The 57,671-nt window shown below is 71.4% G+C and carries 41 protein-coding genes and 4 pseudogenes (1 of these 45 running past the window's edge); 25 read left to right on the top strand and 20 right to left on the bottom strand.

From position 1 onward, the window contains the following. The 3 genes in view from AC507J_RS12950 to AC507J_RS12940 are tightly spaced (at most 59 nt apart) and all read right to left on the bottom strand, a layout consistent with a single transcriptional unit that may run on beyond the window. Positions 1–633 carry the 5' portion of an MIP/aquaporin family protein gene (locus AC507J_RS12950; RefSeq protein ID WP_496289379.1) on the bottom strand. It extends 81 nt beyond the left edge of the window, so 633 of the gene's 714 nt are visible here — the first part of the coding sequence; the start codon lies at positions 631–633; its stop codon lies beyond the left edge, outside the window. 59 nt (positions 634–692) lie between these two features. Next, on the bottom strand, positions 693–2,315 hold the full coding sequence (locus AC507J_RS12945) for a xylulokinase (RefSeq protein WP_496289378.1): 1,623 nt from the start codon (positions 2,313–2,315) through the stop codon (positions 693–695). Continuing rightward, positions 2,299–4,599, bottom strand: a complete 2,301-nt coding sequence (locus tag AC507J_RS12940) for an aminotransferase class III-fold pyridoxal phosphate-dependent enzyme (protein WP_496289476.1) — start codon at positions 4,597–4,599, stop codon at positions 2,299–2,301. The genes AC507J_RS12945 and AC507J_RS12940 overlap by 17 nt, the downstream gene beginning before the upstream one ends. 85 nt (positions 4,600–4,684) lie before the next feature. Here AC507J_RS12940 and AC507J_RS12935 point away from each other — a divergent pair, with 85 nt between their 5' ends. Together AC507J_RS12935 and abc-f are read left to right on the top strand one after the other, a co-directional pair. Next, a complete protein-coding gene (locus AC507J_RS12935) occupies positions 4,685–5,914 on the top strand; it encodes a PucR family transcriptional regulator (RefSeq protein WP_496289377.1) in 1,230 nt (409 codons plus the stop codon). Positions 5,915–6,165: 251 nt separating this feature from the next. After that, positions 6,166–7,803 (top strand): ribosomal protection-like ABC-F family protein, encoded by a 1,638-nt coding sequence (gene abc-f / locus AC507J_RS12930; protein ID WP_496289376.1) that lies wholly within the window; start codon positions 6,166–6,168, stop codon positions 7,801–7,803. Between the two features lie 3 nt (positions 7,804–7,806). Here the strand turns inward: abc-f and AC507J_RS12925 are convergent, their stop codons facing one another. After that, positions 7,807–8,304 carry a GNAT family N-acetyltransferase gene (locus tag AC507J_RS12925; protein WP_496289375.1) on the bottom strand — a complete coding sequence of 166 codons (498 nt, stop codon included), beginning with the start codon at positions 8,302–8,304 and terminating at the stop codon, positions 7,807–7,809. 462 nt (positions 8,305–8,766) lie between these two features. On the opposite strand from AC507J_RS12925, the gene AC507J_RS12920 reads away from it, so the two are divergent. The 5 genes from AC507J_RS12920 to AC507J_RS12900 all read left to right on the top strand — a co-directional run bounded on the left by AC507J_RS12920 (position 8,767) and on the right by AC507J_RS12900 (position 13,938). Beyond that, positions 8,767–9,795, top strand: a complete 1,029-nt coding sequence (locus AC507J_RS12920) for an ABC transporter substrate-binding protein (protein WP_496289374.1) — start codon at positions 8,767–8,769, stop codon at positions 9,793–9,795. After that, on the top strand, positions 9,792–10,625 hold the full coding sequence (locus AC507J_RS12915; protein ID WP_496289373.1) for an ABC transporter ATP-binding protein: 834 nt from the start codon (positions 9,792–9,794) through the stop codon (positions 10,623–10,625). Before AC507J_RS12920 ends, AC507J_RS12915 begins: the two co-directional genes overlap by 4 nt. Beyond that, a complete protein-coding gene (locus AC507J_RS12910) occupies positions 10,618–11,523 on the top strand; it encodes an ABC transporter permease (protein WP_496289372.1) in 906 nt (301 codons plus the stop codon). The genes AC507J_RS12915 and AC507J_RS12910 overlap by 8 nt, the downstream gene beginning before the upstream one ends. 100 nt (positions 11,524–11,623) lie before the next feature. Continuing rightward, complete coding sequence (locus tag AC507J_RS12905) at positions 11,624–12,544, top strand: TauD/TfdA dioxygenase family protein (RefSeq protein WP_496289371.1); 921 nt, start codon at positions 11,624–11,626, stop codon at positions 12,542–12,544. Next, a complete protein-coding gene (locus tag AC507J_RS12900) occupies positions 12,541–13,938 on the top strand; it encodes an LLM class flavin-dependent oxidoreductase (RefSeq protein WP_496289370.1) in 1,398 nt (465 codons plus the stop codon). Before AC507J_RS12905 ends, AC507J_RS12900 begins: the two co-directional genes overlap by 4 nt. 157 nt (positions 13,939–14,095) lie before the next feature. On the opposite strand, the gene AC507J_RS12895 is transcribed toward AC507J_RS12900, so the two are convergent. Beyond that, entirely contained in the window at positions 14,096–17,140 is a 3,045-nt protein-coding gene (locus tag AC507J_RS12895) for a tetratricopeptide repeat protein (protein WP_496289369.1), read from the bottom strand. Positions 17,141–17,358: 218 nt separating this feature from the next. Between AC507J_RS12895 and AC507J_RS12890 the strand changes: the two genes are divergently transcribed. Further along, the gene (locus AC507J_RS12890; RefSeq protein WP_496289368.1) at positions 17,359–18,162 is read left to right on the top strand and encodes a hypothetical protein; all 804 of its coding nucleotides are present in this window, start codon (positions 17,359–17,361) and stop codon (positions 18,160–18,162) included. Positions 18,163–18,251: 89 nt separating this feature from the next. On the opposite strand, the gene AC507J_RS12885 is transcribed toward AC507J_RS12890, so the two are convergent. Together AC507J_RS12885 and AC507J_RS12880 are read right to left on the bottom strand one after the other, a co-directional pair. Then, complete coding sequence (locus tag AC507J_RS12885; RefSeq protein ID WP_496289367.1) at positions 18,252–19,019, bottom strand: ABC transporter permease; 768 nt, start codon at positions 19,017–19,019, stop codon at positions 18,252–18,254. After that, complete coding sequence (locus AC507J_RS12880; protein WP_496289366.1) at positions 19,016–19,753, bottom strand: ABC transporter ATP-binding protein; 738 nt, start codon at positions 19,751–19,753, stop codon at positions 19,016–19,018. Before AC507J_RS12880 ends, AC507J_RS12885 begins: the two co-directional genes overlap by 4 nt. A 111-nt stretch (positions 19,754–19,864) precedes the next feature. Here AC507J_RS12880 and AC507J_RS12875 point away from each other — a divergent pair, with 111 nt between their 5' ends. Together AC507J_RS12875 and AC507J_RS12870 are read left to right on the top strand one after the other, a co-directional pair. Continuing rightward, on the top strand, positions 19,865–20,968 hold the full coding sequence (locus tag AC507J_RS12875) for a sensor histidine kinase (protein ID WP_496289365.1): 1,104 nt from the start codon (positions 19,865–19,867) through the stop codon (positions 20,966–20,968). Next, the gene (locus AC507J_RS12870; RefSeq protein WP_496289364.1) at positions 20,965–21,609 is read left to right on the top strand and encodes a response regulator; all 645 of its coding nucleotides are present in this window, start codon (positions 20,965–20,967) and stop codon (positions 21,607–21,609) included. The genes AC507J_RS12875 and AC507J_RS12870 overlap by 4 nt, the downstream gene beginning before the upstream one ends. 33 nt (positions 21,610–21,642) lie before the next feature. Here AC507J_RS12870 and AC507J_RS12865 read toward each other — a convergent pair. Next, positions 21,643–21,810, bottom strand: a pseudogene (locus AC507J_RS12865) (ATP-binding cassette domain-containing protein); the annotation flags it as partial. Positions 21,811–22,184: 374 nt separating this feature from the next. Between AC507J_RS12865 and argS the strand changes: the two are divergent. From argS to AC507J_RS12830, 7 genes are all read left to right on the top strand, one after another. After that, positions 22,185–23,903 carry an arginine--tRNA ligase gene (argS, locus tag AC507J_RS12860; RefSeq protein WP_496289363.1) on the top strand — a complete coding sequence of 573 codons (1,719 nt, stop codon included), beginning with the start codon at positions 22,185–22,187 and terminating at the stop codon, positions 23,901–23,903. Positions 23,904–23,987: 84 nt separating this feature from the next. Then, positions 23,988–24,653, top strand: coding sequence for a GntR family transcriptional regulator (locus tag AC507J_RS12855; RefSeq protein WP_496289362.1), 666 nt, complete (start codon positions 23,988–23,990; stop codon positions 24,651–24,653). A gap of 98 nt (positions 24,654–24,751) precedes the next feature. Further along, positions 24,752–26,200 carry an allophanate hydrolase gene (gene atzF / locus AC507J_RS12850; protein ID WP_496289361.1) on the top strand — a complete coding sequence of 483 codons (1,449 nt, stop codon included), beginning with the start codon at positions 24,752–24,754 and terminating at the stop codon, positions 26,198–26,200. Beyond that, a complete protein-coding gene (biuH, locus tag AC507J_RS12845; protein WP_496289360.1) occupies positions 26,197–26,886 on the top strand; it encodes a biuret amidohydrolase in 690 nt (229 codons plus the stop codon). The genes atzF and biuH overlap by 4 nt, the downstream gene beginning before the upstream one ends. A 12-nt stretch (positions 26,887–26,898) precedes the next feature. Continuing rightward, positions 26,899–27,591: a cysteine hydrolase family protein gene (locus AC507J_RS12840; RefSeq protein WP_496289359.1), complete on the top strand. Its 693-nt coding sequence runs from the start codon at positions 26,899–26,901 to the stop codon at positions 27,589–27,591. A gap of 12 nt (positions 27,592–27,603) precedes the next feature. Then, on the top strand, positions 27,604–29,370 hold the full coding sequence (locus AC507J_RS12835) for a permease family protein (protein WP_496289358.1): 1,767 nt from the start codon (positions 27,604–27,606) through the stop codon (positions 29,368–29,370). 20 nt (positions 29,371–29,390) lie between these two features. Beyond that, positions 29,391–29,780, top strand: coding sequence for an AtzH-like domain-containing protein (locus AC507J_RS12830; RefSeq protein WP_496289357.1), 390 nt, complete (start codon positions 29,391–29,393; stop codon positions 29,778–29,780). A 91-nt stretch (positions 29,781–29,871) separates the two neighbouring features. On the opposite strand, the gene AC507J_RS12825 is transcribed toward AC507J_RS12830, so the two are convergent. From AC507J_RS12825 to AC507J_RS12805, 5 genes and pseudogenes are all read right to left on the bottom strand, one after another. Beyond that, on the bottom strand, positions 29,872–31,746 hold the full coding sequence (locus AC507J_RS12825) for a Xaa-Pro dipeptidyl-peptidase (RefSeq protein ID WP_496289356.1): 1,875 nt from the start codon (positions 31,744–31,746) through the stop codon (positions 29,872–29,874). Between the two features lie 100 nt (positions 31,747–31,846). Further along, positions 31,847–31,960 (bottom strand): annotated as a pseudogene (locus tag AC507J_RS12820) (mycothiol transferase); the annotation flags it as partial. A 111-nt stretch (positions 31,961–32,071) separates the two neighbouring features. Beyond that, positions 32,072–33,727, bottom strand: coding sequence for a bifunctional 3-(3-hydroxy-phenyl)propionate/3-hydroxycinnamic acid hydroxylase (locus AC507J_RS12815; RefSeq protein ID WP_496289355.1), 1,656 nt, complete (start codon positions 33,725–33,727; stop codon positions 32,072–32,074). Between the two features lie 113 nt (positions 33,728–33,840). Beyond that, complete coding sequence (locus AC507J_RS12810; RefSeq protein WP_496289354.1) at positions 33,841–36,939, bottom strand: ATP-binding protein; 3,099 nt, start codon at positions 36,937–36,939, stop codon at positions 33,841–33,843. Positions 36,940–37,022: 83 nt separating this feature from the next. Beyond that, on the bottom strand, positions 37,023–37,751 hold the full coding sequence (locus AC507J_RS12805) for a DUF305 domain-containing protein (RefSeq protein ID WP_496289353.1): 729 nt from the start codon (positions 37,749–37,751) through the stop codon (positions 37,023–37,025). Positions 37,752–37,994: 243 nt separating this feature from the next. On the opposite strand from AC507J_RS12805, the pseudogene AC507J_RS12800 reads away from it, so the two are divergent. Then, a pseudogene (locus AC507J_RS12800) lies at positions 37,995–39,377 on the top strand (LVIVD repeat-containing protein); the annotation flags it as partial. A gap of 363 nt (positions 39,378–39,740) precedes the next feature. Here the strand turns inward: AC507J_RS12800 and AC507J_RS12795 are convergent. Continuing rightward, positions 39,741–41,324: a hypothetical protein gene (locus AC507J_RS12795; RefSeq protein ID WP_496289352.1), complete on the bottom strand. Its 1,584-nt coding sequence runs from the start codon at positions 41,322–41,324 to the stop codon at positions 39,741–39,743. Between the two features lie 271 nt (positions 41,325–41,595). Between AC507J_RS12795 and AC507J_RS12790 the strand changes: the two genes are divergently transcribed. Continuing rightward, on the top strand, positions 41,596–41,952 hold the full coding sequence (locus AC507J_RS12790; protein WP_496289351.1) for an MmcQ/YjbR family DNA-binding protein: 357 nt from the start codon (positions 41,596–41,598) through the stop codon (positions 41,950–41,952). A 135-nt stretch (positions 41,953–42,087) separates the two neighbouring features. After that, a complete protein-coding gene (locus AC507J_RS12785; RefSeq protein ID WP_496289350.1) occupies positions 42,088–44,520 on the top strand; it encodes an alkaline phosphatase family protein in 2,433 nt (810 codons plus the stop codon). Here AC507J_RS12785 and AC507J_RS12780 read toward each other — a convergent pair. From AC507J_RS12780 to AC507J_RS12770, 3 genes are all read right to left on the bottom strand, one after another. Beyond that, entirely contained in the window at positions 44,453–45,034 is a 582-nt protein-coding gene (locus AC507J_RS12780; protein ID WP_496289349.1) for a DedA family protein, read from the bottom strand. The genes AC507J_RS12785 and AC507J_RS12780 overlap by 68 nt on opposite strands. After that, positions 45,031–45,789, bottom strand: a complete 759-nt coding sequence (locus tag AC507J_RS12775; RefSeq protein WP_496289348.1) for an MBL fold metallo-hydrolase — start codon at positions 45,787–45,789, stop codon at positions 45,031–45,033. The genes AC507J_RS12780 and AC507J_RS12775 overlap by 4 nt, the downstream gene beginning before the upstream one ends. A 222-nt stretch (positions 45,790–46,011) precedes the next feature. Further along, positions 46,012–46,386 carry an MmcQ/YjbR family DNA-binding protein gene (locus AC507J_RS12770; RefSeq protein WP_496289347.1) on the bottom strand — a complete coding sequence of 125 codons (375 nt, stop codon included), beginning with the start codon at positions 46,384–46,386 and terminating at the stop codon, positions 46,012–46,014. A 203-nt stretch (positions 46,387–46,589) separates the two neighbouring features. On the opposite strand from AC507J_RS12770, the gene AC507J_RS12765 reads away from it, so the two are divergent. Together AC507J_RS12765 and AC507J_RS12760 are read left to right on the top strand one after the other, a co-directional pair. After that, positions 46,590–48,443 (top strand): ABC transporter ATP-binding protein, encoded by a 1,854-nt coding sequence (locus AC507J_RS12765; protein ID WP_496289346.1) that lies wholly within the window; start codon positions 46,590–46,592, stop codon positions 48,441–48,443. Further along, a complete protein-coding gene (locus AC507J_RS12760; RefSeq protein WP_496289345.1) occupies positions 48,440–50,227 on the top strand; it encodes an ABC transporter ATP-binding protein in 1,788 nt (595 codons plus the stop codon). Before AC507J_RS12765 ends, AC507J_RS12760 begins: the two co-directional genes overlap by 4 nt. Before the next feature lie 80 nt (positions 50,228–50,307). Here AC507J_RS12760 and AC507J_RS12755 read toward each other — a convergent pair whose 3' ends face one another. Further along, positions 50,308–51,696 (bottom strand): glycosyltransferase, encoded by a 1,389-nt coding sequence (locus AC507J_RS12755; RefSeq protein ID WP_496289344.1) that lies wholly within the window; start codon positions 51,694–51,696, stop codon positions 50,308–50,310. 79 nt (positions 51,697–51,775) lie between these two features. Between AC507J_RS12755 and AC507J_RS12750 the strand changes: the two genes are divergently transcribed. Both AC507J_RS12750 and AC507J_RS12745 read left to right on the top strand, forming a co-directional pair. Further along, a complete protein-coding gene (locus AC507J_RS12750; protein ID WP_496289343.1) occupies positions 51,776–53,065 on the top strand; it encodes a condensation domain-containing protein in 1,290 nt (429 codons plus the stop codon). After that, on the top strand, positions 53,062–54,702 hold the full coding sequence (locus tag AC507J_RS12745; RefSeq protein ID WP_496289342.1) for a (2,3-dihydroxybenzoyl)adenylate synthase: 1,641 nt from the start codon (positions 53,062–53,064) through the stop codon (positions 54,700–54,702). Before AC507J_RS12750 ends, AC507J_RS12745 begins: the two co-directional genes overlap by 4 nt. 627 nt (positions 54,703–55,329) lie before the next feature. On the opposite strand, the gene AC507J_RS12740 is transcribed toward AC507J_RS12745, so the two are convergent. Both AC507J_RS12740 and AC507J_RS12735 read right to left on the bottom strand, forming a co-directional pair. Then, the gene (locus tag AC507J_RS12740) at positions 55,330–55,872 is read right to left on the bottom strand and encodes a GNAT family N-acetyltransferase (RefSeq protein WP_496289341.1); all 543 of its coding nucleotides are present in this window, start codon (positions 55,870–55,872) and stop codon (positions 55,330–55,332) included. Further along, the gene (locus AC507J_RS12735) at positions 55,869–57,278 is read right to left on the bottom strand and encodes a helix-turn-helix domain-containing protein (protein ID WP_496289340.1); all 1,410 of its coding nucleotides are present in this window, start codon (positions 57,276–57,278) and stop codon (positions 55,869–55,871) included. The genes AC507J_RS12740 and AC507J_RS12735 overlap by 4 nt, the downstream gene beginning before the upstream one ends. 183 nt (positions 57,279–57,461) lie before the next feature. Here AC507J_RS12735 and AC507J_RS12730 point away from each other — a divergent pair. Continuing rightward, positions 57,462–57,671, top strand: a pseudogene (locus tag AC507J_RS12730) (hypothetical protein); the annotation flags it as partial.

Raw genomic sequence — 57,671 nt, 5'->3', positions numbered from 1 at the left:
TACCCCGCCGAGCAGCGGGAAGAGAATGAACACCCAGAGCTGTCCGAGCGCGTGCGTACCGGAGAAGAGCGCCGGCCCGAAAGCGCGGGCGGGGTTCACCGCCGCCCCGGTCAGCGCGACGCCGACCAGGTTCGCCACGCCCAGGGCCAGCCCGATCGCCAGGCCGGCGAAGCCGGACAGGTCCGTGCTGCGCTTGCCCACCACCAGCACGACCAGGACGAAGAGGAAGGTGAGGATGGTCTCCAGCAGCATCGCGCCACCGACGTTGATGTGGGTGCCGTAGCCGTTGGCGCCCAGCACACCGGTCTGGTCGGTCACCCCGCCCCAGCGCACCAGCACCCAGAGCAGGAAGGCGGCCAGGGCGGCCCCGGCGAACTGGGCGATCCAGTACACCACCGCCCCGAACAGCGAGATCTTGCCGGAGAGCAGCACGCCGAGGGTCACCGCCGGATTCACGTGACTGCCCGAGAGTTGGCCGATCGTGTAGACCAGCGCGAGCATCACGAACCCGAACGCCAGCGAGACCACCACCACGCCACCGTCGACGCGGGCCGCGATGGCGCTCCCCACGCCGAAGAAGACCAGCAGGAACGTGCCGATGAACTCGGCTACGTAGCGCCTGACGTCGACCATGGCGTCAGTCTTGCCCACCGGACCCCTGACGGTGAGCGTTTCGGCAGGTCAGACCCGGTTTAGGGGGTGTGAGGGCGGTTCAGGCGCCGGTATACCGGGACCAACCGCCGGTGCAGCGCCCGGTAGACGTCGAAGATCTTGTCGTAGGTCGCCCGGTGGGCCGGGTTCGGTGCGAAGACCCGGTCGGTACGCATCAACGCCGGAATGTCGGCGAAGCCGAGCAGCCCGGTGCCGACCGCGCCGATCCAGCCCGCGCCGCGCGCGTTGACGGCCAGCGGCTGGGCGTCGCGCCGGATCTCGACGCCGAGCACGTCGGCGAAGATCTGGCACCAGGAGTCCGACAGCGCGCCGCCGCCGGTGATGGCCAGCGAGGTGACCGGCGCACCGAGGAACCGGTCCACCGCTTCGGCCAGCCAGCGGGTGTTGAGCGCGACCCCCTCGAAGACCGCCCGCAACAGGTCCGAGCGGTTGGTGTCGAGGGAGATGTTGAAGAAACCGGCACGCAGGTTCGCGTCGTCAACCGGGGCGCGCTCGCCGTACAGCCAGGGGGTGTAGAGCACGCCGTTGGCGCCCGGCTGCACGGTCGGGATGATCGTGTCGAAGGCGTCGAAGATCGTTCCCTCGTCGCGGCTGAGCCGACCGGCGCTGAGCAGCGGGTCGTCGTACTCGACGATCTTGTCGCGGAGCCAGGTGAGGTTGGCGCCGGCGGTGGCCTGGAGGGCGGTCATCAGGTAACGGTCGCCGATGGCGCAGGGCACCGAGGCGATGCCGGCGGCGATGTCGGTCTTCTTCCGGGGCACGTGGGCCGCGATCCACGAGGAGGTGCCGACGTACAGGTGCGGGTCGTTGTCGCCGGTGGTGCCGGCGCCGATCGCCGCCGCGGTGTTGTCGATCGCCCCGGCGACCACCCGGACCGACGCCGGCAGCCCCAGGTGCGTGGCGGCTGCCGGGGTCAGCGTGCCGATCACCTCGGTGCAGGCGACGATCGGCGGAAGCTTCTCCGCGTCGACGCCGCAGTCGGCGACCAGGGCGGGGGAGTAGCGGATCCGGTCGGGCCGCCGGTTGTCGGTCACCCACGAGGTCAGGATCGAGTCGACGGTGGCCACCGTCCGCCCGGTCAGCTTCAGGTTGATCCAGTCGAGCACGTTGAGGAAGGTCGCGGTCCGCGCGTACACCTGCGGCATGGTGTCCCGGACGAAGAGCATGTGGGCCGCGGGGTCCTTGCCGGTGGGCGACGGCATCCCGCCGGTGAGCCGCAGCCACCGCGCGATGCGGCGCACCGACATCCCCTGGTACGCGGGGAAGCCGCCGAACTGTCGACGCAGGTGCGGTGCGCCCCGCATGTCGAGCCAGCTGATGCACGCCGTAAGCGGTTCCCCGGCGGCGTCCACGGCGATGGTCCCCTCGCCCTGGGTCGAGGCGCAGACCGTGCCGACCGCCCGCAGTTGCTCCGGATGGGAGCGGCCCAGCTCGGCGGCGACCTCGCCGAGCGCCGTCCACCAGGCGAGCGGGTCCTGTTCGGCGCCACCGCCGGGCAGCACCCGCAGCGGAACCGGCCGCTCGGCCCAGCCGGTGACCGTGCCGTCGGCGGCGACCAGGGCGGCCTTCAGCCCCGAGGTGCCCAGGTCGATCGCGAGGACCTGCGGCGGGCAGGCGGCCACCGGCTCAGACCCCTTCGACAAGCGCGAAGACCTGGTCGAACCGGGCGAGCGCGTCGTCGATGACCTCGTCGGTGTCGGCCATCGACGTGTACATCCGGGAGCCGGCCAGGGTGACGATGCCGTGCGCGGTGTACGCCGCACCCATCTGCTCCATCAGCCGCTTGCGGGCCTTGTTCTCCTTGAGCAGCTTGACCGGGTTGCGCATGTCCAACAGCATCACGCCGCTGCACTCCAGGTGCACGATGGACCCCTGGTTGTACGCGACGTACGGCAGCCCATAGGAGTCGATAAGCCGTTGCAGGCCCCGGGTCAGCCGGTCACCGGCCCGGCCGGCGATCACCGGGGCGTTGGTACGGGCCATCTCCTCGATGGCGAAGTAGCCGGCCGCGCAGGAGAGCGGGTTGGCTGAGAGCGTGCCGCCGACCTGGATGTGTGCCCCGCTCTTGCCGTCCAGCCCGGAACCGAAGACCGCCATCACGTCGGCCCGCCCGCCGACGCCGCCGGCCATCGGGTAGCCGCCGGAGACCGCCTTGCCGAACACGGTCAGGTCGGGAGTGACGTCGAAGTAGCCGGCCGCGCCGCCCAGCCCGAGCCGGAAACCGGTGACCACCTCGTCGAAGATCAGCAGTGCGCCGAACTCGTCGCACAACTCGCGGACCTTGGCGTTGAAGTCGCGCGGCGCCGGCCGGGTGCCGGACTCCGGGCCGACCGGCTCGACCACCACCGCAGCCGTGCCGCCGCGCAGCCGGTTCTCGATCAGCTTGCGCCTGAGCTGCCCGAGGTCGTGCGGGAAGGACTCCCGGGTGCGGGCGGTGGCGCCGAACGGGATGCCCTTGGCGTTCATCCGGTACGTGCCGGGCACCCGCAGCCCGTACACCATCGTGTCGGACCAGCCGTGGTACGCCCCACCGACCTTGATCACCATCTTCTTGCCGGTGAAGGCGCGGGCGCCGCGTACCGCCGCCATCACCGCCTCGGTGCCGGAACCGAGCGACCGGTACATCTGCACGTGCGGCATGAACCGGTGGATGATCTCGGCGAGCTTGAGTTCGTACTCGTGGAACAGGCCGGTCACCGGGCCGGACTCGCGGACCACCTCGGCGACCCGCTCGTTGACCGGGCCGTAGTTGCTGCCCAGGATGGTCGGGCCGCCGGCCTGGAGGAAGTCGATGTAGGTGTTGCCGTCCCGGTCGACCAGGTACGCCCCCTCGGCCTTGTCGACGGCGAGCGGAAACGGGTAGTTGAAGGCCAGGTTGTGCTGCACGCCGCCGGGGATGCGTTGCCTGGCCCGGTCGGTGATCTCCTTGCTGGCCCGGCACTTGGTGTCGAAGTAGTTCAGCACGTCAAGCAGCGCGTCGTGGCGCAGCCCGCGTACCGGCTGTGCGGTAAGCGCCTTCAGCCGGCGCATCACGTCGTCGACGTCGGGATACTCGCTTATCGCGTACCCGAGCCGGGCCGACTCGGCGCCCGGCTGCTCGTCCGTACCGTCGCTGATCGTGGTCACCTGGGCGGCTGTCGCGTCGGCGCTTGGCAGTTCCTCGTCGGCCGGTACCCGAACCGGCTCGACCGCCTCGGTGATCTGCGCGGCGATCCGCTTCTCGTCGGCCCGCAGCTTGCCGAAGGCGATCTCGCGGATCGCCGTGGGGATGGTGTAGACCTTCCCCGCCTCGCTGGTCAGCGCCAGCAGGTACGCGATGGAGACCTTCTCCAGCAGGGCCATGTTGAACACCGCCCGGTCCGGGTCGGTGCCCACCGCGACGACGCCGTGGTTGGCGATGATGAAGGCGTTGTCCCCGCTGGCCACCTTCTTCTGCACGTTGCGGGCGAGGAACGAGGTGCCCGACGGGGCGTAGTCGATGATGGCCACCTCGCGGCCGAGGAAACGCACCTGTTCGTCGGTGAGCGCCGGGATCGGTTTGCGCAGGAAGGCCAGCGCCGACGCGTACGGCTGGTGGGTGTGCACGATCGCGTTGACGTCCGGCCGTTCCCGGTAGATGTTGGCGTGCATCCCGCACTCGATCGACGGCGCCAGGCCGGCACCGGAGTCGTCGGGCACGTGCTTGCCGTCGAAGTCGACAAGGCAGATGTCCTCGACCCGCATCCGGTCGTAGTCGTAGTTGCTCGGGGTCACCGCGTACAGCCGGTGGCCGGGTACGCGCACCGAGACGTTGCCCTCGGTCGCCTTGAGATAGCCGCGGGCGAGCATCGTCCGGCACATGTCCACGACGTGCTGGCGGGACGTTCGGTGCTGCACGGTGCACTCCTCGGTCTCCTCGGCGGTGCCCGGTTGCGGGCGGGCGTCCATGGTCACCCGGACGGGACGCCGAAACACCGTCCCGCTGGCAGCGACAATCCCTGGCCTTTTTGTCCTGGCGTGACAAAATCGCGGGATGACCGCGCCCGGCTCCCCGCTGCCGTGGCGGCGCCTTCCCGCCGACCTGGCCACCGCCATGCGCCCACACCTGCCGGTGACGGTGGCCGCGGTGGCGGTCGCGGTCACCGAGGCCACGCCGGTCTTCGCCGGCATCGCCGACGACAAGTTCGGCCGCGACGTGCGGCACGCCGTCCAGGTCGCGCTCGACCGCTTCCTCGACCTGGTCGGCACCGACGAGCCGGCGCTGCCGGCACCCTTCCGGGAGGTTTTCGTCGCGCTCGGTGCCGCCGAGGCCCGCGAGGAGCGTGGACCGGAGGTGTTGCTCGCCGCGCTGCGGATGGCGGCGCGGCAGCTGCTGCGTACGGCGTCGCAGTCGCTCGCCCGGCTCCGCCCGGTCCAGACCGAGGAACTGATCGACCTCTCCGACGCGGTCACCGCGTACGTCGACGAGTTGGCCGCGGCGAGCACCGACGGGTACGCGCTCCAACTGCGCGAGCAGGCCGGTGAGGGCGACCGCCGCCGCCAACTCGCCGAGCTGCTGCTGCGCGGTGACGGCATGCCCAGCGCGGTCGGTGCGGCGGCGGCCCGGATCGGCTGGCCCGACCTGGACGCCGTGGTGCCCGTACTGCTTCCCCTCGACCAGGCCCGCGACGTGCGGTTCCGGTACGGCCCGGACGGCATCGTGGTTGAGCGCGGCCGGGACGCGGTGCTGCTGCTGCGGGCCGGTCCCCGGGCCACCCGGATCGCGCTGGCCGAGGCGCTGGCCGGGCGGTGGGCCGTGGTCGCCCCCGCACTGGCCTGGCCGCAGGTGCCGGCGGCGGTCCGGCTCGCCGAGTTGGCCGCCGGGCTGGCCGGGCCGGACCCGGGCCCGCTCTTCGTCGACGACCACCTGGTCGCGCTGGCCCTGCGCGGTGAGACGGGCGCCCTGGCGGTGCTCACCGCCCGCCGGCTCGCGCCCCTGGCCGACCTGCGTGCGGCCCAGCGGGAGAACCTGCTGATGACGCTGCACAGTTGGCTGCGGCACTGGGGTTCGCGGGCCGAGGTCTCCGCCGAGCTGTTCGTGCACCCGCAGACGGTCAGCTACCGGCTCAAGCGCCTGCGCGAGTTGTACGGCACCGACCTGGACGACCCCACCGCCCGCTTCGAGCTGCTGGTGGTGCTGGCCAGCCGCCTGGCCCACCCCCACCCACCTCACCTCGTTGATCATGAAGTTATTGGCACTGGCAAGCGCTTTCCCGGGTGGTAACTTCATGATCAACGGCGCGGGGTGGGCGGTGGGTGGCTGCGCCGGGCGTCGGGGTGTTGTTAGCCTGGGGGAGGCGCGGGAGGACCGCGCGGTGGGAATGGGGAGCGCGACGTGCTTTCGGGAGACGACGACATCTCAGGGTGAGCAGCCCCGCAGCCAGCCCCTGGGTGGGCGGCTGTCCAGTCGTAGCCCTGTCTTCCTGACCGGGGCGCCGGTCGCGTCCCGGCTTCCTTTCCAGAGGTCTGTCTGCCATGTTCGACGCTTGCGTCGTCTGCACCAACCTGTCCTTTTCCTGGCCCGACGACACTCCGGTGTTCCGGGAGCTGTCCTTCACCGTGCCGCCCGGCCGGACCGGCCTGGTCGCGCCGAACGGCGCCGGCAAGTCCACCCTGCTGCGGCTGATCGCCGGTGAACTCACCCCCACCGGCGGCGGCGTGACGGTCGAGGGCGTGCTCGGCTACCTGCCGCAGAACCTGCCGCTGACCGGAGACCTGAGCGTCGCCGAGGTGCTGGGCGTCGCCCCGGCGCTGGCGGCGCTGCGGGCCATCGAGTCCGGCGACGCCAGCGAGGAGAACTTCGCCGCGATCGGCGACGACTGGGACGTCGAGGAGCGCAGCCGCGCCGAACTGGATCGGCTCGGGCTGGGTGAGGTCACCCTGGACCGGCGGCTGGAGACCCTCAGCGGCGGGCAGGTCGTCTCGCTCGGCCTGGCCGCGCAACTGCTCCGCCGCCCGGACGTGCTGCTGCTCGACGAACCGACAAACAACCTCGACATCGATGCCCGGCACCGGCTGTACGACGTCCTCGAACACTGGTCCGGCTGCCTGCTGCTGGTCAGCCATGACCGGCAGCTGCTCGACCGGATGGACCGGATCGCCGAACTCGACGGCGGACAGCTGCGCCTGTACGGCGGCAACTTCACCGCCTACGAGGAGGCGGTGCGGGCGGCCCGGGAGGCGGCCGAACGCAACGTCCGCAGCGCCGAGCAGGAGGTCAAGCGGGAGAAGCGGGAGATGCAGCAGGCCCGCGAGCGGGCCGAGCGCCGAGCCGGCAATGCCGCCCGCAACCTCGGCAACGCCGGCCTGGCCCGGATCGTGGCCGGCGGGCTCAAGCGCAGCGCTCAGGAGTCGGCCGGGCGGGCCCGACAGGCCCACGCCAACCGGGTCAGCGAGGCCCAGGGCCGGCTCGACGAGGCCAGTCGGGCGCTACGGGACGACCAGACGCTGACCCTGGACCTGCCGGAAACGAATGTGCCGGCCGGCCGGACCCTGGTCGAGGCCGAGCGGACGCAGATGTGGCACGACGCCCGGCCGTTGTTCGCAGGCGACGGCGTCGACCTGACCATCCGGGGCCCGGAGCGGATCGCGTTGACCGGACCCAACGGTGCCGGCAAGTCGACGCTGCTGCGCCTGCTCTGCGGTGAGCTGACACCGGAGGGCGGCCAGGTACGCCGGGCCGACGGTCGGGTGGCGTACCTGTCGCAGCGGCTGGACCTGCTCGACGCAGAGCGTACGGTCGCGGAGAACCTCGCCGCGTACGCGCCGGACCGCCCGCCGGCCGAGCGGATGAACCTGCTGGCCCGGTTCCTGTTCCGGGGCGATCGGGCCCACCTGCCGGTCGGCGTGCTCTCCGGCGGCGAACGCCTGCGGGCCACCCTGGCCTGCGTCCTCTACGCCCAGCCGGCGCCGCACCTGCTCCTGCTCGACGAGCCCACCAACAACCTCGACCTGGTCAGCGCGGGTCAGTTGCAGAACGCGTTGGACGCCTACCGAGGGGCTTTCGTGGTGGTCAGTCACGACGAGCGGTTCCTGCACGACATCGGCGTGCGGCGGTGGCTGCGACTCGACGGCGCCGGGCTGCGCGAGATCCCGGCGCCCGAGGCGGGGTGAGAATCAGTGCCCGTCCGGCGGTAGCGCGTAGCGCCGCAGGGTGACCGGGCTGCCGTCCGGAGTGGTCCAGTCGGCCGGCTCGGTGGCGGTGTGTCGCCAGCCGTCGCGCTCGTACAGCGCGACGGCCGGCGACCGGCGGCCCTCGACGACCTCCAGGATCAGCTCGACCCGGTGCTCGGCGGCCCACCGCCGCGCCTGCCCGAGCAGGGCGGTGCCGACCCGATGCCGACGCAGGGCGGGCGCGACGAAGAGCCGGGCCACCTCCGCGCGCTCCTGCTCGTCGTCAGCGGGTGGGGCGTGGTGCAGGGCGAGGTGCCCGACCAGCCCGACACCGTCGGCCTCGGCGACCCACGCGTGCCGCAGCCCCGGCGGGCACAACCAGCGGTACGGCTCGACCGGCCAGTTCAGCGGGTAGCCGTCCGAGTGGTGGACCTCGGCGAGCAATCTGACACAGTCGGGCAGGTCGGCGGGGTGACGATCGCGCACGCTCAGCGGGTTCACCGCCCCATTCTGGGGCGTGTCCGACCAGCGACGCCCGACAGGCAGGGTGGTCCGTCGGGCTGCCTCCAATAACCCTCTTATCCTATGGGAAATATATGTGCTCTGGGTCACATTTCTCCTGACTGGTCGGTGCTGAGCAGGTTAGGTTTGCGGGCATGAATCGAAGCACCCGCCTGATCCGGCGCCGCTTCGTCGACTTTCTCCGGGTGGCCAGCGGCATCTGTTGAGTCGGGCGGCCCGAGCAGCCCGACCGACCCGCACCGCCGCGGTTCGCGGCGTGCGCCCCAGCTTCCTTCGCCGACCGTCCGGTCGGGTCGGTGCACCGACCCGACGCGCGGTGTCGATGACGACACCGAAGACGGCGGCACCCACTGACCTTCTTCGACCCACCCACCCGGCAGCGGCGCAACTGGTGGTTGCCGTCTCGTACCCCCTCGTGCCCGCACGACCAGGAGACCTTCCGTGCCCAGAACGAAGACCACGGCCGTACTTCTCGCCCTCGCCCTCACCGCCGCGTCCGCTCTCGCCGGTTGCGGCCGCAACACCGCCACCGCCTCCGGCCAACAGGTGACCGAGCTGCGCTACCAGGGCAGCGTCGGCGCCGTCACCCTGCCCGAACTCGCCGAAGACCTCGGCTACCTCGACGGCATCACGCTCAAATGGATCGGCAACACGATCAGCGGGCCGCAGGACATCCAGGCCGCCACCACCGGCGACACCGAGTTCGGCGGCGCCTTCAACGGCGCGATCGTCAAGCTGGCCGCCGCGAATGCCTCGATCACCGCGGTCATCGGCTACTACGGCGCCAACGAGGTGACCTACAACGGGTTCTACGTCCTTGACGAGAGCCCGATCCGGTCGGCCCGCGACCTGATCGGCAAGCGGATCGGCGTGAACACCCTCGGTGCCCACTCAGAGGCGGTGGTCAAGACCTACCTTGCCCGCAACGGCCTCAACGACGACGAAATCAAGCAGGTCGAGCTGGTCGTGGTGCCACCGGTCAACACCGAGCAGGGGCTGCGCCAACGCCAGATCGACGTCGCCGCGCTCGGCGGTACCCTGCGCGACCTGGCGCTGGAACGCGGCGGGATCCGGCCGCTCTTCACCGATCACGAACTGCTCGGCACCTTCACCGCCGGTAGCTACGTCTTCCGGGACGACTTCATCAAGGCCAACCCGGACACCGTCCGCACCTTCGTCACCGGCGTCGCCAAGGCCATCGAGTGGTCGCGCACCCAGCCTCGGGAAACGGTCATCGCCCGGTTCGAGGACATCCTGCGCAAGCGGGCCCGCAACGAGGACAACGGCCAGCTGAAGTTCTGGAAGAGCTACGGCGTGGCCGGCCCCGGTGGGGTGATCGCCGAGAGCGAGTTCGGCACCTGGGTGGAGTGGCTCAGCCGCGAAGGCGAACTGCGCGGCAAGAAGGTCGTCGCGGCCGACCTCTACAGCAATGAGTTCAATCCGTACCGCGAAGGGGGCGAGCTGTCATGACCCACGACGAACCGCAGCCGAAGATCCGGTTCGACGGGATCGGCAAGGTGTTCCGGGCCCGTGGCCGCGCCGTCACCGCACTCGACGACATCAACCTCGACGTCGCCACCGGCGAGTTCCTCGTCCTGGTCGGCCCCAGTGGCTGCGGCAAGTCCACCCTGCTCGACCTGCTCGCCGGGTTGGCCGAACCGACCGCAGGGCGGATCCTGGTCGACGGGCGACCCGTCACCGGTCCCGGCCTCGATCGGGGCGTGGTCTTCCAGCAGTACGCGCTGCTGCCCTGGCGCACCGCGCAGGGCAACGTCGAGTTCGGACTGGAGGCCAAGGGGGTGCCCCGCCGGGACCGGGCCCGGCAGGCCCGCGACTACCTGGACCTGGTCGGCCTCGCCGGGTTCCACGACCGCTACCCGCACGAGCTGTCCGGTGGGATGAAGCAGCGGGTCGCCATCGCCCGCAGCCTCGCCTTCGACCCCGACATCCTGCTGATGGACGAGCCGTTCGCCGCCCTCGACGCGCAGACCCGCGACAGCCTCCAGGACGAACTGCTGCGGATCTGGCAACAGACCGGCAAGACCATCGTCTTCATCACTCACGGCATCGAGGAGGCGGTCTACCTCGGTCAGCGGGTCGCCGTGCTCACCTCCCGCCCCGGCCGGATCAAGGAGATCGTCGAGATCCCCCTCGCCGGCCGGACCGACTCCGAGGACCTGCGTTCGGATCCCGAGTTCACCCGCTACCGGCACCAGATCTGGAGCCTGCTGCGCGACGAGGTCAGCCGCGCCCAGGACCAGGAACTGGCCCGCGACCGTCAGGAGGCGAGCCTTGTCTAGCACCGTCACGTCCAGCCTCACCGTCGCCCGGCCGGTCGACCCGGCCCCGACCACTCCGGGCGAGCCGGCACCGGAACAGCCGTCCGCCGCCGGTCCGGCGCGACGTCCGGGCGTACGCGCGACCGTCTGGGCGGTGACCGTCGGCGGTGCTCTCGCCGCCGCCACCAAGCGAATCGTGGCGATCGGCCTGCTCGCCGCCGCGTGGGAGGTCTTCCCCCGGCTCGGACTCGTCGACGCCACCTTCCTGCCGCCGCTGTCCGAGGTGCTCGCCGCCTGGTGGTACCTCGCCACCAGCGGTGAACTGACCACCCACCTCCAGGCCAGCCTGTTGCGCTCGCTCGGCGGCTTCGGGTTGGCAATCGTCATCGCCATCCCGCTCGGCCTGGTCATCGGCTGGTACGGACCGGTGGCCACCCTGCTCAACCCGCTGCTGGAGGTCTTCCGCAACACCGCCGCCCTGGCGCTGCTGCCGGTCTTCGTGCTCATCCTCGGGCTCGGCGAGACCTCCAAGGTGGCGATCATCCTCTACGCCTGCGCCTGGCCGATCCTGTTGAACACGGTCAGCGGCGTACGCACCGTCGACCCGCTGCTGATCAAGTCGGCCCGGTCGCTCGGGCTCAGTCCGGTGCGACTGTTTCAGAAGGTGGTGCTGCCGGCGGCCGTACCCACCATCTTCACCGGCGTCCGGCTCGCCGGGGCGTACTCGATCCTGATCCTGATCGCCGCCGAGATGGTTGGTGCCAAGGCCGGCCTGGGCTACCTGATCAACTACGCCCAGTACAACTTCGCGGTGCCGGACATGTACGCCGGAATCATCACGATCTCCGCCATCGGCCTGCTCGTCAACCAGCTTCTCGTCCAGTTGGAGCGGCGCTTCTCCACCTGGCGCACCCAGTGACCGCGTCCCCCGCGTCCCCACCCGACCCGGCCGCACCCGACCCGGCCGCGTCCCCGCCCGAACCAGTCGCGCGAGCCGCCTCGACCCAAGGAGACCCCAGATGACCCTGACCGACACCCGCGTGCGCGTACACCGCATCGGCGGCCGGATCGGCGCCGAGATCACCGGCGTCGACCTGGCCGACCCGCTGGACGACGAGACCATCGCCGCCATCAACACCGCACTGCTGCGGCACAAGGCGCTGTTCTTCCGGCAGCAGCAGCTCGACGACGCCGCCCAGCTGCGGTTCGCCGCCGCCCTCGGCAACCTCACCACCGCCCACCCGACCGTGCCGTCGCTGTCGGGCAGCGAACACATCCTGCCGGTGGAGGGCGGAAAGGGGGCTCGGGCCAACAACTGGCACACCGATGTCACATTCGTGCTCACCCCACCGAAGGCGACCACCCTGCGCAGCCTGGTCGTTCCCGAGTACGGCGGGGACACCCTGATCGCGAACACCGCCACCGCCTACACCGACCTGCCCGAGTCGCTGCGTCGGCTCGCCGACGGGCTCTGGGCGGTGCACACCAACGACCACGACTACGTCCAGCACCCGCAGTTCAGCAGCGCGGAGGCGGAGGAGCGGCACAAGGTCTTCGTCTCCACCCGCTACCAGACCGCCCACCCGGTCGTCCGGGTCCACCCCGAGACCGGAGAGCCGAACCTCTTCATCGGCGGCTTCGCCCAGCGCCTGATCGGACTCTCCCGGACCGAGTCGCGCGACCTGCTGCGCCTGTTGCAGTCCTACGTCACCCGGCCGGAGAACGTCGTACGCTGGCGCTGGGCCCCCGGTGACCTGGTGCTCTTCGACAACCGGACCACCCAGCACTACGCCGTGGACGACTACGGCGACCTGCCGCGCCGGCTGCACCGGGTCACCGTCGCCGGTGACCTGCCGGTCGGCCGCGACGGTCGGCACAGCCACGTGATCGAAGGCGACGCGGCGGCCCACTACACGCCGAACCCGCAGGACGCCCGATGACGGCCAGGACGGGCCGGCCCGGCCAGCTTCACCTCAACGCGTTCCTGCTGAGCGTCGGGCACCACGAGGCGGCCTGGCGGCTGCCGGAGAGCGACCCGTACGCCGACAGCGACGTGGAACATTTCCGCAACCTGGCCCGGATCGCCGAACGCGGCCGTCTGGACTCCGTCTTCCTCGCTGACGGCCCGGTGTTGTGGAGCAACGTGGCCCGCCGTCCGGCGACCGCGCTGGAACCGACCCTGCTGCTCACCGCGATCGCCGCGAGCACCAGCCGGATCGGCCTGATCGCCACCGCGTCGACCACCTACAACGAGCCGTACAACCTGGCCCGCCGGTTCGCGTCGCTGGACCACGTCAGCGGCGGCCGGGCCGGCTGGAACATCGTCACCACCGCAGGGCTGGACGCGGCCCGTAACTTCAACCTGGACAGCCTGCCGGCGCACCGCGAGCGGTACGAGCGAGCGGCCGAATTCGTCGAGGTGTCCCGCAAACTCTGGGACAGCTGGGCCGACGACGCGATCCTCGCCGACAAGGCGGCCGGGGTGTGGGGCGACGAGCAGCGGATCCATCCACCGGCACACACCGGCCGGTTCTACCGGGTCGCCGGGGCGCTCAACGTGCCCCGGTCACCGCAGGGCCATCCGGTGCTGGTCCAGGCCGGCTCGTCGGAGAACGGCCGCGACTTCGCCGCCCGGTACGCCGAGGCCGTCTTCACCGCGCACCAGAGCCTCGGTGCGGCCCGCGACTTCTACCAGGACCTCAAACGTCGGGCCCAGCGGTACGGCCGGCACCCCTCCGGGATCAAGGTGCTGCCCGGCATCGTGCCGATCCTCGGCGGCACCGAAGCAGAGGCCCGGTCGCACGCCGACGAACTGGCCGAACTGATCAAACCCGAGTATGCCCTGCCGCAACTGGCCGAACTGCTCCAGATCGGCGTCGAGGAACTGCACCTGGACCGGGAACTGCCGGAGAACCTGCCCAGCGAGGACGAGATCGAGGGGGCAAAGAGTCGCCGTACCCTGGTGGTCGAACTGGCCCGCCGGGACCGGCTCACCGTGCGGGCGCTGATCGCCCGGCTCGGCGGTGGCCGCGGCCACTTCACCGTCGCGGGCACCCCCGAGCAGGTCGCGGACCTGATCACGGACTGGTACGACGCGGGTGCGGCCGACGGCTTCAACGTGATGCCGGCGGTGCTGCCCCGAGGGCTCACCGAGTTCATCGACCAGGTGTTGCCGATCCTGCGCGCTCGTGGCCTGTTCCGTACCGAGTACGCCGGCCGTACCCTGCGCGAACACTACGGGCTGCCCCGGCCGGTGCCGCACCGGCCGAGCGTTGACCCGGTCGTCGGGGTGCCGGTCGTCCGGGAGCCGGTGACCGAACCGGCCACCCGGTGACCGCCGCCGGCCCAGCGCCAGGCGGCGGTCCCGGGCCGGCGGCACCGCGTACCCGGATCGTCGGGGCCCGACCGGTCCCGACGGTCCGGGTACGACGCGGACCGGTGTTCGCCGTGCTGTGTGTGGCGACGGCCGCCTACTCGGTGCTCTCCGCCCCTCAGGTAGCGGACCGGGGTTCGCCGGTGGCGCAGAGGTCGTCGCGGGCCCGGGGTCGTACCCCGATCGCGGACATCGCCTCGGCGTAGCGCCGGTACGCCTCGCCGGCCTCGCCGTGGCGGCCCGCCGCCAGCAACGTCCGGATGAACTCGGCGTGCACGCCCTCGTCGCAGGGCTCCAGTTCGAGTGCCCGGCCGAGCTGCCGGACGGCCTCGTCGACCTGGTGCGCCTGCCGGGCCAGCGCCGCCAGCCGGCGCACCACCCGCAGATAGCAGCGTCGCGCCTCGTCGCGGGTGGCCCGTGCCCAGTCGTCGTACGGCTCGTCCTCCAGGAAGTCGCCCTGGTAACGCCGGTCGGCGAGGAGGAGGGTGGCCCGTGCGTCGGCGGGCTCGCCCTGCTCGGCGAGGCGGAGGCCGTGCGCGGACTCGGTGAGGAACTCCTCGACGTCGAGTTCGACGTGGCTGACGTCGAGCGCCAGACTGGCGTGTGCCGCGACGACGAAGTGGTCCGTCCCGCAACGACGCTCGGGGTCGAGGACGGCGCGCAGGGTGGAGAGCGCCACGGAGAGCCGATGGCCGACCCGGGCCGGATCCTGGCCGGGCCAGAGCAGCTCACCGAGTTGCTCCCGGGACACCGCGCGGCCCCGTCGGGCCGCGAGGATCCGCAGCAGGTCCCGCGCCTTGCGGGACTGCCACGCGGTGGCCGGTACCGGCGTGCCGTCGACGAACAGCTCGAACCGGCCGAGCGTGCGGACCCGGACCCGGTCCACATCGGCCGGCTGGCCGGCGGCCGGCACCGGCACCCCGACCGCCGTCAACCGCTCGGCGGCCAGCCGGGCGGCGAGGCGCTCCGCCGCATCCGCGCCCGGCAGCCGGCCCAGCAGCACCGCCACCCGGTCGGCCGCCACCCGCGAACCGATGTCCCGCAGCATCGCCAGCGCTTCCCGCCAGACCCGGCGGGCGGCCTCCGCGTCGGTGGTCGCGGCACCGTGCAGCTCCAGCGCCTCGGCCAACGCCGCGTGGTCGCGATGTCGCCGGGCCGCCTCGGCGGCCGTCGCCGCCACCTCGGCCGCCTGCCGCCGGTCCCCGGTCTCCAGGGCCACCCAGCCGAGCGCGAGCCGGGCGGTGGCCGAGTCCGGCCCGCGTTCCAGCTCGACCGCGCGCCGGGCCAGTGCGATCGCGGTGGCGGCGTCCTCGCCGGCCAGCAGCCGGGCCAGACCGGCGAGCGCCGGCACCTGGGCCTGTCGGTCGGCGGCCGGCTCGCTGGCCCGCAACGCCTCCTCGTACGCCGCCCGGGCCAGCGTGGCGCGACCCCGCAGCGCGTGGATCTCACCGATGCCCAGCAGCCCGTACGCGACCTTGCGGGAGCCCATCCGTTGCAGCAGCGGCACGGCCCGCTCGTAGCACGCCATCGCCTCGTCCAGCCGGCCCAGCCGGACGTACGCGGTGCCTTCGTTGCACAGCGCCAGGGCGAGCATCGCGGCGTACCCGTTGGCCTGGGCCAGCTCCACCGCGGGCCGCAGCTCGGCCAGGGCCTGCGCGTAACGTCCCTCACCGACCAACGCGGACGCCCGGTTGGCGCGGATGCGGGTCACCTGCACGGTGTCCCGGGCGGACTCGGCCGCCCGCAGCGCCTTCTCGTGATGCTCGTCGGCGCCCGGCCGGTCACCGCGCAGCTTTGCGGCCAGCGCCAGCGCGGAGTGCGCCGCAGCGAGCGTGTCGTTCCCGCCCACCGCCACCGCCTCGGCCAGCGCCCGCCGGGCATGGTCCCGGCACCCGGTGGCGTCCCCGCTGATCCAGTACGCCGCCGCGCTCCAGGCGAGCAGACGCACGTTGTCGACGGAGGGGTGCGGGTCGAGCCGACCGCGCCGGAAGAGGTCGACCGCGCCCCGGGGCTCGCCGCGCAGGTAGTGCACCAGGCCGTACCGCCAGGCCAGGCCGGCTGGCAACTGCTCCCGCCGCCCGGCCAGCGCCGCGTACCCGGTGATCGCGGCATCGAAGTCACCGAGGATCTGCAACGCCTCACCGTGCAGCAGACGCAGCTCGTCGCAGCGGGCGGGCTCGGGCAGCGACCGGTAGGCCGCGACGACCTCCTCGGCGTCACCCGAGGTGAGCATCCCGGCGCCGTGCTCGGTGAGCAGCCGGGCCGTCTGCTCGGCGGCACCAACCAGGGCGTACGACCGCAGGGCCGGCACCGGGCAGCCGCGCTCGGCGTACCAGGGCGCGGCTGTCGCGTGCAGGCGGGTCGCCGCGACGGTGGAGAGCGGCAGCCACCGACGGAACACCTCGGCGACGATCGGCACCATGCGGTAGCGCTGCCCGTCGGCGGTCAGCGGACGCAGCAGGCCGGCCCGGGCCGCCCGGGCCAGCAGCGCCCCGCCGCGCCGGTGCCCGAGCAGTTGGCACAGGTCGGGATGGACCGGATCGAGATGTGCGGCGTCGCGCAGCAACCGGCGCAGCTCCGCAGGCAACTCGGCGAAGACCTCCCGGACCAGGTACGACTCCAGTGGGCTGCCCGCCTCGGCCAGCTGCGCACCGTCGGCGCCGCTGGCGGTGGCGGTCTTCGCGGCCAGGGCGACCAGCGCCGGCCACCCGGCGGTGGCGGCGTGGATCCGGGTGGCGAGCACCCGATCGGCCATGCCGTGCTCGGTGAGAACCGCCGTCACCTGCTCCGGCGAGAGCGCCAGCTCCGCCGGCCCGTACTCGACCAGGAGGCCCGCCTGCCGGTGCCCGACCGGTGCCGGCGGTTGCCGGGTCAGCACCACCGTCCGGAGCCGCCGGGGGAGCAGTTCCACCGCAGTCAGCAGTGCCTGCGACTGCCGCCGCGACAGTCGTGGCACGTCGTCCAGGACCAGCCAGCCGGGTGCGCTGACGGGCAACTCCGTGCCCCACCGGGCGGCGAACCGTTCCGGATCGTCGATCGCCTCGGCCACCGCCTCCGTACCGTCACACCAGCGCGCCGCCCGGTCGCGCAGCCAGCCGCGTACGGCGAGCGTCTTGCCGTAGCCGGCGGCGGCGACGACGAAGACGCACCGCCGGCTGAGCATCCGATCCTCCGCCACGGCCATTCGACGCCTTCCGCCTCGCAGTTGGTCCACCTCTATTTGGCGCCTCGCGGGCCGCGCTGAACACGCCAGCGTCGCCGTTGCGACAGCAGCGAAACCGGCGGCTTTGACGCCACTTTGACGAAGCCCTGAACCCTCGGGCCGACGATGACCGGGTCCGCGGCCGAGGGGGCCGCAGATCGATCGCACAAGGGGGTGTCATGACAAGACTGCTGTCGGGACGGGCGCTACTCGCCGTACTGGTCGTCCTGCCGACGCTGACCACCGTGGCGGCCGCGCCGGCGAGCGCCGCCGACGCGGCGAGGCCGGGGGCGCTCAGCGACGAACCGGTGGACCGGGAGATCGAGCTGGCCCGGCTCAGCTATCAGAACGGCGTTCGGGTGACCTTCACCCGGGACGCGGAGTCCGGCGACTGGGGCCTGCGGGAGGACGGTCAGGTCGAGCGCAACGGACCACTCGTCGACGACGCCGAGTCCGGCATGCTGGCGGCGTACCTGCGTAGCACGCCGGCGTCGGTGCCGGTGCCGCGGGAGTTGCTGGCGGAGCCGGCGCCGGGCACGCCGACCCCGCCGGAGCTGGCGGGCCGGAGCATCGCACCGTCGCCGGTCGTCGCCGACGACCTCGCGGTGCCCTCGTCCGGCGGTACGGCGGCGCGGGCCATCACCAGCTGCTGGGACCTGGCCTGGGACCCGTACCACTGGTTGGAGCTGCCCGGGTATCCCGTGCCGGCCTCGGTGCACCACCCGGCGAAGACCTACTACTCGGCCGACTTCACCGGCCGGGCGATGTACGCGCACAGTCTCCTGACCAACTGCACCGGAGGCAACGCCGCCCGGCACCGCATCTACTACCGGAAGGTCAACGGCGACTACGTGAAGCACCACGACTTCTTCGTGCCCTCCTGGCACTGGCAGAAGGTGACGAAGGGTTCGGTGCACCGCTACCGGGCGGTGCTCTACGACGGCGCGTGGGGCGACACCCGCAACGGCAAGTACACCGGCTGACGGCACGGATCTCCGTCTCCGGTGGGCAGCTGTCCGGCTGCCCACCGGAGACGCCCCCATCAGCGAGACCGCCCGGTTGCCGGTCGCTCTCACTCCCAGCGGAAGAGCAGACCCGCCACCACGGCACCCAGCACGACCGTGCCGCCGAGACCGAGCAGGTGGGCGGCCTCGACGGCGGTGCCGGCCGAGGCGGCCGAGAGCGCCTCGACGGCGGCACCGAAGGGCAGCCAGGCACCGATCTCGGCGAGCGGCTCGGGCAGCGCGTCCCGGCCGCCGAACATGCCGCCGAGGGCGCCGACGGCGAAGAAGATGACCAGACCGATGGCGACGGCCGAGTTCGGGGTGGGCGCGACCGCGGCGACGATCATGCCGGTGGCGTACATCGCCGCCATCGCCAGGCCGAGCACGCCGAGCGCGGTCATGGCGTGGACGGGCGGGTTCGCGCCGAACACGACGAACGCGACGGTGAGCGCCCCCGCGATGCCGATGATCGTCTGGAGGAGACCGACGATCGCCTGCGCGGCGAGGACCATGGCCGGTGAGGCGGGAGTGACCGCGAGCCGGCGCAGGATGCCACTGCGTCGGTAGTAGGCGAGGAAACTAGGCATGTTGATGATGCCGATCATGGCGACGACCATGGTGAGCACGATCGGCAGCACGAACACGTCAAGCGCCGTACGCCCGTTCACCACGACCTGGTCGGTCGCCGAGGCGGCGCTGGTCAGCAGGATCAGCAGCGGCAGGCCCAGCGGGACGATCAGCCCGGCGGTGTCCCGCATGACCATCTTCGCCTCGCAGCCGACGAGGATGAGCAGGGAGCGCAGCCCGGGGCGGTGCGCCGTGACGAGGGTGCTCATGCCGTCACCTCCAGGTCCTTGCCGGTCAACGCGACGAACGCGTCGTCGAGGTTCTCCGCGCCCGTTCGCGCGACGAGGCCCGTGGGGGTGTCGAGCGCGAGGACCCGGCCGGCGTCGATGACGGCGACCCGGTCACAGAGCCGTTCGACCTCCTCCATCGCGTGACTGACAAGCAGGATGGTCACCCCGTCGGCCCGCAGCCGCTCGATCGTGCCCCACATCCGCCGTCGGGCCGCCGGATCAAGCCCGGTGGTCAGCTCGTCGAGGATCACCACGCGGGGCCGTCCGGCCAGCGCCAGGGCGATCGAGAGCCGCTGCTTCTGACCGCCGGAGAGCTTCTCGAAGATGGTCCGCCGCTGCTCGGCCAGGTCGACCAGGTCCAGCAGTTCGTCGGTGGACCGGGGCGCGGGGTAGAAGCTGCGGTACAGGTCGATCAGCTCCGTGACGCGCAGGGCATGGTGCAGGTAGGCGTTCTGCAGCTGTACGCCGAGCACCTGCCGGAGCCGGGCCCGGTCGCGGCGCGGATCGAGGCCGAGTACGCGTACCCGCCCCCGGTCGGGACCGCGCAGCCCGGCGATCATCTCGACGGTGGTCGTCTTCCCCGCACCGTTGGTGCCGAGGATGCCCATCGTCTCGCCGCTGTCGACCCGCAGGCTCACATCGACGACCGCCTGGGTGCGGCCGTAGCTCTTGGCGAGGTTCTCGGCGAGGATGGCCGGCTCGGAACTGGTCATAACCGAACGCTACGGCCGAGGCCGGGACGAATCCTGTGCCGGAAGTAACCACCTGCGGCCATGACTTCCGGCACGGGTGACCGAGGTCGCGACCGGCCTAGAGTTGGGATCATGCGACGGATCGGCACGGAGGAGTGGTCGGGCCTCGCCATGCTCGTGGTGGCGGTCGCGGTCGCCGTACCCGGCCTGTTCGGCGCCGCCGAGCTGGTGATTCCGCAGGGCTTGTGGATCGCCCTCTTCGTTCTCTTCCTCTGCGCCCTGCTCGCCTCGTTGGCCGCGCCCGCGTCGGGCCGCTCGCGCCACGTGGTGTTCGGCGTGGCGGTCGTCGCCGCCTGGGCGCTCGTGCTCTCCGCGCGCCACCTGGGGCTGCTGCCGGTCCTGCTGGTCTTCACCGCCGCGGTGAGCGTCTACCTGGTCCCGCTCCGCGCGGGCCTGATCGTGGTCGGCCTCAACACGGCGGTGATCACCCTCGTCGCGCTGTCGGCCACCTCCGAGCCGGTGGAGCTGACCCTGACGGTGGGCTTCTACCTGCTCATCCAGTTGGCCTCGCTGCTCAGCTCGATCACCCTGCTGCGGGAACAGCGGATGCGCCGCGAACTCGCCGCGGCACACGTCGAGCTGACGGCGGCCGGCTTCCGGCTCGAGGAATCGGCCCGTACCGAGGAGCGCCTGCGGATCTCCCGGGAACTGCACGACCTGATCGGTCACCAGCTGACCGTGCTGACCCTCGAACTGGAGACCGCCCGGCACCTCGACGGCGCGGCGGCGCGGCGGCACGTGGAGCGCGCCGACCGGGTCGCCCGGGAACTGCTCGGCGACGTACGCAGCACCGTGGGGCAGCTGCGAACCGAGACTCCCGATCTCGAACAGGCGCTCCGCCGGATGGCTCGTGACCTGCCGGGCCTCGACGTGTCGATCGAGGTCTCGCCCAGGGTACGGGTGGACGAGGAGCGCGGCGCGGCGTTCGTCCGCGCGACGCAGGAGATCATCACGAACACGATCCGGCACGCCGAGGCGCGTCAGCTGCGGATCTCGGTCACCGGTGACGACGCCGGAACCGTTCTCGACGCCCGCGACGATGGGCGCGGCGCACGTAACCCGGTGTTCGGCAACGGGTTGCGCGGCCTCCGCGAACGATTCCAGGCCCTCGGCGGTGACCTGGCCGTCGAGGGTGACGGGGGATTCCGGGTGACCGCCCGGGTGCCGGCGGCATGACCCGCGTGGTGGTCGTCGACGACCAGACCCTCATCCGGCAGGGCATCCGTGGGCTGCTCGAGGTCGCCGACATCGACGTGGTCGGCGAGGCCGCCGACGGCCGGGCCGCGCTCGACGTCATCGAGCAGACCACCCCGGACGTGATCCTGCTCGACCTGCGGATGCCCCGCTTCGACGGCATCTGGACGATCGAGCAGCTGCGGGCCGCCGAGGTCGACATCCCGGTGCTGGTGCTCACCACGTTCGACGACGACGCGCTGGTGCTGGGCGCGCTCCGCGCGGGTGCCCGCGGCTACCTGCTCAAGGACGTGACACTGGCACAGCTGACCCGGGCCATCCACACGCTCGCCGAGGGCGGCACGCTCATCGCCCCGTCGATCACCGACCGGATGCTGCGGGCGATCCGCTCCGGACCCTCACCGGCCGGACCGGACGCGCCCGCCGCGCAGGGGCTCACCGAACGCGAGCAGGAGGTGCTGCGGCTGGTCGCGCACGGCTACAGCAACCGCGAGATCGCCGGAATCCTCTTCCTCGCCGAGGGGACCGTCAAGAACCACGTCTCCACGATCCTCACCAAGCTCGGTGCCCGGGACCGGACGAACGCCGTGCTCCGCGCCCTGCACGAGGGCATCCTGGATTAGCTCTCGGCGGCGGTCCTCCCGGGCCGGGCGCGCTCAGGCGGCCAGCGTGGCGTAGCGGCCGTTGCGGTCCAGCAGGCTGTCGTGGTCGCCGGCCTCGACGACCCGCCCGTGGTCGAGCACCAGGATGCGCGGGTCACGCAGCAGCGTACGGGCGATGGCCAGGCGCTGCTTCTCGCCGCCGGAGAAGCGGTGGCCGCGCGAGCGGGCGGCCCGCCGGGCCGAGGCGGACCGCTTCTTCGGCCACCTCGACGACGCCGACCGGGCCGAGTTGACCCGCATTCTGCGTACCCTGCGCGAATGATTCGCCGACTCCTGACCTGACTGTGGTCGACCGAGCCGAACCGTTAGGGTGTAGCCGTGGCCAGTTTCGCGGTTGGACTCCGTTCCGTCCTTCGACGTGAGCGACGCTTGGCTCGCCTGCGAGCCGTCCTCAACCGCCTGAGCTGACCACTTTCTGCGACCGGCGGATCGATCCGCCAGGTCTCCGTGGTCGTTGGTCGATCCGCGCTCCGAGCATTTTCCGGAAGATCCGCCTGCCTGCCGTGGGCGGATCGGAGCGAGATTGGCGTACCTTAATGGATCTTGAGAAGTTGTTGGCCGACCGGCTGGCCCCGGCGTTCTCGGCGGTGGCCGGCGGACCGGTCGACCCGGTCGTGCGGCGGTCCCAGCACGCGGACTACCAGTCCGACGCGGCACTGTCCCTGGCGCGTCGGCTCGGCCGCCCGCCACGGGACGTCGCCACCGAGGTACTCGACCGGGCGGAGTTGACGGACCTCTGCTCGGCCGTGGCGGTGTCCGGTCCGGGTTTCATCAACCTGACGGTCGCCGACCCGGCACTCGGCCCCCTGCTGTCGGCGATGGCCGCCGACGACCGGCTCGGCGTCGCGCCCAACGCCGCGCCCGAGACGGTGATCGTGGACTATTCGGCGCCGAACGTGGCCAAGGAGATGCACGTGGGGCACCTCCGGTCGACAGTCATCGGCGACGCCGCCGTACGGCTGCTGACCTGGCGCGGGCACCGGGTGATCAAGGCCAACCACCTGGGGGACTGGGGCACCCCGTTCGGGATGCTCATCGAGCACCTGCTCGACCTGGGCGAGTCGGCGGCCGTCCACGAGCTGTCCGTTGGTGACCTGGACTCGTTCTACAAGGCGGCCCGGGTCAAGTTCGACGCCGACGACACGTTCAAGGAACGGGCCCGGCTACGGGTGGTCGCCCTGCAGGGCGGCGACGAGCTGACCCTGCGGTTGTGGCGGCTGCTGGTCGCCGAGTCGGAGAAGTACTTCCTCACCGTCTACGACCAGCTCGGAGTCCTCCTCACCGAGCAGGACTTCTGCGGCGAGAGCTACTACAACGACATGCTCGCCCCGGTCACCGACGAGTTGGACCGGCTCGGGTTGCTGCGCGACAGCGGCGACGCGGCCTGCGTCTTCCCGGACGGCTTCACCGGCCGCGACGGGCAGCCGTTGCCGATCATCGTGCGCAAACGCGACGGCGGGTACGGCTACGGCGCCACCGACCTCGCCGCGATCCGCCACCGCATCCGGGACCTCGGCGCGACCCGGCTGCTCTACGTCGTCGGGCTGCCGCAACGGCAGCATTTCGAGATGGTGTACGCGGTCGCCCGGCAGGCCGGCTGGCTCAGCCCACCGGCGACGGCCGAACACGTCGGCTTCGGCTCCATCCTCGGCCCGGACGGCAAGATGCTGCGCAGCCGGACCGGCGGCTCGATCAAACTCGTGGAACTGCTCGACGAGGCGGTGACCAGGGCCGCCGAACTGGCCCGGCAGAAGAACCCCGACCTGCCCGAGGCGACCGTCGCCGAGGTCGCCCGCGCGGTAGGCATCGGCGCCATCAAGTACGCCGACCTCGCCACCGACCGGATCAAGGACTACGTCTTCGACTGGCAGCGGATGCTCTCCCTCGACGGCAACACCGCCCCGTACCTCCAGTACGCCCACGCCCGGATCCGCTCCATCTTCCGGCGCGCCGGCATAACGGAGTTCACCGCCGGCACGATCTCGATCGGGCACCCGGCCGAGCACGCACTCGCCCTCGAACTGGCCAACTTCGACACCGTCGTCACCGGCGTCGAGCGAACCCTGGAGTTCCACCGGCTCGCCGGCTACCTGCACACCCTCGCCGCCACCTTCAGCGGCTTCTACGAACACTGCCCGGTGCTGCGCGCCGACGACGAGGTACGCGACAGTCGGCTGGCTCTCTGCGACCTCACCGCCCGGGTCCTGCACCGAGGACTGCACCTGCTCGGCATCGCCACGCCGGACCGCATGTAGCCGTCGGGCGCGAACCACGATGGCGCCGATGCTGCGCCGGCCGCCACCAAGGCTGGCGTGGCGGCGGGTGGCAGACTCGTCGGGGTGAACGAGGTGGCCGCGTCGCCGGTGGACGGCGAGTTGGAGAGTGTCAGTCTGGTGGACCTCGCGGTCTCCCGGCTGACCCGGGAGCTCCTCAGCGGCAAGAGCGACCCGGGCGAACGCCTGGTGGAGGAGCAGCTCACCCGGCGGCTCGGGATCAGCCGGGCACCCCTGCGGGAAGCGCTGCGGTTGCTGGCCCAGCAGGGGCTGGTCGAGCACATTCCCCGGCGCGGGGTCCGGGTCGCCACGCTCTCCGACCGGGACGTACGAGAGCTGTACGAGCTGCGTGACGTGCTGGAGCGGTTCGCGGTACGAACGGCGGTCCCGGTCCGGCGGGAGAGCGACCTCGCCGGGCTGCGGGCGGCGCTGGACCAGCTGCGGGAGGCGACCCGGGCCGGTGATCGGCTGGCCGTCGCCGAGTCACACCGGACGTTCCACGTGGCGCTGGTGGGGCTCGCCGGCAACCGGCAGCTCTCCGCGGTGTACGACTCGATCCTGGTGAAACTACAGCTCTACATGGCGATCAACCTGCGGCGCGAGGCGGAGACGGCGCAGCCGCTGGACGGGGTGCACCGGCACGAGCGGCTCTTCGAGGCCGTCGCCGGGGGAGACCCGGAGGCGGTGCTGGCCGTGCTCTCCGGGCACGGGGCGCGCTCGTACCTCAAGTAGCAGTGCGGCCTGCGCGGCCGGGTGACGCCGGATCGTGCGTCATCGCGTCGTTACATTCGGCGCGTTTCCCCGTAACGGGACTGTCGACAATCGACTGTATGCCAGAGCGGATCGGATCGGTTTCGCAGCTGCGGTCGGCGTACCTCCACGCTGGACTGACCCCCGTCGAGCTGGTCGAACGCGTCCTGGCCGGGTTGGCGGGGCGGGACGGGGGACCGGTCTGGATCAGCACCCTCTCGGCCGGGTACCTGCGCGCCCGGGCCGAGTCGCTGACCCGCGACGGCGACCCGGTCACGCTGCCGCTGTACGGCATCCCGTTCGCGGTCAAGGACAACATCGACGTCGCCGGGCTGGTCACCACGGCCGGCTGCCCGGAGTTCGGCTACCGGGCCGTCGAGGACGCGCCCGTGGTACGCCGACTGCTCGACGCCGGTGCGCTACTCATCGGCAAAACCAACCTGGACCAGTTCGCCACCGGGCTGACCGGTGCCCGTTCGCCGTACGGCAGCTGCGAGAGCGTCTTCGGCGGCGGTCTGATCTCCGGCGGCTCCAGCTCCGGCTCGGCGGTCGCGGTCGCCGCCGGCCAGGTCTGCTTCGCCCTGGGCACGGACACCGCCGGCTCCGGTCGGGTGCCGGCGGCGCTTAACGGGATCGTCGGCCTGAAACCCACCCGGGGCCTGCTCAGCACGGCCGGGGTGGTGCCGGCCTGCCGCTCGTTGGACTGCGTCTCGATCTTCGCCACCGACGTGGCCGGCGCACTGGCGGTGCTGCACGTCGCCCGGGGCGTCTCGGCGGCCGATCCCTGGGGGCGGTCGCTGCCGGTGGAGCGGGTGGTAGCCCGCATGCCGGGGACGCTACGCCTCGGCGTGCCCCGGGCCGAAGACCTCGAGTTCTTCGGCGACGCGGGGCAGGCGGTCCGGTTCGCCGCCGGGGTTCAACGGCTGCGCGATCTGGTCGCACAGACCCGTCAGGTGCCGCTGGCCGCCTTCACCGAGGCGGGCGACCTGCTCTACCAGGGGCCCTGGGTGGCCGAGCGGCTGACCGGGCTGGACGGATTCCTCCGGGCACACCCCGAGGCGGTCCTGCCGGTCACCCGGGCCGTGCTGGAGACCGGGCGGCGCTACACCGCGATCGACGCCTTCCGGGGCTGGCATCGGCTGCGCGAACTGCGGGCCCGGATCGACAAGCTCTGGCAGGAGATCGACGTGCTGGTGGTGCCCACCGTCGGCACCACCTTCACGCTCGACGAGATCGCCGAGGACCCGATCGGGCGCAATGCGATGCTCGGCCGCTACACCCAGTTCGCGAACCTGCTCGACCTGGCCGCGGCGACCGTGCCGAACGGGTTCACCGCCGCCGGCCGCCCGGCGAGCCTGACCCTGGTCGGCCCGGCCTTCACCGACACCACCCTGGCCCAACTCGCCGCCGCTTTCGGCACCGGGCCCACTGCCGGCGGCACCGGGTTTCCCGCCGACGGCAGCGAATCCGTCGAGGACGGGGAGCATCCGCTCGCCGCCGCACAGCTGACCCCGGGAGGAGAGCGATGATGGGCCGGATCGGGCCGGTGACGGCGAACCCCTATCCCTGGCCGTACGACGGCGCGGCCGACACCGCGCGTACCGCCCTGCTCTGCATCGACTGGCAGACCGACTTCTGCGGGCCGGGTGGCTACGTCGACGCGATGGGCTACGACATCGGGCTGACCCGGGCCGGCCTGCCGGCCACCGCCCGGCTGCTGGCACACGCCCGATCGCTCGGCATGCTTGTCGTGCACACCCGGGAGGGGCACGATCCGGACCTGTCCGACCTGCCGCCGAACAAGCGTTGGCGCTCGGCCCGGATCGGTGCCGAGATCGGCGCGGCCGGCCCATGTGGTCGGATCCTGGTCAAGGGCGAGCCGGGCTGGGAGATCGTGCCCGAGGTGGCTCCGGTGCCCGGCGAGGTGGTCATCGACAAGCCGGGCAAAGGCGCCTTCTATGCCACCAACCTCGACCTGGTGCTGCGTACCCGGGGCATCACCCATCTGATCCTCACCGGCATCACCACCGACGTCTGCGTACACACCACCATGCGGGAGGCGAACGACCGGGGCTACGAGTGCATCATCCTCTCCGACTGCACCGGCGCCACGGACAAGGGCAACCACGACGCGGCGCTGCACATGGTGACCATGCAGGGCGGCGTCTTCGGCTGCGTCGCCACCTCCGAGGACGTCATCGCCGCCATCAGCTGAATGAGGTGAGCCATGTTGACCATCGCCGCCGCGCGGCCCTCCCCGTACACCTTCGAACCCTCGACCACGGCGCTGCTCGTCATCGACATGCAGCGCGACTTCCTGGAACCCGGCGGCTTCGGCGAGAGCCTGGGCAACGACGTGGGCCAGTTGCGGCGGACCATCGCGCCGCTGGCGGTGCTGTTGGCCGGCGCCCGCGCTGCGGGCCTGACCATCGTGCACACCCGCGAGGGGCACCTGCCCGACCTCTCCGACTGCCCGCCGGCCAAGCTGAACCGGGGCGCACCGAGCATGCGGATCGGCGACCCCGGACCCAAGGGACGGATCCTGATCCGGGGCGAGTACGGCCACGACATCGTCGACGAACTCGCGCCGCTGCCCGGCGAGCCGGTCGTCGACAAGCCGGGCAAGGGCGCCTTCCACGCCACCGGACTGGCCGGGCTGCTCGCCGAACGGAAGATCCACAGCCTGCTGGTCACCGGGGTCACCACCGAGGTGTGTGTGCACACCACCGTCCGGGAGGCAAACGACCGCGGGTACGAGTGCCTCGTGCTCGCCGACTGCGTCGGGTCCTACTTCCCCGAGTTCCAGCGGGTCGGGCTCGACATGATCGCCGCCCAGGGCGGGATCTTCGGCTGGGTGGCCGACTCGACGGACGTGCTCGCCGTGCTGCCCACCACCCCCGTGTTGCAACCCTCCTGCTGACCGGGAGCAGCCATGGTTTCCACCAGGTCCACCGCCGTCGGGCTCCCGTACTGGGTGCGCGGCGACACCAACGCGTTCTTCGGGTTCGGCGTCAACGTCCTGGTCAACGTGCTCACCCTGACCGGGCTCTGTGTCTTCGTGGTGAACCTGCCCGAGCGGGAGGTGTTCGGCACGATCCTGCCGGCGCTCGGCATCGCCCTGGTCGCCGGCAACATCTACTACACCTACCTGGCCCGACGGCTGGCCCGCCGGGAGAACCGCAGCGACGTGACCGCCCTGCCGTACGGGCCGAGCGTGCCGCACATGTTCATCGTCATCTTCGTCATCATGCTGCCGATCTTCCTGCGTACCGGCGATCCGCTCCGGGCCTGGGAGGCCGGGCTGGCGTGGGCCTTCATCATCGGCGTGATCGTGCTGATCGGCGCGTTCGTCGGCCCGTACATCCGCCGGTACACGCCACGGGCGGCGCTGCTCGGCACGCTGGCCGGCATCTCCATCACCTTCATCTCGATGAACCCGGCCGGCCAGATGTGGCGGCTCGCCTGGATCGCCCTGCCGGTCTTCGCACTGCTGCTGATCGGTCTGCTCACCGACGTCAAGTTGCCGTTCAACTTCCCGATCGGGCTTGCCGCCCTGCTGCTCGGCACCGCGATCGGCTGGCTCGGCGGAGCGATGTCGGTGCCGGACGTCACGGCGGCGGCGCGGGACATCGCATTCGCCTTCCCCAGCTTCCAACTCGACCTGCTCTGGCGCGGGCTCGCCGACATGGCGCCGCTGCTGGCCACCGCGATCCCGCTCGGCGTCTACAACTTCACCGAGGCGATGACAAACGTGGAGAGCGCGGCCACCGCCGGGGACAGCTACAACCTGCGCAGCGTCCTGCTCGCCGACGGTGCCGGTGCGGTGATCGGCTCCGCCCTCGGCTCGCCGTTCCCACCGGCGGTCTACGTCGGCCATCCGGGCTGGAAGGCCGCCGGTGGGCGGAGCGGCTACTCGATGGCGACCGGGATCGTCATCGCGCTGCTCTGCTTCCTCGGCATGTTCTCCCTGCTCGGCGCGATCTTCCCGACCGCGGCGATCGTGCCGATCCTGCTCTACATCGGCCTCCTGATCGGCGCGCAGGCCTTCCAGGCCACGCCCCGGGCCCACGCGGCGGCGGTGGTGGCCGCGCTGATCCCCAACATCGCGGCCTGGGCGACCGGGCAGATGAACAACGTGCTGGCGGCGGCGGGCACCACTGCGGCCCAGGTCGGCGACGAGGCCCTGGCCAGCGCCGGGGTGGTCTACGACGGCCTGCGCATCCTCGGTGAGGGCGCCATCCTGGCCGGCCTGGTGCTCGGCGCGATCGTCGCGTTCATCATCGACAAACGCTTCGCCCAGGCGGCCATCTTCGCCGGCTCGGGGGCGCTGCTCGCCTTCATCGGCCTGATCCATGGCGAGGAGGTCCGGTGGAACGCCAACGGGCAGGTCGCGCTCGGCTACCTCTTCGTCGCGGTGATCTGCGCGATCTTCGCGCTCGGCAAGTATCCGCCCCGGAGCCCCGAGCCCGAGGAGATCGAGCTGGACCGCCAGCACGGCGCGGCCGACCCCGAGCCGGCTCCGGCCGCCTCCGCGCCGGTTTCGGCCGATCCCGCGCCGGTTTCGGCCGATCCCGCGCCGGTTTCGGCCGATCCCGCGCCGGTTTCGGCCGATCCCGCGCCGGTTTCGGCCGCCTCCGCGCCGGTTTCGGCTGACCCGGAGGCGGGCCGCTCCGCCGACCGGGGGCCCGTCTCCGCATGACCGGAACCGGAGGGGATCGTATGGAGATCGACCGGTCGGACGTGTTCGCCGAGGTGACGGCGGCCTTCGCCGGCTACGAGCAGGCCCTGGTCGACGGGGATCCGGACCGGATCTGCGGATACTTCTGGGACTCCGACCGGACCGTACGCTTCGGCATCGCCGACCACCAGTACGGCCTCGACGAGCAGCGCAAGTGGCGCGCCGCACAACCCCCGCTGCCACCCGGCCGCCGGCTGGTCGACCCCGTGATCACCACCTTCGGCCCGGACCTCGCGGTGGTCACCACCCGATTCGGGTACGCCGGCACCGCCGCCACCGGCCGACAGACCCAGACCTGGGTACGCCTCCCGGCCGGCTGGCGCATCGTCACCGCCCACGTCTCCGAACCGCTGACCGACTCCTCCCGTTGACCATGAGCTCCTCCCGTTGACCATGAGGTTGACGGCAGCCTGGAGATCAACGACTGCCGCCAACCTCATGATCAACGCCGAGATGGGGCGGCTAGAAGCCGAGGGCTGACCGGCCGCCGACCACCGGTAGGCGTAGCTCGCTGTGGTGGGGGGCGATCCGCAGTTCGGTGCCGCCCAGCGGCAGCAGGGTGTGCGCCTGGTCGGTGGAGAAGACCACCACACCGATCCGGTGACCGGCCGGGAAGACGTAGTCCTTCGGCTCCAGGGTCCACCGGAAGTCGTACAGCTTGCCCTGCTTGACGGGCTGGGTGCGGGCGGCGCCTGTGCGGTTCTGCGGGTCCATCCAGCCCCGGGTCACCACGGTCGGCGTGCCGGTCGGGCCGTAGTCGACGAGGTAGGCGGTCAGGTTCGCGCCCGGCTTGTTGTCGATCGCCATCCGCAGCCGCATCTCCGGGCGCCCGGAGAAGCGGACCTCGTCGGTCAGGGCGGGGGAGCGGTAGACGAGTCGGTGCGGGTTCGCCGCGTCCGGGCCGGCGACCAGCGTGCTCGGCGCGATGGTGCGTCCCTCGTCGACAAAGCGCTGCTCGACCTTGGTCTTCGGCGCTTTGCGGGAGGTGAGCGTGCCGGGGGCGGTGGCGTCGGCGGCGGCCAGGTGCAGCGCGACCGGGCGGGCGGCCGGATCGGGCCAGTTGCGGTAGGTGGTGTAGACCCGGTCCTCCCGCTGCACCACAGCGGTCGGCTCGTCCATGATGCCGTTGCGGACGTTCCACAGCCAGTAGTCGAACCAGCGGTTCTCGGTCTGCTTCCAGGTCCAGGTGCGGCCGTCGGGCAGGGTCACCGAGGCGGTGTTGCCGGGGCCGCCGTGCCCGCCCTGGTGCAGCCAGAGCTTGCGCGGCACGTTCCGCTTGGCCAGCGCGTCCCACCAGCCGGCGAAGTGCTCGGTGCGGACGTTCCAGTCGTTGAGGCCGTGCACCACCAGGACGCTGGCCTTGACCTTCTTTGCGTCGAGGTAGTCGCGGTCCTGCCAGAACTTCGAGTAGTCGCCGGTGACCCGGTCCTGCCGGGCGGTCAGCTCGGCGATCTCGTCCGCGCAGGCGCCCTCGGCACGGGCCCGGCCGGCGGTGTACTGGGCCAGGATGTCGGCGTCCTCGCCCTGGTATCCGCCGGGCGCGACGACCAGGCCGTTGGCCCGGTAGTAGTCGTACCAGCTGCTGATCGCGGCGACCGGCACGATGGTCCGCAGCCCCTCGACCCCGGTGGTGGCCACCTGGTTGGGCAGCGTGCCGTTGTAGGAGACGCCGGTCATGCCGACGGCGCCGGTGGTCCAGTCGGCGGTCACCGGCGCACCTGTGGCGTCGTACCCCTTCGCCCGGCCGTTGAGCCAGTCGATCACGGCCTTGGTGCCGAGCGTCTCGGCCTGGTCGCCGCTGGTCGGGCAGCCGTCCGAGTCGCCGGTGCCGACTGACTGGCCGAGCACCACCGCGTAGCCGCGCGGCACGTAGTAGTCGTCCAACTGGCCGGGCAGGTTGGCCTTCGCCACCGCGCGCTGCGCCCCGACGTCGGCGGCCCGGGCCCCGGAGCGGCCGGTCAGGCCGTTCTGCGGCAGCTCGTCCACAAGCACGCTCGGGTACGGCACGTCACCCCAGGTGCCCTTGCGGTACGGGCTGTGCTCGAAGATGACAGGCACCTTGAAGCCGTCCGTGGCGGTCTCCCGGGGGCGGGAGATGTCGATCGCCACCCGGTCGCGCCTGCCGTCGCGGTCGGTGTCCACCGGGGTCTCCACGTAGACCCGCTCCTCGATCGCGTCGGCGAGCGAGAAGACCGGCTGGGTCATGCCGTCGCTGACCACGATGCCTGGTGACGTGCTCGCTGCGGGCGTGGCCGCGGCCGGACTCGGGGCCGCGGCCAGCGCCAGGGCACTGGAGAGGCCGACACCTAACAGGGCCGGAAGGCGGGGTCGACGCACGGGGGTTTCCCTTCGGTCGGGTGCACGGCCGGGGTCGGCCGAGTGGTCGAAGATCAATGTGTCCACATGCTATGCCCGACATCGAAGGTGTTGAAGGCCCTCAGCCCATGGACTTGGCACCGTCGATGGCTTCCCGGATGATGTCGGCGTGGCCGGCGTGCTGCGACGTCTCGGCGATGATGTGCAGCAGCACCCGGCGCGGCTCCCGGGCGGTGTTGCGCAGCAGGAAACGGTGCTGCTGCAACGCGCCCAGCAGGTCTGCGCGCTCGGGCGTCAGCGTTGCCTCGGCCATGACGGCCCCCTCTTCGTCGGCGTTGCCCGGACGCTATCGGCCGCCACCGACATTCGACTGCGGCGAGCGCGCCTGCCCGAGTGCCGCCGTCAGTCGCCGCGTCACCGGCGCGGTTTCCTCAGTCGGGGCGACCGCGAAGACGAACCGGTCCGGTCGCAGCAGGACCGTGCCGCAGCAGTGCCGGCGCAGCCAGGCGCTTATCGTCCCGTCGGTGTCGACGACGTCCACCCGGTCGCCGTCGGGCTCGCCGGGCGGCAGGCTCGCCGGCTCGGTGCCGGCCGGATGCACCACCACGCTACGCAGCGGCAGCCCCGACGGACCGGGCAGGTCGGCCGGGACACCGGTGGTGAGCAGCGCGAAGCCGGTGCCGAGCACCTCGTCGAGCAGGACCGGCGTGGTCGAGCCCGCGACGATCACCCGGGGTTGGGGGAACATCGTCCCCACCGGACCGTCGCGCCGCCCGTCGGCGAACAGACCCCGGTCGTACGCCGGCAGTGGCTTGAACTCGAAGCTGCGCACGAACCGGCGTACCCGGGGCACGGTCTGCACGGCCCGTAGCGCGAGGTCCCGCAGCCAGGCCGCGCGGCGGTCGCGGGCCAGGAAGACCCTGCCGAGACGCACGCTGGTCTGCGCCATCGCCGCAGTGTGCGGACGCCGCTCCAGCTCGTACGTGTCGAGCAGTCCCGGGTCGGCCCGACCGGACAGCACCAGATCGAGTTTCCAGGTCAGGTTCGCCGCGTCGCGCAGCCCGCTGCACAGCCCCTGGCCGAGGAAGGGCGGCATCTGGTGTGCGGCGTCGCCCAGCAGGAAGACCCGCCGCTCCCGCCACCGTCGCGCGATCAGGTGGTGGAAGGTGTAGACCACCGCGCGGGTGACGGTGAACCGCGCCGGATCCACGTACGGCTCGACCAGCGCGGCGATCCGCCCCGGCCGGGTTATCTCGGCCTCGGTCTCGCCGGGGTGCAGCATGAACTCCAGGCGGTAGCTGCCCCGGGCACCGGGGGAGACGAAGGCGGGCCGCCGCCAGTCGCAGACGAAGGTGGTGTGCTCGCCCCGGATCGCGTCCGGCGGCACGTCACCGGAGAGCGCCAGCCACGGCTCGGCGTAGCTCGCCCCGGCCAGCGGGATCTCGACGGCGGTTCGGGTGGTGCTGCGCGCCCCGTCGCAGCCGAGCACGTACCTGGCCCGTACCGGCAGCGACTCGTCGGTGCGTACGTCCCGCAGGACCAGGTGCACCTCGTCGTCCTCCTGCCGAAGGCTGACCAACTCGGTGCCGAGGCGCAGCTCGACATGGTCGAACCGGTCCAGGCCGGTGCGGAGGGTCTGCTCCAGCAGCGGCTGGTCGAAGAAGTTCAGCGGCGCGTGTCCGAAGCCGAAGTCGACCTCGGCGAAGGCGATGGTGGCGAAGACGTCGCCGCCGGCGTTGACGTAGTCGGCGCGCGACGGTTGATGCAGGTCGCCGACGATCCGGTCGAGCAGGCCCGCCTGCTGGTAGATGCGCAGGGCCTCGTCGTCGCAGGAGAACGCCCGGGGCTGACCGTGCGGCGTGGTGCTCCGCTCGACCACAAGCGTCCGTACGCCGCGCAGGCCGAGCAGGTTTGCGGTCACCGCGCCGACCGGGCCACATCCCACGACGACGACGTCGACCTCCTGCACCGCGGCGTGCGGCGACGGCTGGGCCGGATCCATGACTTTCCTCCGTTGCCGGGCGGCCCGGTGGCACACCGGGCCCAGTGCTGCTGACGACGACCAGGACAGCAGGCGACTGTGGAGGCCCCGTGGAGGATGTGTTGAGGCGGTGGTCAGCCGAAGCGGGGAAGCAGCAGGCCGGCGCCCTGCCGGGCGGCGATTCGGGCCCCGACGGCCAGCGCGGCCGGATCGTCGCGGGCCAGCCCGCGTACCCGGTGCAGTTCGGCGGCGAGGACCGACTCGCCGAGCCGTTCCGCCACGCTCAGGCCCTCCTCGGCCAGGGCCGCCGCGGTGGCGCGATCACCCGCGGCCAGGTACGCCTCGGCCATCCCGCTCAACGTGACGGTCCGGGTGGCCCGCAGCCCAGGGCGGTAGATGCCCGCCATCGCGGCGCGCATCGCCGGAAGCCGGTGGTGTTCGCCGCCACGGGCGGCGGCCCATTCGAGAAAGAACCCGCCGGTGGTGACGAAGTGCGGCAGGCCGTTCGCCGTGCCGATGTCCCGGCAGCGCCGTGCCGCGTCGCGGACCGTCGGCACGTCCCCTTCCTGCATCCCCATCCAGGCGGCGAAGAGTGCCGCGTTCGCCCGCCCGTACGGATCGTCGAGCCGCTCGGCGAGCAGTTCGGCCTCCACGATGTCCTGCCGGGCGGCGGTCGTGTCACCGCGCAGCGACCTGACCAGGGCCCGGAAGTTGTGGGCGGCAAGTACCGGCAGCCGGCCGACCTGCCGGCCGAGCAGCCGTGGATCCACCAGCCGCAGTCGGTCGATCGCGGTGGTGAGCCGCTCGTCGGCCGACGCCAGTGCTCCGGTGAAGTAGCCGACCACGCCGAGCAGATAGTCACCGGCCGCGGCGTACAGGCCCATGCCGTCGTCGTCCGCGCGCACCAGCCGGCCGGCCAACTCGGTGCAGACCGCGAAGTCGGCCTGGTTGGCCGCCAGTTCACCGAGCGCCCAGAGCGCGGGCCGGATGTCCGTCTCCGGGCCGACGAGCGTCAGCAACTGCCGGGCCCGGGCGCACACCTTGTCCACCGCATCGGCGCCGACTCCCACGGTCATCTGCAACAGGGCGGCACGGTGCAGTTGGACGGCGAGTTCGGTCTGCGCCGCCGACGGTGATCCGGCGGCGAGCGGTGCCAGCCTGAGCGCGGCGCGGTCCAGGTGGCCGACGGCATCCTCGTAGGCGAATCGTCGGGTGGCGTCGTCGGCCGCCGCGAGCGACCACCTCAGCTGGTCCGGGCCGTGGCCGAGCCCGACTGCCCGCCCGTAGTGGTGCGCCAACTCGGCCGGGGCGACACCGCCGGCCCGCTCGTAGGCGGCGGCCAGTCGGGCGTGCAGCGCGGCGCGGCGCGGCGGGAGCAGTTCGGCGTAGGCGACCTCGGCGAAGAGCGGATGGCGGAAGCGCACCGCGCCCGGACCGCCCTCCAACACCAGGGCCGCCGTGTAGGCCGCCGTCAGCCCGGCGGCGATCGCCGCCACCGGTACGTCCAGGACCTCGGCCATCGTGCTCGCGTCGAGGTCGCGACCGGCCACGCCGAGCAGGTCGAGGCAGTCGCGGGCCGCCTCGGGCAGCGCACCGAGGCGCAGCCGGACGGTGTCCCGGATGCTCGGCGGCAGCTCCGCAGCGGTGGGCTCGGCGGGTGAGCGGATCAGTTCGGTGATGTAGAACGGGTTGCCGCCGGTGCGGTTCACCAGGCGGGCCACCAGCTCTTCCGCCGGCCGTTCACCGGTCTGCCGGCAGACCAGGTCAGCCACCGCGCCGGCGGTCAGACCGGCCAGCCGCAGCTGGCCGAAGCCGGGCCCGCGGGCGAGTTCGGCCACCGTCGCAAGCAGCGCCGGATCATGTTCGTACGGGCGCAGGGTGACCAGGACGAGGGCCCGGGTACCCGGCAGCGCCGAGGCGAGGAACCGCAGCAGCAGTAGCGAGTCCGGGTCGGCGGCGTGCAGATCGTCCAGGACGACGAGCAGTCCGGCCGGGGCGGCTGCCGCCCGGAGGAGTTCCGCCACGGCCTCGTACGCCTGGAAGCGCGCCATCGGGTCGGGCTCCGTGCCGCCGGCCGGGCCGGGCAGCGGGCCGGCCGCGAACCCGGCCAGCCCGGGTGCCGACCCGGTGCCGCCCGTCTGCGGCATCGCCGCGAGCGTCCGGACCACCTGACGCCACAGCCAGAACGGCGGCGGCTGCCCGACGTCGGGGCAGTGCCCCCAGACCACCGGCACGTCGTCGGCGGCGGCGCGGGCGCTGAGCGCGGTGGCGAGGCTGGTCTTGCCGATCCCCGGTTCGCCCACCACCGCGACGCTCCGGCCACTGCCACCGATCGCCTCGGTCAACGCCGCCACCAGCCGGTCCAGCTCACCACCCCGGCCCACCAACGGGACCGGCCCGCCGTCGGACACCGGCCGGTCGACGCTGTCGGTCGGGCCCGGCCCGGCCGACGTGGCGGTGGCGGTGGTCGTGGTAGCCGGCACGGCCTGGTCCAGGATGAGGCGGTGCAGGTCGCGCGTCTCCCGACCGGGATCGATCCCGTACTCGCCCGCCAGGATCCGCCTGCCCTCGTCGAAGACCGCCAGCGCCTCGGTCTGCCGGCCGCAGCGGTAGAGCGCCAGCATCAGCTGGGCGCGGGCGGCCTCGCGCACCGGGTTCGCCGTCACGAACTGGCGCAGCTCGGCGAGGACCGCCGCGTGCCGCCCGGCGGCGACGGCCGCGCCGAAGCGCCCTTCCTCGGCGATCAGCCGCAGCTCCGTCAGCCGGGCCGCCTCGGGGCGTACCGCGTCCCGGTCGGCCACACCGGTGAACGGCTCACCCCGCCAGAGCGCCAGCGCCTCGCCGTAGCCGCGTTCAGCGCTCGCCGGATCGCCGGCCGCCAGCGCGCTCGCCGCCGCGTCGACCAGCCGTCGGAACCGGACCGCGTCGATGGTGTCGGCGTCGACGAGTAGCTCGTACCCCCTGGGGTGGCTGCGCAGGACGCGGGCCGGCTGGCGGTGGACGCGGTGCGGTTCCACGGCTCGTCGCAGGCCCGCCACGTACGTCCGCAGGGTGATGTCGGCGCTGGCCGGCGGCCGGCCGTCCCAGAGCGCGTCGACGAGCCAGTCGGTGGCGACGAAGCGGTTCGGTCGCAGCAGGAACAGCGCCAGCAGCGCACGCTGTTTCGGTCCGCCGATCGGCACCGGCCGGCCGTCGCGGACGACCTCCGGCGGTCCCAGCACCCGGAACTGCACGCCACCACCACAATGTCCGGCCCCATCTGGCCGGGCCGAGTATGCCAGTCACCGGCAAGCCGGCCGCGCCTCCACAGCCGGCGCTAGCTCCCGCTGGCCAGCGCGTCGCGCATCCGGTTGATCTCGACGCTCTGCTCCACCACGACGCTGCTGGCCATCTCGTTGACGATGCCGTCGGTGCCGAGCGAGAGCACCTCGTTGGCCATGGTGATCGCGCCCTGGTGGTGGTCGGTCATCATGGCGACGAACATCCGGTCGAACTCCGCGCCGCGAGCGGCGGTGAGCCGGTTCAGCGCCTCCGCCGACTGCATGCCGGACATGGTGTGCCGGTGGTCGCCGCCGGACTCGCGGTTCAGGCCCCGCTCGGCCAGCCAGCCCTCCAGGAACTTGATCTCCGGTTCCTGGGCCGCCAGGATCCGGTCCGCGATGCTCTTGAGCTGTGTGTTCTCGCCCCGATCGGCCACCAGTCGGGCCATCACCAGGGCCTGTTCGTGGTGCGGGATCATCATCGCGACGAAGCGGATGTCGGCGTTGTTGTGTGGCTGCCGCGGCAGGGCCGACACCTCGTTCGCCGCGGCGGTCTTTGCCGGCTCACCGGGGCGGCCGGGCATCAGCACCGGTGCGGTGGAGTCCGGCAGGCCGGGCAGCTCGATCGAGGCCGACGGGCTCGCCGTCGCCACCGGCTCCGCGTCGTCGTCGGGCAGCCAGAACAGCACTGCGGCTCCGACGGCCAGCACCGCCAGCACCGCCAGCTCGATCAGTACGACCGGCCGCGACTGACGGAGAGACCGCCGGATCGGTACACCTAGCACAACTGCCTCCCGCCATGGGACCGAGGTTGGCCGGGATCGTAGCGCGGTCCGAGGATATGACAGCAGGGGTCGGCGGCGGCGAAAAGATGTCATTGGTCGTTCCTGCGGTTATTCGTGTTCCCGGTGTTGCCTAATCGTGATCCAGGCTCTGCGACAGCTGTGATCCAAATCACAATGAACTGCTCGCAGCCCAGGTTATGGTCCCGCTACCCCCGTTTCACCCACGACGAAGGGTGTTCCTACATGTCCCAACCAACCCCACGAGGGAGACGGAGGCTGGTCCTCGGTCTGGCCGCCACCGGCGCCCTTCTCCTCAGCACCGTCGCGGCGGCACCGGCGAGCGCCGCCGCTAACGAGATCCCGGGCGTTGACGAGATCGTCAGCAGTCCGAACCTCACCCAGATCGCCAACGTCCCGAAGTTCGGCGCGTTCGCGAACGAGTCGTCGTACAACAGCGACCTGGCCTTCCAGGGCGACTACGTGTTCGCCGGCAACTACAACGGGTTCAACATCTTCGATGTCAGTGACCCGGCCTCGCCGCAGGTGGTCAGCCAGGTCGTCTGTCCGGGCTCCCAGGGTGACCCGTCGGTCTTCGGCAACCTGCTCTTCCTCGCGGTCGACGCGGTTCGCAGCGACGACTCGTGCAGCAGCGCGAGTGGCTCGGTGTCGAACGCGGCGCACTGGGAGGGCGTCCGGATCTTCGACATCAGCGACAAGGCCAACCCGCAGTACATCAAGTCGGTTCGCACCGACTGCGGGTCGCACACCCTGACGCTGGCGCCGAGCAAGGACGGCAAGGACGTCTACGTCTACGTCCAGTCGTACGGCCCGCCGTCGAACGGCAGTGGGGCGTACTGCAAGCCGCCGCACGACAAGATCTCCATCATCAAGACGCCGCTGGCCGACCCGACCAGCTCCGCCGTGGTCGCCACCCCGGTCCTCTTCCCGGACGGCGGCAACACCAACACCAGCGGTTGCCACGACATCACCGTCTACCCGGACCTGGACCTCGCGGCCGGTGCCTGCATGGGTGACGGGGTGCTGATGGACATCTCGGACCGGGAGAGCCCGGTCATCCTGAGCCAGGTCCGGGACACGAACTTCGCGTTCTGGCACTCGGCCACGTTCAACAACGCCGGCACCAAGGTGCTCTTCACCGACGAACTCGGTGGCGGCAGCGGCGCCATCTGCACCGCCAACTACCGGACCAACCAGGGCGCGAACGCGATCTACGACATCGTGGGCTCGGGTGCCGACCGGCAGCTGGTCTTCAAGAGCTACTTCAAGATTCCGCGGCTGAACAGCCCTCGGGAGAACTGCGTCGCCCACAACGGCTCGCTGATCCCGGCGATGGGCCGCGACATCATGGTGCAGGCGTGGTACCAGGGCGGCATCTCGGTGATCGACTTCACCGACTCGGCCAACCCGGTCGAGCTCGCCTACTGGGAGCGGGGTCCGCTCTCGGAGACCCGGTCCATCCTCGGTGGATCCTGGTCGACGTACTGGCACAACGGGTACATCTACTCCAACGACATCCAGAAGGGCCTGGACGTCCTGAAGCTGGACGACCCGCGTACCAACAACGCGCGGGCGATCGCCTTCGAGGAGCTGAACGTCCAGACGCAGCCCAGCTACCCGGCCTGCACCACCGTCCTGCGTGGTCGGCAGAACGGTAGCCTGACCATCAAGTCCGGCATCACCTGCTTCGACGGGGTGAGCCAGAACGGCGCCATCAAGGTCAACCCGGGCGCCGGTCTGATCGTCTTCAACTCGAGCCTGAACGGCTCGGTCAGCGCGGCCGGCGCCTCCGTGGTGTCGATCGTGGAGAGCAGCGTGAACGGTTCGGTGGACGCCCCCGGCGCCACCATCCGGGACAGCAAGGTCAGCGGATCGGTGCGGAGCTGATCCGTACCCCCGCTTGACCGCACCGAAAGCTCCGGCCCGGCGGCCTCCGCCGGGCCGGAGCCCTGTATATGGCTAGCCGGTCGGTCAGCCCCGGCAGAGCGGGACGTCGGGCTCGACAACGGTGCGGTTGACGATGTCCGCGTTGACGAAGTCCGCCTCCTTCGGGATCTTCACCCCCAGCGTGTGCTCGATGGCCTTGGTCAACGGTCCGGAGACGCTGATGCCCTCACCGGCGCGTACGGTAAGCACCAGCGTGGATCCCCGGCACTTGACCGCCGGTCCGGCCAGCGGCAGGCCCACCCGACCGGCCGCCGAACCGTTTGTCAACCCCAGCGAGGCCACCACGCCGACGAAGGGGCCCGCGCCCGCCACCGGCAGCCCGAGCAGCAGTCCGAAGCGGAACTCCGCGGCCACCACGATCGCCTCGACGCCGATCGACACGCCGCGCAACGACTGCATGATGCTCTTCTGTACGGAGAACTTGGGCGTGAGCACCGAACCCTCGTAGCCGATCGGGCCGTCGAGACCCCACCGGCCGGTCGCCGAGATGTTGCCGTTCCTGGCGGTGAACGCCGTCTGGACGAGGAACTTGAACGTCTGCTTGAGGGTCGCCGGGAAGCCACCGATGAGGATCGGCTGCGTCACCTCGATCGGGAACTCGATCCTGGCCTTCTTGTTGTCGCTCAACCCGCCCTGCGCACCGGCGGCGATGGTGACGGCGAGGCCGTGGACCCCGTCGATCCGGAACCGGGGCTGCGGGATCACCCCGTTTGTCACCTTCAGCTGGCCTGACAACCGGAGGTTCCTGACCAGCAACTGGATGTCGAAGTCGACCTTGAGTCCGGACGCCGCCGTGGCGTGCCCGGCCGTCAGGCCCAGCTTCGAGTTGTCCTTGTAGGCGGTGACGTCCCAGTCACCGACCTTCCGTTCGACGCGGTCGGTCGCACCCTCGGCACCGGGGGCACGGGCCGGTCCGAGGGCGATCGGCGGCACGGCGATCCGGAGGTCGGGCCGACCGCTCGCCCGGTCACCGAGCCGGATCGCGTTGCCGCCGTCCGGGCCGGTCCCATTGCGACCCAGCCGGATCGCGTTGCTGCCCAGCCCGGTGGCCTCCGCCGCGTCGGGCAGCACCGGCGTGGCGGGGGCGGCCTCCTCGACCACCTCACCGAGCAGGTCGGGAAGCGGGTCGAACGCCTGCGTCGTCAGGTCGAGTGACTGGTCGAAGGTGATCTGCGCGTCCCGCACCACGTCGTTCAGGCGTACCGGAGCCAGGGTGACCGCCCGGTCGCCGCCGGACTTCTCCACCCGCACCACCCGGCCGAGCGCCTCGCTGGTGGCAAACATGATCTTTCCTGGGCGTACCTCGTCCACGCCTGCGGCGTCGCCGTCGATGACGTACGTGAAGCCGTCCTCGCTTACCGAGCGGATGGCCCGGCCGCCACCCTCCACGAGCACCACGTCCGGCTGGTAGACCACGGAGTCATCCGGCTTCGGGGCGTACCCGTACCGGTCGTCGCTGGCGCCGGAACCGGGCAGAGGGACCTTGCTGCACCCGGCGGTCAGCACGACCAGGCAGGTCAGGGTCATGCCGGTGCCGATCCAGCGGCGTACGGCGGTCGCGCCGACACGGCCACCACCGGGCCGGGGCGGAGAGGAATCTCGGGACATGCCCCGACGCTAGATCGCGCGGACCGCCGCCGAATCCGGCGTTTCCCTACCCATCACGATCCGTCGTTCGTCCGTCGCGGGTTTCGCCGTACCCGGCCGGGGCATGTCGAACCTACGAACACATCAAGAGGCGAACAAGCGCGACATCAAGGGCCGGTCCTCGATGTCAAAGGCCGAGCTGGAGAAGGCTTCTCCCGCTAGCCAGGCCGTGATGTCCCACCCGGCCACTAGCCTGACGGCATGCAACAGGCTGTGTCCCGTGGGAACCGCGATGGCTGACGCCGACGACGTCCGGCGCCTGGCCCTGGCGCTGCCCCAGGTGGTGGAGATCGACAGCGACGGCTTCGACTTCCGGGTCGCCGACAAGGGTTTCGTCTGGTCCTATCCCGAACGCCAGCCGGGCAGACCGCGGGTCATCCGCACCGACATCGCCGTGCTCTACGTCGGTGACGAGGCCGAGAAGCAGGCGTTGCTGCTGGGCGAGCCCGAGAAGTTCTTCACCACGCCCGGTTACGACGGGTTGCCCCTGGTCATGCTCCGGCTCGCGGAGGTGGACGTCGACCGGCTCGAAGAGCTGGTGACGGACGCATGGCGGATGCGGGTCCCCGAGTCCATCTCCGGCCGGTGACCGCTCCCGCTCCGCCCGGCGGCCCGGTCCTGACCGGCGGCCCGGCCCTGACCTGGTAGGACCTTGCGGGCAGGCCGGGACCAGCGCAGATCACCCTTCGCGATCTTGCCGGCGCGGGTGTGGCATGGTGGCGGCATGGGACCGCCGGAGGACAGCGAGGCCCGACCGCTGCCCGAGCCGGTCCGGGTCGGCCTGCGGGTCCTGCGCGGCTACCGACCGACCATCGCCCGGGTGCGGGCGCTGGTCCGGAGCATGGCGACCTCCTTCGTGGTGCTCAGCGTGACGTTCTGGTTGCTGCCCGGAGTCACCACCACCGGCCTGGTCGGGTTGCTGTGGCTGGTCGTACTGGTCAGCGCGGTAGGTGCGGTGCTGCGCCCGCTGCTGCTGGCGCTGGCCACCGCGCTCGGCGGACTCGGCGCCCTGACCATCGGCGTGGGTGTGCAGGCCGTCGTCATGTACGTGGCGCTGCGGCTGGCTCCCGAGGCCCAGGTGGCCGGGTTCGGCGTCGCGTTCGCCGCCGCCTGGCTCGCCGTGGCGCTCGCGGCGGTCGTCAACTGGCTCGCCGATGCCGGCACCGACGACAGCTTCGTCAGCGAGACCCTGCGCTTGATGGGCCGGGTCCGGCGCGCCGCGGGTCGCCGCCGACGCCCGGCCTGGCGGATCCGCCGTCGACACGAACCGGTGGCCGACCCGGCGGGCGAGCCGCCGCGCGACGGGTTGCTCATCATCCAGCTCGACGGCGTTGCCACGCCTGTGGTGCAGTGGGCGGTACGCGCCGGCAACCTGCCGACCATCGGCCGGTGGCTGCGATCCGGCACCCACCGGATGACCCGCTGGCACACCGGACTGCCGGCCACCACCCCGGCCGCGCAGGCGGGCCTGCTGCACGGCGAGGCTTGTCAGGTGCCGGCCTACCGCTGGTACGAGAAGTCGACCGATGGCGGCACCGGTCGGCTCGTGGTCAGCAGTCGACCCCGGGACGCGGCCGAGGTCGAACGGCGCATCTCCACCGGAGCGGGGCTGCTGCGCGACGGCGGGGTCAGCATCAGCACCGCCTTCTCCGGTGACGCCCCCACCAACCTGCTCACGGTCAGCCGGGCCGGGCTTCCCGGGCGCTCGACCCCGGGCTACGCGGCCTTCATGACCAGCCCGTACGGCTTCGCCCGGACGGTGGTGCTCGGTGCCGGGCTGGTGCTGCGCGAACTGCACGAGGCGCGGCGACGGCGGGTACGCGATGTCCAGCCCCGGGCCGACCGTGGCGGCACCTACCTCGCCCTGCGTCCGCTGGCCAGCCTGCTCAACGACCTGAACGTGTCACTGATCGCCGAGCAGATGGCCCGGGGCGCACCGGTGATCTTCTGTGACTTCGTCGACTACGACGAGGTGGCCCATCACGCCGGGCCGGCGCGTCCGGAGGCGATGGCCGCGCTGGAGGCGCTCGACCACACCCTCGGCATCCTGCAACGGCTGGCCGCCGAGGCGACGCGGCACTACCACCTGGTGGTGTTGAGCGACCACGGGCAGAGCCAGGGCGCCACGTTCCGTCAGCGGTACGGCGAGTCGCTCGCGCAACTGGTCGACCGGCTGGCCGTCCGGGTCGCCGTACCCGAGGGCGACCCGGGCGGCCGCGACGAGGCGTGTGGCCGGGTCGACGCGCTGCTCACCGAGGTGGCCGGCCGCAACGGGGTGACCGCCGTGGCGACCCGGGTCGGCTCCGGCCTGGTACGCAGCCAAGCGGGTGCCCGGTCACGGGCGCAGCGGGACAGGAAATCCCCGAAGGTCGGCCTCCGGTCACCGGCGGAGACGAACCGCGAGGCACCGCCCGGACGGGCCAGGCCGGAGCCGACGCGGAAGGCACCGGCGGGCCCTCCCGAACCGGAGACGGCCCGGGAGGCATCGCCCGGCCGGGCCGAACCGGAGACCGTGGTGGTGGCCTCCGGAAACCTGGCGATGATCTACTTTACTCGGCATCCGGGGCGGCTCACCCGGGAGCGGGTGGACGCAGTTGCCCCGGGCCTGATCGACGGGCTGGCCGGGCACCCCGGCATCGGGCTGGTCGTGGTCGACTCCGCCGACGGTCCGGTGGCGATCGGCTCCGGCGGCAGTCACCGGCTGCGCGACGGGCGGGTCGAGGGCAACGACCCGCTGGCAACCTACGGGCCGCAGGCCCGGCAGGATCTGCTGCGCCACCAGGAGATTACCCACGTCGGTGACCTGGTGCTGATCAGCGCGGTGGACCCCGGCCTGGAGGAGGTGAGCGCCTTCGAGGAACTGGTCGGCAGTCACGGCGGCCTGGGCGGCTGGCAGAACGACGCGCTGCTCATCCATCCCGCCGACTGGCCGCAGCAGGGCGAACTCATCGGCCCCGACGCCGTACACCGGCAGTTGCTCGACTGGTTGCGTCGGCTGGGCCTGCGCCAGCCGGACGGTGGCGCGCCGGACGACCGGGCTGAGCCAGTTCCCGGTGCCCGTCCGCATCCGCGTCCCCGTGAGCGGCCGGCTACGGCCGCGCCGGTGGGTGCGCCGGCACCGGCCGGCGTCGCCCCAGCCAGCTCAGCCCCTGGCTGATCAGCACCACCAGCAGGACCGCAGCCACCACGCTCTGCCACGGTTCCGGGAAGACGGCCCGGCCGAGCACGCCGATCGCGGCGTAGACCGCCGACCAGAGCAGGCTGGCCGGCAGGTTGACGACGGCGAAGCGCCGCCAGGAGAGTCCGGCCAGCGCCGCCGCCAGCAGCACCGGCAACCGGCCGCCCGGAATGAGCCGGGAGATCAGGAACACCGAGACCGGTCCCTCGCGTACCCGCGCCGACACCCGGTCGAGCCGATGCGGCTCGCGTAGCCAGCGCAGCCGTCGAGCGGCCCGCTCGCCGCCCCAGCCGAGCACCAGGTAGACCACCAGATCACCGAGGTACGCGCCGAGCGCCCCGGCGAGCACGACCAGGAGCACGGTGGCCGGGTCCTGGTGGGCGGCGAGGGCGGCGGCCCCGCTGACCGCCGCGCCGGTCGGCACCACCGGGGCGACCGCGCCGACCAGCACCACCAGGGCGAGCCAGGTCAGCGCGCCGAGCGTCGCGGTCATGGCGCCGTCGTGCAGGACTCGCCCGGATGCAGCACACGCACCCGGGTGCCGGGGGAGGTCACCTCGGCGTGCCGGGCGAAGTCGTCACCCGGCTGGAAGAACCGGTCCGGCCGGATGCGGTCGCAGCCGACCGGCCAGAACGTGCCGTAGTGGATGGGCACCGCCAAACCGGCTGCGGCGCGCCGGACCGCCTCGGCCGCCCCCGCCGGATCGAGGTGACCGGGGCCCAGCGTCGGGCCCCAACCGCCGACCGGAATCAGCGCCAGGCCGACGGGCCCGAGCTTGGCCATCTCGTCGAAGAGGCCGGTGTCCCCGGCGAACCAGGTACGGGTCGCGCCGTCGATCAGGTAACCGACGGCGGGTGCCTGGTGCCGGGACCACGGCCCGCGGCCGGCGGGGTGCACCGCGGGCACCGCCGTGACGCTGACCCGGCCCACCGTCGTCCGGTCGCCGGGCGTCAACTCCGTGCACCGGTCCGCGACATCGCCGAGGGCCCGACGGACCAGCCGCGCGGCACCCGCCGGCACCACAAGCGTGGTGTCTGCCGGCAGCCGGCGCAGCGACGCGAGGTCCAGATGGTCGGCGTGCAGGTGCGACACGAGTACCGCGTCCGGAGCGGCGGCGAGCCGTGGGGTGGGTCCGCGCCGGCGCCGCAGGTGGGCCAGCCGGTCACGCAGCAGCGGGTCGGTGAGCAGTCGGGTGCCGGAATCCTCGATCCACACGGTGCTGTGACCGTGCCAGGTCACCTCGGTCACACTGTCATCCGTACCGCCGCTGCCACGCCTACCACGGTATCCGGCGGTCCCGGCCGTCATCCGGCCGAGGTCCACTGCTCCGCCGGTGGCCACCCTTGTCGAGGGCGACCGCGCCGGCGAGGGCGTTCATCAGTAGTCCGCCGGGAGATACGTGAGCAGTCGACGAGCCGGCGGCGTTCAGACCGGCGGTGTTAAGAAGGGGCCCTTCCTCTACCGCAGGCGTTAAAAAGGGGCCCTTCCTTTCAGCCGGGCGACGAGGGTTTTGGGGGCGACGGCCAGGTAGCCGTCCTGGAGGACTTCGGCGAGTTCGGTCTCGTCGATGCCGGTGTCGAGGCGTACGCCGACCCAGCCCCGATGGCCGACGTAGGGCGGCCGGAAGTAGGTCTGCGGGTCGGCGGCGATCAGCTCGACGGCCGAGCCCGGCGGCGCGGCGCACCACAGGTGCGGGAAATCGTCCTGGTGGTGCCCGTCGGGCCAGACGTACGCGAAGGACTTCTTGTCCCGGACGAACCAGGCCGGGGTGCCGTGACTCAGCCGCTCGCTGACCTCGGGCAGGCCCAGGCACACCCGGCGGATCGTGGCCACCGTGTCGGTCATCGCCTCACCGTACGGCATGTCGCCGTTCGTCCGACGCGCCGCGCGCGAACGGTTGTCTTGACATGCAAATTCCTCGATGGAAGCGTGTGTTCTCCGTGGGTCGCATCGATGCGGCCCACGCGATCTACGGGTGACCTGGACGGCAGCGACGGCGTTACCGGCACCGACCGGTTTCGGCACCGAGTACCTGTGGGAGCGACGGTATGAGTCTCATCGGCATCCGCAACCGGATCATGTTGCTCGGGACGCTCCGGGACGCGGGCGGTCGCCTGGTCAGCGGGCTCGCGCTGCTCCAGGTGATCGGCAATCTCGGTCCGGCGGTGACCGCGGCGGCGGTCGCGCTGCTGGTGAGCCGGGTGTCCGCCGCGGACGGCGCGGCCGGCCTGCTGAGCGCGGTGCAGGTTCCGCTTGTGCTGTTCGGGCTGGCGCTGGTCGCGGCCCACGTCATGGAGGCGGTGACGGAACCGCTCACCTACCTGGCCATCTCCCGGATCAACGGGCAGCACCGGGCGCGGATCATCCGGCTCACCTCCCGTGGCTCCACACTCGGCGGGCTGGAGAGCCCCGAGGTGCAGCGGTTGATCTACGAGGCGAAGGCCGACCCGGACAACTGGACCCAGCGCACCCCCGGCGACGGGGCGGTCTCCCAGCTGAACCTGATCGCCGCCGTGATCGGACTGATCGGTTCCTGCATCGTGCTGGCCCGGTTCGCCTGGTGGCTGATCCCGCTGGTGGCGATCCCGGCGCTGGTCTACCGGATCATGGACCGGAACCGCCTCGTCGGCTGGTACGAGAAGTGGCAGGAGAACATGGACGAGGGGCGCCGCGCCGAGAAGTGGCAGGCGGCCGTCGTCTCACCGAGCGAGGGCAAGGACACCCGGATCTTCGGCTTCGGCAACTGGGTGGTCGACCGGCTGCAACTGCACATCCGCCGGATGTATGTGCCGGTGTGGAAGGCCGGCGAGCGCTACATCCTCCAGCAGTGGAGCAAGTTTCCGCTGGTCGCGGTGCCGCTGGCGATCGCGTTCGGCGCGGTCGCGTACAGCGCCGGCCAGGGGCTGACCTCGATCGCGGTGGCGACCGCGGTGTTCAGCGCCGGCTGGGGGATCTACCAGGTCTTCGCGCACAACGACGCCCGCGACCCGGTGGGTGCCATCGCCTGCCTGCGGGCGTACGCGGAACTGGAACGGCTGCTCGACGCGGAGGCGGAGCCGGCCGCCCCGGTCGAGAGGGCGGAACTGCCCGCCGCCGGTGGGCCGCCGCTTGTGCGCTTCGAGGACGTGTCGTTCACCTATCCGCGAACCGAGCGGCGCATCCTCGACCAGATCGACCTGGAGATACGCCCCGGTGAACTGCTCGGCGTGGTCGGCCTGAACGGCGCCGGCAAGACCACCCTGATCAAGCTGCTGGCCGGGCTGTACCACCCGACCGGGGGCCGGATCACCGTGGACGGGATCGACCTCGCCCGGCTGGACGTCACCGAGTGGCGTACCCGGTTGTCGATCGTGTTCCAGGACTTCATCCACTACGAACTCTCCGTCGCGGACAACGTCATGCTTGGGCACGCCAGCGCACCCCGCAGCCAGGAGGCGCTGACCAGCGCGGCGACCAGCGCCGGGCTGGGCGGCGTACTCGACGATCTGCCGGCCCGCTGGGACACACCGCTGTCCCGGTCCCGCACCGGCGGGGTGGACCTCTCCGGCGGGCAGTGGCAGCAGGTCGCCCTGGCCCGCGCCCTCTACGGCATGCAGACCGGCGCCGACATCCTGGTCCTCGACGAACCCACCGCCCACCTCGATGTCCGTACCGAGTTCGGGGTCTTCGACCGGCTCATCGCCGAGCGCGGCGACGCCAGCGTCATCCTCATCTCGCACCGGCTCTCCACCGTCCGGCGGGCCGACCGCATCGTGCTGCTCGACGGCGGCCGGGTCGCCGAGGCCGGCACCCACGAGGAGCTGATGGCGCTCGGCGGCGCGTACGCCCGGATGTTCAAGATCCAAGCCGAGCGCTTTCAGCAGGGCTATGACGACCGGATCGAGGAAGGCGAACTGCTGTGATTCGATACATCAAGCTCTGGATCGAGCTGCTCGGCGTCTCGTGGCGGCGCTTCCCCGGCCAGACCGGGGCGATGTTCCTGGTCAAGCTGCTGGCCGCCGGTGCGGTGTCGGCGACCGCCGTCGCCCTCAAGCACGCGACCGACTCGGCGCTGCAGGGTGACGCCCAGGGTGCCCTGGTCGCCGCGGCCATCGCCGCGCTGACCTACGGCCTGGTCGGCTACCTCGAAGGGGTCGACACGTACCTGCACTTCCTGCTGGTGGAGAAGGTTGCGCTGATCGATCTCCAGATGGAGATCGACCGGAGCATCGCCACCATGGAGGGGCTCGACCACCTGGAGCGGACGGACTACCTCGACCGGGTCACGGTGGTCCGCAACGCGCCGTGGGGCATCATGTTCGGGCTCTGGGTCGCCGTCGACACGGTCTTCAACATCCTGCAACTGGTCATCATGCTCGCCGTGCTCGGCTCGGTCAGCCCCTGGCTGATGCTGCTGCTGCTCTTCGCGGGGGTGCCGCTCTGGTTCGAGCGGCGTGGCCTGACGCTGGTGAACGACGCCGAGACCGAGACCGCCGAGCTCTTCCGGGTGCAACGCCACCTCTTCGACCTGGCCACCGACGCGGCGACCAGCAAGGAGGTACGGGTCGCCGGGGCGGGCGAGGAGTGCACCCGGATCCAGTCCCGGGCCTGGGACGAGATGGTCGAGGGGCGCTACCGGGCCCGGGTCCGCTCCGCGTTCTGGCAGGTCACCGGCTGGATCATCTTTACCGCAGGTTTCACCGGCGGCATCGCGCTCGTGGTCTACCAGGCTGCCAACGGAACCGGCACGATCGGCGACATCATCCTGACCATCACCGTGGCGGTGAACCTGCGCGCGGCGGTGCAGAACACGGTGGCGCGCACGGCGGAGACCGCCGGGGCCGGCATGTTGATCGACCCGTTCCTGTGGCTGCGCGACTACACGGCGGCCGACCGGGCCCGCGCCAAGGGCGTACTGCCGCCGCCGGAGACGCTGCGGGAGGGGATCCGGCTGGACCACGTCAGCTACACCTACCCGGGCACCACCTCGCCGGCCCTGGACGACGTGACGGTCTCCTTCCCGGCCGGCTCGGTGGTCGCCATCGTCGGCGAGTACGGCTCGGGCAAGACGACGCTGGTCAAGCTGCTCAGCAAGTTCTACCTGCCGGACCAGGGCCAGATCTCGGTCGAGGGCACCCCGTTGGCGGACATCAACACCGAGGCGTGGCGGGCGCGGTCGAGCGCCGCGTTCCAGGACTTCGGCCGGTTCCAGACCGTCTTCGCCGAGACGGTCGGCCTCGGCGACCTGGACCGGATCGAGGACCGCGAGCGGATCAGCTGGGCGCTCGCCTTCGCCGACGCGCAGAGCCTGGTCGACCGGCTGCCCGACGGCCTGGACACCCAGCTCGGCCGCTCGCTGGGCGGGGTCGACCTGTCGGAGGGGCAGTGGCAGAAGACCGCCCTCGCCCGCTCCGCGATGCGGGAGGCACCGCTGCTCTTCGTCCTCGACGAACCGACCGCGTCGCTGGACGCACCGAGCGAGAACGCCATCTTCCGCCGGTACATGCAGCGGGCCCGTGACCTGGCCGCGCGGACCGGAGCGGTGACCGTGGTGGTCTCGCACCGGTTCTCCACAGTGGCGGGCGCCGACCTGATCCTGGTGCTGGACCAGGGCCGGGTGATCGAATCCGGTACGCACGAGGAACTCCTCGACGCCGGTGGCCGTTACGCCGAGGTCTACAACATGCAGGCAGCCGCCTCGATGTGAGTCTTCCGATGTGAATCTTGGTCCGAAAGTGCCCTTCCCGGGGCTTCCCGGGGCTTCCCGGGGCGGTTTCGGACCAAGATCTACTCGGGTGGTGCGATCAGGTGAGCGCCTACGCGGGCCGCTTCGGCGGTGATGCGGTCCTGCCACATCGGCCAGACGCCGTGCATCCGGGGGGAGACGACGACCAGGTCCAGACCGTCCTCGGGGGACGGGATGCGCAGCCCGAGGCCGTGCACCGGCCGGTCGAACGGACCCCGGACGGCCCGGGCCGCCAGCTCCGGCTCGAAGTCGACAAGGATCGCGGGCGGCAGCTCCGGCGGCACCCGCTCACCGCACCCGATCACGCACACCCGCGGCTGCTCCGCCTCTACCGCCGACGGGCGCGCCGAGCCGCCGGGCGCCGCTCCGAGCTGCGCTGAGCCGTCGGCCGCCGCTCCGAGCTGCGCCGATCCGCTGGTCGCCGCTCCGAGCTGCGCCGAGCCGTCGGCCGCAGGGCTGGAGGCGTACGCCGCGTACGCTGCCGCCAGCTCGTCGGCCACGTCGGTGGCGGTGACCCGCGACCGCCACGCGCTGAAGGCCGCGTACTCCTCCTCGTAGCGGCGCAGCAGGTTGCGGGCCCGGATGCTGGCGTACAGCTCGACGTCGGGCCCGGGATGCCGGTCGGCGAAGACGGTCAGGTTGCCTCCGACGCTGGCCGCCATGGCGCTCAGATCCGGCCGGGACGGCCACTCGATGCCCCATGCCGCGCGGCTCATCACGATCGGACAGCCGTGCCGGAACAGCCGGTAGCCCAGCTCGATGTCCTCGTAGCCCCAGCCCCGGAACGCCTCGCTGAAGCCGCCCACCGCCCGGAAGTCTGCGGTGCGGACGGAGACGTTGAGAGTCCAGAAGAGGATCCAGGGCGCGGCCAGTCGGGACAGGTCGTAGTCGAGCGCGACGAGTTCGTCGTGGCGCATGTCGAGCCCACGCGGACCGTCGCCGATCTTGGCGGCCACCAGCTCCGGCGGCTCGGTACGCAGCAACTCCTCAAGCCCCCGGAAGGGCCGGAACTTCACCGTGCCGTACGCGTAGCCGAGCACCGCGACGCCGGGACCGCCGGGCCGGCCCGGGTGCGCCCGGTGCGCCGCGCAGTGGCTGGCAACCAGCTCCGGCCCGGCGACCATCCCGCAGTCGAGAAAGAGCAGCAGGTCGCTGCGGGCAAGGGCGGAACCGACATTGCGCACCCGCGAGACGCAGTAGCCGTTGGCCGCGATGTCGGCGACGTCGCGTTCGAGGAACTCGTACCGGATGGTGAGTCGGTCGCCGAACTCCTCGACGACCGCGCCGGTGCCGTCGGTCGACCCGTCGTCGACCACGATCACCTCGAACGATCGCGCCGACCCGGACTGCCGCACCAGCGACGTCAGCGTCGCGCGCAACTGGTCGGCCCGGTTGTAGGTGGGGATGATGACGGACGCCTCGACCGCCACGGCGCCTCCTCGGCCTCGCCAGGGGGAGCCAGCCTAGCATTCGATTGACGACCGTCAGTGCGGATCATATCGTGGCGGGGTGGGAACCCGAGAGGTGCCAGCCTCGGTCGGCCAACGCCTGCTCTGGCTGATGGACCACTACCGGGGTGCCGGTGGCGGGTTGACCGAGCCACTCGTCTGGCGGCTGCGCGGCCCGCTCGACCTCGCCGCCCTGCGCCGCGCGTTGGACCTGCTCTGCGCCCGGCACGAGGCGCTGCGCACCACGTACGCGCTGCGTCGGTCGCGGCTGACCCAGCTGATCCACGAGCCCCGTCCGGTGCGGCTCGGGACCGTCGACCTGCGCGCCGAGGCGGCGCCGGAGCAGCGGCTCACCGCCGAGGTCGAGGCGGAGCTGTCACGCGGTGTCGACCCGGCCGAGTGGCCGATGCGGGTCGTGCTCTGGCAGCTCGCCGACGACGACCACCTGCTCTGCGTCAACCTGCACCACCTCGCGGTCGACTACCGCTCCAACCGGCTCATCACCGACGACCTCACCCGCCTCTACAACGCCCAGCTCGGCACCGATCCCGAGCTGCCCCCGGTACGCCGGCAGTACGCCGACTGGTCGGCCGACCAGGCACGGGCGCTCAGCGGGGCCGCGCTGCGGGAGCTGACCGCGTACTGGACCGCGACGCTTGACGGCGCGCGGTTCCTGCCGGTACGCCCGGCACCCGGCGACGGCGGGGTGCGGATGGACGAGCCCCGGGAGGCGCACATCCAGGGGGAGCGGCTGGCCAACCTGCGGGCGGTCGCCCGCGAGCGGGGTCTGCCGATGCTGCCGGTGGCCCTGGCGGTCTTCGTCGCCTCGGTGCGCCGGCTCACCGGGATGACCGACCTGACCATCGGCACGCTTGTCGACGTGCGGGGCGCGCCCGAGTACGCCGACACCGTCGGCTTCTTCGAGAATCTCGTGCTGGTCCGCGTGCGGGCCGGCGACACCTTCGCCGAGACGGTGCAGCGCTCCGGGGTGGCCGTCGCGGGGGCGCTGGCGCACGCGGCGCTGCCGTTCCACATGCTGCCCCCGGCGGCCACCGGCGCCTCCCGGGAGGCGGGCGGCGGTCGCGCCGACGACGTGGTGGTCAACCTCATCGACGCCTGGGACGCCCGGCTCGGCCTGGACCGGCTGGACGCGCAGCTGATGCCGTTGGGGTTCGGCCACAGCAGCGGTCGCTTCGGCGTCCGGGTGGTGATGATGGAATACTCCGAAGGGCTGGTGATCTCGGTGACCCATGGCCTGGATGGCCCCGCTCCGTCCTGGGTGGCCGGACTGCTGCCGGCCATCGAGGAGTTGCTGGCCGAGCCGCTCACCGCTGCGGCGGTGCTGCCGTGACCCAGGTGGGCGAGCCGGCCGACGTACTGACCGGAGTGGTGCCGTTTCCCGCCGAGGCCGCCGCCGCGTACCGGGCGGCCGGCTACTGGACCGGCGAGCCGCTGGGCACCATCCTCGACCGGTGGGTGGCCACCGACCCGGGCCGGGTCGCGGTGGTGGCCGGGCCACGACGGATCACCTACGCGCAGCTCGACCGGCGGGCCGCCGAGTTCGCCGCCGGCCTCCAGGCGCTGGGCCTGCGGGCCGGTGACCGGGCCGTGGTGCAGCTGCCCAACGTGCCCGACCTACTGGTCACGCTGATCGCGATGTTCCGCGTCGGCGTACTGCCGGTCCTCGCGCTGCCGGCCCACCGCCGCAACGAGATCGGCTACCTCTGCGCCCACTCCGGAGCGCGGGCGTACGTCGTGACGGACGTGGCGCCGCGCTTCGACTACCGCGACCTGGCGGCACAGGTACGCGCCGAGCACCCCACGGTCGAACACGTAATCGTCGCCGGGGACCCCGGCGGGTTCCGGTCGGTCGACGAGGTGGTCGCGCTCGGCGCCGGACGGCAGGTCGTACCGCCCGAGCAACCCGTACCGGTCGCCTTCTTCCTGCTCTCCGGCGGCACCACCGGTCTGCCCAAGCTGATCCCGCGCACCCACGACGACTACCGCTACCAGTTGCGGGAGACCGCCGCCGCGATGGGCTTCGACCAGACCGGGGTCTACCTCGCGGCGCTGCCCGCCGCGCACAACGCCGCGCTCGGTTGCCCCGGGGTGCTCGGCGCCCTGCTGGCCGGCGGCCGGGTGGTGCTCGCGGCCAGCCCCAGCCCGGACGAGGTCGGGCCGCTGATCGCCGCCGAACGGGTCACCCTGACCACGCTGATGCCCTCGTTCCTCACCCTCTGGGCGGACCTTGCCGACCTGTTCGACACCGACCAGTCCGGCCTGATCATCGAGGTCGGCGGCGCGCGGCTCAGCCCCGAGGACGCGCTCAACGCCGAACGGGCGCTCGGTGCCACGGTCAGCCGCTGGTTCGGGATGGCCGAGGGCGTGCTGTCCTTCACCCGCGCCGACGATCCGGACGACGTACGGCTCGGCACCGAGGGCCGACCGATGTCGCCGGCCGACGAGATGATGATCGTCTCCGTCGACACCGACCAGCCGCTGCCGCCCGGCGAGACCGGCGCGCTGCTGGTGCGGGGCCCCTGCACGCTGCGCGGCTACTACGACGCGGCCGACTACAACGCCCGCAACTTCACCACCGACGGCTTCCTGCGCACCGGCGACCTGGCCCGGTTCACCCCGGCCGGGCACCTGGTCATCGCCGGCCGGATCAAGGACATCGTCAACCGGGCCGGCGAGAAGGTCCCGGTCGAGGAGGTGGAAGGCTTTCTCGCCCGCCACCCGGCCGTCGCCGACGTCGCCGTCGTCGCGCTGCCCGACCACGCCCTCGGCGAGCGGACCTGCGCCGTCGTCGTACCCCGTGGCCCGGCACCGACCCTGCCCGACCTGCGGGCCTTCCTGGCCGCCCACGACCTGGCCGACTACAAGTTCCCCGACCAGATAGTCATCGTCGACGCCCTGCCCCGCACCAGCCTCGGCAAAATCGACAAGCTCACCCTAGCCACCCAACTCGCCACCACCCCCCGTTGACACCAGTCCCCGTTCACACCACCCCCCGTTCACACCACCCCCGTTGATCATGAGGTTAGCGGCAGTTTGAAGATCAATTACTGCCGCCAACCTCATGGTCAACAAGCTGGAGTTCGTTGCTGAGCTGGTCGGGACGGCTGTGGCTGGCCGCGAATCAGCCGCGGAGTTTATTGACGTCGGAGACGTGAGCAAGCCGCTGTGAAGTATGAGCCCCTGACCTTGGCGCGCCTGGGTGCCCTGCTCGTCGGAGTTGACGAGACTCGTCGGTGGCGATTGGTGGCGGAGTTCCTGGAGGAGCACCGATGGGAACCGTCCGAGCTGCTACGTGGCTGGGCAGGAGTTGAACGTCGCATGAGCCTCGATGATCCGCAGAACATCTGCTGGCGATGAAGGTGTTGGCCGCGCGTCGTAGGAACGCCGAGGACATCCGCTTCCTGATCGATCACCTTGGGTTGACCAGCGCCGAGGACGTTCTCAACCCGTGCATGTTTGAAGATCAACCATTGCCGCCAGCCTCATGATCAGCCGTCGAGTAGTAGTCACGGGCCGCTTCCTGGGTGGGTGAGGCAGGCAGGGATGGGTTGCCGCCGCCAGGCGGAGGCGGAATCATGATCAGGAGCGAACGTGTCAGGTTAGTTGGGCTGCTCGTCGGAGACGAAGAACGAGTACATCCATCGACGGGATGTTGGGTGGATAAGCGGTGGCGACGGGCTTCCAGCCCCAGCGTTGGTAGATCGCGCGAGCAGGCGCGGCGGGGTTGGAGCATAGTGTTGCGAGCTGTTCCGGCCGACCATCGAGCAGGGTGTTCAACAGCTGTTTGCCAAGTCCCCGACCGCGATGTGGCCGGCGCACCGCGAGTTCGATGACGGCGAACTTGGTGTGGCCCTTGGTGTCGGTCGGTTCGTGATCTGCGTCTGACCACCAGCCGTCGGCCATGAAGGAGTGCCCATAGGCGTAACCGACCACCTCGGTGTCGATCTCCGCAATGACGATGGCGAAGCCGGGCTGGGAGGACTCCTCAGCAAACCGTTCTATGTAGTCGGCAACGTGTTCGTCAGTTTCGAGGTACGGCGGCTCGGCGTAGACCTCGCGGTAAAGGTCGGTGAAGTGCGGTCGATAGCGTGGTAGCTCCGTCGCGTCGAGGCGGCGGACGTGAGGTCCGCCGGTCATACTGGCTTCCCGGCGGTCTTCAGTGCGTGAACCTGTTCAAGAAAGTCATGGGCGGCTGACGAGGCGGACCCTTGAATCTGGTGACAGAACTCGCGTAGCCGGGCGTTGGCTCGCCCGGACCGGACCTCTTTGAATAGCGGTAGCACCGAAGCCACGGTTTGGCAGGCGCGGGTATGGTCGCCTTCGGCCAACAGCGACAGGCCGAGACGGACGCTGTAGTAGGCCCGGTTGCGCTGGAATTTGGCTCCCAGACCCTCCACAGCCGCCTGCATGGCCGTGGCGGCTTGGTCGGGTCGACCGAGGTAACCGCTTGCGGTGGCACGGCGGGCGGCGAGCTCCGCAGTGTCGAAGAAGGCGAGCCAAGCTGGGTCTTCCTCCCCAATGTCGGGGTGAAAGACATGGTATGCACGGTGCATCGCGTTGCGTGAAGCGGTGGCGTCGCCGAGCTGGGCCCAGCAGACGGCCTCGCGCGCTGAGAGTAGGGCAGCCAGGCGTGGCGGTGCCCAGCCGGAGGCTCGACGCTGAGCGAGTTGCATGAGCTGGATGGCCTCGCGCGGGCGGCCCTGGTAGCGCGAAAGCGTGTTCATGCTCGCTAGGGTGAGGACTTCCAGATCGAGATCGTCGGCGATTTGGGCGGCGCGAAGCGCTTCCCCGTAGTAATACCTGGCGTCTTCGTGGCGGCCGGCGTCGAAGTGCAGCCATCCCGTCATCTCAGCCATCTCGCCGTACGCGGATTGAAGTTCACGGCCGGCAGCCTCGCTGTAGTCGGCCCGGTTGAGTGGGCTGTCGACCTTGCTCAGGCACCAGTGGGCGGCCTGGCAGACGGCCTCGCCGCCGGTCTGATCATCGAGGGTGTACAGCTCGGGCACCATGAGTCGAATCTGGCGTGCCCCGTCAGCGGTGACGTAGGTCTGGACCTCGCCGAAAACGGCCGCGAACGGTGCGAACAGCGAGGCACCGACCAAAGTGCGACGCTTCATGGGATCGACCTCCTCGTTCCCTTGCGTGCCAAGGGTATCCGCAGCCGCGGCTGGGGTTGGGGCGAGCCCGGCGAGCAGGCGCGGCGCGCCAAGACCATCCATTATCCGGCCGATGGTACGGATGTCGAAGCACCTACTGGTGCCGCTCATCAGCCGAGAGATGTGCGCCTGGGACAGGCCGGTCAGTTCGGCCAATTGCGTTTGAGAGACCCCAGTCTCGTTGGTCACGGTGGTCAGCACGTATTGCCAGTTCCACTGGCTCAGCGCCCGGCGCAGGTTCGTGGTGAACCACAGATGCGGAGGAACCTGCACGGTCGACGCGGGCAATCCACGGCTGCCTGAGGTGCACGGGAAACATTGCAAGGCGCTGTTGTAGCGGCTCAGCGGTGTGCCGCAGTCCTGGCAGCGGCGGTCGTGCTTGGACATGCACATCCTCCCGTGGCATCGGGTATACGCCGACGCATATTCGCCTCTTACCGCAATGTGTAGCTCTGCGTACGCCAATAGGTAACGGTACGCATTGTGCCGTGAGTCGGATAGGTGCGCGATACCGAGAGCCCTTCAGTCGAAGGAAGACCTGTGCGTCGTGTCTCGTACGAGGAGCCCTTAATGATGATCATCCGAACGCTTCTGTTTCCGTTGGTGCGGTGGTTGTTCCGGTGGGCTGAGCCGGTGCCACCGCGGGGGACCGGGCAGCGGTATCAGGAGGTTGAGCAGGCAGCGGCGGTGCAGCGGTTGCTTGATCATGCGGCCCGGTTGCGGGAGTCGTCTGGGGCGGCGACCCGGGACGTCACGGGAGATCAGGGCGGCGGGTGTGGA

Source organism: Micromonospora sp. PRAS1 (genome assembly GCF_059553435.1).
Note: the sequence above shows the minus strand (reverse complement) of the source record. Positions and strands in the feature narration are given on the sequence as shown.

What these genes read in the sequence shown, in the direction of transcription:
- AC507J_RS12940 (WP_496289476.1), bottom strand. Translation starts at nt 4,599, where the DNA reads ATGGACGCCCGCCCGCAACCGGGCACCGCCGAGGAGACCGAGGAGTGC.
- AC507J_RS12935 (WP_496289377.1), top strand. Translation starts at nt 4,685, where the DNA reads ATGACCGCGCCCGGCTCCCCGCTGCCGTGGCGGCGCCTTCCCGCCGAC.
- abc-f (WP_496289376.1), top strand. Translation starts at nt 6,166, where the DNA reads ATGTTCGACGCTTGCGTCGTCTGCACCAACCTGTCCTTTTCCTGGCCC.
- AC507J_RS12915 (WP_496289373.1), top strand. Translation starts at nt 9,792, where the DNA reads ATGACCCACGACGAACCGCAGCCGAAGATCCGGTTCGACGGGATCGGC.
- AC507J_RS12905 (WP_496289371.1), top strand. Translation starts at nt 11,624, where the DNA reads ATGACCCTGACCGACACCCGCGTGCGCGTACACCGCATCGGCGGCCGG.
- AC507J_RS12900 (WP_496289370.1), top strand. Translation starts at nt 12,541, where the DNA reads ATGACGGCCAGGACGGGCCGGCCCGGCCAGCTTCACCTCAACGCGTTC.
- AC507J_RS12895 (WP_496289369.1), bottom strand. Translation starts at nt 17,140, where the DNA reads ATGCTCAGCCGGCGGTGCGTCTTCGTCGTCGCCGCCGCCGGCTACGGC.
- AC507J_RS12890 (WP_496289368.1), top strand. Translation starts at nt 17,359, where the DNA reads ATGACAAGACTGCTGTCGGGACGGGCGCTACTCGCCGTACTGGTCGTC.
- AC507J_RS12885 (WP_496289367.1), bottom strand. Translation starts at nt 19,019, where the DNA reads ATGAGCACCCTCGTCACGGCGCACCGCCCCGGGCTGCGCTCCCTGCTC.
- AC507J_RS12880 (WP_496289366.1), bottom strand. Translation starts at nt 19,753, where the DNA reads ATGACCAGTTCCGAGCCGGCCATCCTCGCCGAGAACCTCGCCAAGAGC.
- AC507J_RS12875 (WP_496289365.1), top strand. Translation starts at nt 19,865, where the DNA reads ATGCGACGGATCGGCACGGAGGAGTGGTCGGGCCTCGCCATGCTCGTG.
- AC507J_RS12870 (WP_496289364.1), top strand. Translation starts at nt 20,965, where the DNA reads ATGACCCGCGTGGTGGTCGTCGACGACCAGACCCTCATCCGGCAGGGC.
- argS (WP_496289363.1), top strand. Translation starts at nt 22,185, where the DNA reads ATGGATCTTGAGAAGTTGTTGGCCGACCGGCTGGCCCCGGCGTTCTCG.
- atzF (WP_496289361.1), top strand. Translation starts at nt 24,752, where the DNA reads ATGCCAGAGCGGATCGGATCGGTTTCGCAGCTGCGGTCGGCGTACCTC.
- biuH (WP_496289360.1), top strand. Translation starts at nt 26,197, where the DNA reads ATGATGGGCCGGATCGGGCCGGTGACGGCGAACCCCTATCCCTGGCCG.
- AC507J_RS12840 (WP_496289359.1), top strand. Translation starts at nt 26,899, where the DNA reads ATGTTGACCATCGCCGCCGCGCGGCCCTCCCCGTACACCTTCGAACCC.
- AC507J_RS12835 (WP_496289358.1), top strand. Translation starts at nt 27,604, where the DNA reads ATGGTTTCCACCAGGTCCACCGCCGTCGGGCTCCCGTACTGGGTGCGC.
- AC507J_RS12830 (WP_496289357.1), top strand. Translation starts at nt 29,391, where the DNA reads ATGGAGATCGACCGGTCGGACGTGTTCGCCGAGGTGACGGCGGCCTTC.
- AC507J_RS12815 (WP_496289355.1), bottom strand. Translation starts at nt 33,727, where the DNA reads ATGGATCCGGCCCAGCCGTCGCCGCACGCCGCGGTGCAGGAGGTCGAC.
- AC507J_RS12795 (WP_496289352.1), bottom strand. Translation starts at nt 41,324, where the DNA reads ATGTCCCGAGATTCCTCTCCGCCCCGGCCCGGTGGTGGCCGTGTCGGC.
- AC507J_RS12790 (WP_496289351.1), top strand. Translation starts at nt 41,596, where the DNA reads ATGGCTGACGCCGACGACGTCCGGCGCCTGGCCCTGGCGCTGCCCCAG.
- AC507J_RS12785 (WP_496289350.1), top strand. Translation starts at nt 42,088, where the DNA reads ATGGGACCGCCGGAGGACAGCGAGGCCCGACCGCTGCCCGAGCCGGTC.
- AC507J_RS12780 (WP_496289349.1), bottom strand. Translation starts at nt 45,034, where the DNA reads ATGACCGCGACGCTCGGCGCGCTGACCTGGCTCGCCCTGGTGGTGCTG.
- AC507J_RS12770 (WP_496289347.1), bottom strand. Translation starts at nt 46,386, where the DNA reads ATGACCGACACGGTGGCCACGATCCGCCGGGTGTGCCTGGGCCTGCCC.
- AC507J_RS12765 (WP_496289346.1), top strand. Translation starts at nt 46,590, where the DNA reads ATGAGTCTCATCGGCATCCGCAACCGGATCATGTTGCTCGGGACGCTC.
- AC507J_RS12740 (WP_496289341.1), bottom strand. Translation starts at nt 55,872, where the DNA reads ATGACCGGCGGACCTCACGTCCGCCGCCTCGACGCGACGGAGCTACCA.
- AC507J_RS12735 (WP_496289340.1), bottom strand. Translation starts at nt 57,278, where the DNA reads ATGTCCAAGCACGACCGCCGCTGCCAGGACTGCGGCACACCGCTGAGC.